Raw genomic sequence first — 56,746 nt, 5'->3', positions numbered from 1 at the left:
CCCGTGCCCCAACCTCGCCCGGGTGTCCGGACGTTGGGCTGTGGCAGCGCTCGCGCCCGGCGCGGCTGTCCGCTTCCCGGCCGTCCGCTGCCGCGATGGCACGCCAGCCGCGTCCGTGGCGCGCCGGGCGGGGTCGGCGGCGTCCCGCGGTGGCTTTGGGACGTTTGCCGGTCCGGTGCTGCCGCGCCCGTGGGGCCTGCGGCTTGGCTGGGTTCCCGTTAGGGACCAACCTCGCCCGGTCGTCGGGACGTTGGGCCGTGGCAGCGCTCGCTCCCGGCGCGGTCGTCTGCTGCCCCGATGGCACCGCGGAGACCGCGGTGTGTGCAGAGGGCCCAACGGGCACCAGGTACCGGTGCGTTGGGGTCTGGCGGTCTGCCGGCCGAGGCTGTGCCCCGGTGGGGCGGCGGCGTCCCGCGGCGGCCTATGGGCGCTTGGCGGGCCGTTGCTGCGGCCTCCGGCGGGCCTGTGACCTGACCTGCCCCCCGGTTGCCGGAACCCGAGGCCGCGCCCACGGTGGCTTCGGGCCGGGCCGCTCCCCTCCGGCGGGGGCCTGCGGCCCGACCCGCACCCCGTCGCCGGTGCCCCAACCTCGCCCGGTAGTCGGGGTGTTGGGTCGTGGCGGCGTTCGCGCGCAGCGCGTCGCGCCGCGCGGTCGGCGCGGGCCCGCGCCCCCGCGGAGCCGGTGGGCGGGCGTGCGCGCAGCCGGGTGGGCACACGCTCGTGGGGGCCGTGACGGGTGGGTGGGTGGGCCGCGTCGTCCATATCGCGGACGCGAAACCCCACGCATCTGTGTTGTATCTAAGCTGTGCACATGTCCGTTTCCACCGATCTCGCGACGCCTGCCGCGGCTCGCCGCCCACCCGCCGCCGAACGCGTCTACGCGCACGTCAAACAGGCCGTGCTGGACCGCCGTTACGAGGGCGGGATGCTGCTCACCGAGGGCGAGCTCGCCGAGGCCGTGGGCGTATCGCGTACTCCCGTACGGGAGGCGCTGCTGCGCCTGGAGGTCGAGGGACTGATCAAGCTCTATCCGAAGAAGGGCGCCCTCGTGCTGCCGGTGTCGGCGCAGGAGATCACCGACGTCGTCGAGACGCGGCTCCTCGTCGAGCAGCACGCAGTGCGCAAGTCGTCGGAGCCGGTGAGTGCCGCGCTGATCGAGCGGCTGGAGGAGCTGCTCGAAGAGCAGCGGGCGCACGCCGCCGACGGCGACCTCACGGCGTTCGCGCTCAGCGACCGCTGCTTCCACGCGGAGATCGTCAAGAGCACCGGCAACGAGATCCTCACCCGCCTCTACGACCAGCTCCGCGACCGCCAGCTGCGCATGGGCGTCGCGATGATGCACGCGCACCCGGACCGGATCGCCAAGAGCATCACCGAGCACGCGGAGATCACCCGCTTCGTGCGCGCGGGCGACGCGGAGGCCGCCGCCGACGCCGTGCGCAGGCACGTGACGTGGGTACACGACCTCGTACACGGCGGTGTGCGGTGAGCGCACCCACCCCCGCCGGCGTCACGGTCCACAGTGATCCGCCCGGCGGTTCCCGCGCCATGGCGGTCTGGGGCCTGGGCGTCACGGTCTACTTCGTCGCCATCACCTACCGCACGAGTCTCGGCGTGGCCGCACTGGACGCCGCGCAGCGCTTCGACATCAACGCCTCGGCGCTGTCGACCTTCTCCATCCTCCAGCTGCTGGTCTACGCGGGGATGCAGATCCCGGTCGGGCTGCTGGTGGACAGGCTCGGCACGAAGAAGGTGCTGATGCTGGGCGTGGTGCTGTTCACCGCGGGGCAGTTCGGCTTCGCCTTCTCCGGCTCGTACGCCGCGGCCCTCGCCTGCCGGGCGCTGCTGGGCTGCGGCGACGCGATGACGTTCATCAGCGTGCTGCGGCTCGGCTCCCGCTGGTTCCCGGCCCGGCGCGGCCCGGTGATCGCACAGGTCGCGGGCCTGATCGGCATGGCGGGCAACCTCGTCACGACGCTCGTGCTGGCCCGCCTGCTCGACGCGTTCGGCTGGACGGCGACGTTCGCGGGGAGCGCGGCGGGCGGCGCGGTGCTGCTGGTGCTCGTCGTCGCGTTCCTGAAGGACCATCCGAAGGGGTACGCGGTGGTCCGCGCCCCGCAGCCCGGCGGCGGCTACGTACGTCGCCAGATCGTGCGCGCCTGGCGGGAGCCCGGCACCCGGCTGGGAATGTGGGTGCACTTCACCACGCAGTTCCCCGGCATGGTCTTCCTGCTGCTGTGGGGAATGCCCTTCCTCGTACAGGGGCAGGGCCTCGACCGCGCCACGGCGGGCGAACTGCTCACGCTGATCGTGCTGTCGAACATGGTCGTCGGCCTGGTCTACGGACAGGTCATCGCCCGGCACCACGCCGCACGGGCTCCGCTCGCCCTCGGCACCGTCGCCGCCACGGCCGGCGTGTGGGCCACCGTGCTGCTCTGGCCCGGACATGCGCCGGTGTGGCTGCTGGTGATGCTGTGCACGGTGCTGGGCGCATGCGGTCCGGCGTCCATGATCGGCTTCGACTTCGCCCGTCCGGCCAATCCGCCCGAGCGGCAGGGCACGGCCTCCGGAATCGTCAACATGGGCGGCTTCACCGCTTCGATGACGACGCTGCTGGCGGTCGGCGTCCTGCTGGACGTCACGGGCGGCAGCTTCCGCGCCGGCTTCGCGAGCATCTTCGTACTGGAGGCGCTGGGCGTCGTGCAGATCCTGCGGCTGCGCAAGCGTGCGCACAGGCGCGAGCGCGAGCGGGTCGTGGCCAGCCGGGTGGAGGCGGTGCACGTCCCGGTCCCCCGCTGAACGGTCCCCCGCTGAACGGTCCCCCGCTGAACGGTCCCCCGCTGAACGGCCCTTCGTACGGCGGCCCTTCGGCGGCCCTGCGTACGGCGGCGCCCTGTACAAAGGCCCTTCGGCGGCCCTGCGTACCGCGGCGCCGCGCACCATGGGCGCTCCCGGGTGCGCGGCGCCGCGAGCGCGTCACCGTCGCGGTCACGGTGTGACGGAGAAGTTCTCCAGGATCGCCTGCGCCAGCTTCGCGTCGCCCTCGACCTTCACCTGATCCGCCACGGCGTCGGCCCGCACCCGCCCGGCGGCCAGCCGCACGAACGTCTCCCAGTCCAGCGACAGCGTCACCGCGGGACCCAGGGACGGGCTGCCGTCGACCGTGGCCCGGCCGTCCGCGTCGACCCGTACCGTCCGCATGAACTCCTCCGGGCCGCTGACGTCGAAGACGACCGCCGTGTGCTTGGGTGCGCCCGCCTTCTTGGCGACGACCTTCGGCAGCCCGAGAACCATCAGATCGCGCGCGACCGTCGCGCCCCCGGAGTCGAGGTTGCCCGGCTTGCCCAGCGCCCGGCGCAGATCCTGCTCGTGCACCCACACGTCGAACGCCCGCATCCGCAGCTGCTGTTCGAGAGTGATCTTCGAACCGCCCGGCATGATGTCCCGCACCTCGGCGTCCGGCGCCCGCTTCTCGTTGCGCAGCTGGCGGGAGCGGCGGATGATCGTGTACTCCAGCTCGCTCGTCATCTCCAGGCCCGTGTGGTGCCTCCGCACGTCGACCTGGATCTCCATGTGCCGGCTGGGCTCGTCGACGACGTGGCGGAGGTCGCGCGGCAGGGTGTGTATCGGCCTCGGGTCGCCGAGGAGTTCGCACTCCATGCCGATGATGTGGGAGACGACGTCACGGACCGACCACCCGGGGCAGGCGGTGCGCCGGTTCCACTCGCCCTCGGCGAGCGGCCTCACCAGTTCGGATATCGCTTCGATGGACTCGGTCCAGGCGTCGACGTATGGCTGAAGGCTTGGGTGGTCGGTCACGAGACCCCTCGGGCGGTACGGACGTTCGTGTCTTCGGTGCGTTTCGGATGCGTCTCGGGTGCGGCTTCGATTGCGTCTCCGGGTGCGTGCGGTGCTCTCAAGTTACGCTGCACGAGGCCGACACGGCAGTGCTTTCGGGGCACGATGCTAGGCCCATTCGGACCCCTTTTGCGCACCGGCGGTGGTACGGTGCGCGCCTGTTCGGCACGAATGCGGACGGAAGCGCGCACACCGGCCGATTCACCGACCCGATTCGCCCCGGACGCACCCGCGTTCGCCGCCTGCCGGGGCAGCCGCCCGCGGGCGCACGGGAGTTGGGAGAGCGCCCCGCCAAGTCGCCCTCCCGCAGCGCCACTTCGGCGGCCCGCCGACGGCCCTCAGGCCGTCGACCGCCGGGGCCACCTGGTCAAGTCGTGTCAGTCGTGGTTCGTCAGCGCGTCCACGCACACCGCGAGCGACAGCAGCAACGGCACGTCGGCGCCCGGCTGTTCGATGTCGACGGCATACGTGTCGCGTACGCGGAACCACTTGCGCGAGATGCGTGCCTGGCGCACTCCGCCGAGCTCGATGTCGTACTCCTTGTCGAGCACGCTCCCGTGCACCGACAGCGCCGAGCCGTCCGCCAGCAGTGCCCTGAAGCGGTTGCGCAGCAGCGTGAACCGCTTCTTGCGCACCATCGCGAGCCGCTCGCCGTCCCGCTCGATCTGCATCGTCTCCCACAGGCTGACCATCTTCCGCCGGATGACGGCGACGATCTCGCCCTGCACGTCCTTGAGTTCGAAGGTCTGCCGGACCCGCAGCGCCTTGCCGTCGACGAGGAAGGCGTGATCGCCGTGCTCGTCGTCGATCCAGAAGTCGTCGCCGATTCCGAAGATCCGTTCGCGTACGAGATATCTCATGCCCGTAGCCCTTCCCCGGCGGGCCTGCGCCCCACCGTCCGTTCCGTTCGCGAGACACCGGGCGTCGCCGGCGCACAGGGGTCTGAGACGGCGGCGGCCCGCGGCCGTCCGCTCGGGGGCGGAACGTCCGCGGGCCGCCGGCGGTGCCCTGAGCCTGTCAGGCTGGGCCCCGCCCTGTGGCCGGGCCACCCGGACCGGGCCACCGTGACCGGGGGTCGGGCGACCGGGGCGGACGACTCGGCCCAGTGCCTCAGTTGAGGTGGTGACGCTCTTCCTCCACGACCACCGGTGCCGCCGGACGCGGCGGCTGCGTCCTGCGCCGCTTGAAGATGCTGACGTAGACGGAGAGCCCGATCAGCCCGACGGCCATCAGGACGAGCCCCACCACATCGAGGTTCACGACGTCGGTGTTGATGTCGACGGCCAAGGTGAGTATGGCCCCCACGGCCAGCATGCCGATGCAGAAGAGGATGCCCATGGATCCCTTGCCTCCGATTGGCGGTTGTCCTGCCCGTACGGTTCGCGTACGGCTCTCGTACGTCCCCCGGGTGCCCAGGGACGTGGTCGCCAATCAGGACCGGGCGCAACGGGTCGCCTCAACGCGTGTGCGGGCGGCGGGCGTTGGCGCCGCGCCGGCCCGTCAGCCCGTGAGGAAGCCGCTCAGCGCACGCGTCAGCAGGTACGGGTCCTCCACCCCGCACAGCTCGCGCGCCGAGTGCATGGAGAGGATCGCCACACCGACGTCCACGGTCGAAATCCCGTGCCTGGCGGCCGTGATGGGACCGATCGTCGTGCCGCACGGCATCTCGTTGTGCGACACGAACGTCTGCCACGGCACGCCCGCACGCTCGCAGGCCGCCGCGAAGACCGCGCGCCCCGAACCGTCCGTCGCATAGCGCTGGTTGACGTTGACCTTGAGGATCGGGCCGCCGTTGGGCGCCGGCAGATGCCCCGGCTCGTGCCGCTCGGCGTAGTTGGGGTGCACGGCGTGCCCGGTGTCGGAGGAGAGGCAGACGCTTCCCGCGTACGCCCGCGCGCGGTCCTCGTAGCCGCCGCCCCTGGCGAAGACCGAACGCTCCAGCACCGAGCCGAGCAGCGGCCCGTCCGCGCCGGTGTCGGACTGGCTGCCGTTCTCCTCGTGGTCGAAGGCCGCCAGCACGGGGACGGCGGGCAGCCGCTCGCCCCCGTCGGCCGCCGCCGCGGCGTCCGCCAGCGCCACGGCTCCCGCGTGCACGGACAGCAGGTTGTCCATGCGCGGCCCGGCCAGCAGCTCACCGTCGCGGCCGAGATACGCGGGCGGCTCCACGCTGTGCGCCATCAGGTCCCAGCCGGTGACGTCCTCGGCGGGCACGCCCGCCTCCTGCGCGACGAAGCGGATCAGATCGCCCTCGTGGGCCGTGCCGAGGCCCCACACGGGGGTCATGTGCCGCTGCCGGTCCAGCTTGAGCCCCTCGTTGACCTTCCGGTCGAGGTGGATGGCCAGCTGCGGCACCCGCATCAGCGGACGGCCGACGTCCACCAGCCGCGTGGAGCCGTCGCGCAGCGAGAGGCGCCCGGCCAGCCCGAGGTCCCTGTCGAGCCAGGTGTTGAGGAGCGTCCCGCCGTAGATCTCCATGGCGATCTGCCGCCAGCCGCTGCTCCCGGTGTCGGGCACCGGCTTGACGCGCAGGTTCGGGGAGTCGGTGTGCGCCCCGAGGATCCGGTACGGAGTGGCCGGGCCGGCGCCCGCGGGCACGTACCAGGCGATGAGCGCGCCTCCGCGCAGCACGTAGTGGCCGCGCCCGGACGCGGCTCCGCCGTCGCCCGCGCCGCCGCCGGTGCCGTCGCCCGCGGCCTCGTCCCAGGCCTCCGTCTCGTGGAGCTGACGGAAGCCGGCCTTCTCCAGCAACTCCGCAGCGCTGCGCACCGCGTGGTACGGCGTGGGCGAGTCCGTGAGGAAGCCGATGAGGCCGTCGGCGTGGGCCCGGGCCGCGTCCTGCGACGGCGCGGGGCTCTGGGAGCGTGGGGTCATACGGTCAGCATACGAAGGCGGAACGTCCTTCTCCTTCCCTGCCAGGGAGGAGAAGGACGTTCCGCATGGGGGGATTCCGGGGCCCGGTGTCAGAGGCCCCTCCCGGTCCGGAGGCTCCGGCGGATCAGAAGGCCGCCTCGTCGAGCTCCATCAGGGACGAGTCGACCTTCTCCGCGAGCGCGCGCTCGACGGCCACGGACGGCAGCACGTTCGAGGTGAAGAACTTCGCCGCGGCGACCTTGCCCTCGTAGAACGACTTGTCCTTGGCGGAGAGGTTCGCCGAGGCGTCTGCCAGCTTCTCCGCCGCGACCGTCGCGCCGCGCAGCAGCAGGTAGCCGATGACGACGTCGCCGGAGGAGAGAAGGAAGCGCGTGGTGTTGAGGCCGACCTTGTAGATCGACTTCACGTCCTTCTCGGTGGCGGCGAGGTCGGTCAGCATGGCGCCGACCATCGCCTCCAGCTCCACGGCCGCACGGGAGAGCTCCTCGCGGGCCGCGGCCAGCTCCTCGCCGCCCTTCGCCTCGGCCAGGAACTTCTTGATCTCCTCCGAGAGCGTGGTGAGCGCCTGGCCCTGGTCGCGGACGACCTTGCGGAAGAAGAAGTCCTGGCCCTGGATCGCGGTGGTGCCCTCGTAGAGGGTGTCGATCTTGGCGTCCCGGATGTACTGCTCGACCGGGTACTCCTGGAGGTAGCCGGAGCCGCCGAGAGTCTGGAGCGACTGCGCCAGCTGCTCGTACGACTTCTCCGAGCCGTAGCCCTTCACGATCGGCAGGAGCAGGTCGTTGAGGCGCTCGGCCGCGCCCGCGTCCTCGCCCCGGTACTCCTTGACCATGATCTCGTCCTGCACGGACGCGGTGTAGAGCACCAGCGCGCGCATGCCCTCCGCGTAGGCCTTCTGCGTCAGCAGCGAGCGGCGCACGTCGGGGTGGTGGGTGATGGTGACGCGGGGCGCGGTCTTGTCCGTGAACTGCGCGAGGTCGGCGCCCTGCACGCGCTCCTTCGCGTACTCCAGGGCGTTGAGGTAGCCCGTGGAGAGCGTCGCGATGGCCTTCGTGCCGACCATCATCCGCGCGAACTCGATGACCTTGAACATCTGGCGGATGCCGTCGTGCTTCTCGCCGAGCAGCCAGCCCTTGGCGGGGCGGTTGGCGCCGAAGGTCATCTCGCAGGTGTTGGAGACCTTCAGGCCCATCTTGTGCTCGACGTTGGTGGCGTAGACGCCGTTGCGCTCGCCGAGTTCGCCGCTCTCCCAGTCGAAGTCGTACTTCGGCACGAGGAAGAGGGACAGGCCCTTGGTGCCCGGGCCGTGGCCCTCGGGGCGTGCGAGCACGAAGTGCACGATGTTGTCGGAGAGATCGTGCTCACCGGAGGTGATGAAGCGCTTCACGCCCTCGATGTGCCAGCTGCCGTCGTCCTGCTTCACGGCCTTGGTACGGCCGGCGCCGACGTCCGAACCGGCGTCCGGCTCGGTGAGCACCATCGTGGAGCCCCACTGCTTGTCGACCATCAACTGGGCGACCTTCAGCTGCTCTTCGGTGCCCTCCTCGTGGATGACACCGGCGAAGGCCGGGCCCGACGCGTACATCCACACCGCCGGGTTGGAGCCCAGCACGGTCTCGGCGAAGCTCCACAGCAGCGAACGGGGCGCGGTCGTGCCGCCGATCTGCTCGGGGGTGCCCAGCCGCCACCACTCGGCGTCCATGTAGGCCTGGTAGCTCTTCTTGAACGCCGCGGGAACGGGGGCGGTGTTGGTCTCCGGGTCGAAGACCGGCGGATTGCGGTCGGAGTCCTCGTAGGATTGGGCGAGTTCGTTCTCGGCGAGGCGCGCGATCTCGGTCAGCACGCTCTTCGCGGTGTCCACGTCCATCTCCGCGAACGGTCCGGTGCCGTACACCGTGTCGCGGCCGAGTACCTCGAAGAGGTTGAACTCGATGTCGCGGAGATTCGACTTGTAGTGCCCCATGGCAACGGCTCCGTGTGGTCTCACTCGACGGACAGGAAGTCAGGCTGGTTCTGAGGAAAGCAGGTCTTGGCAAGATGATGCTACCCGTCGGTAATAAGAAGCAAGCCCTAACCGCCCATCTGTGACTCGTTACTCTTTCCTTCATGTACGGCTACGACCAGACAGCGTCCGCGGGACAGGGCTACCCGCACGCCGGGCAGCAGTACGGCCACCAGCAGCCCGGGCATCAGCAGTACGCCCAGCAGGCGCCGCCGCCTCCGCACTACGGGCAGCAGCAGGGCCAGCCGGGCAACGGGCAGCCGCTCTACCCCGAGCCGTCGTCGCCGCCCTCGCTCCGTGAGACCGTGCGCGCGTTCACCAACGGCACGATCACCTCGGAGGACTTCCAGTCGATCTTCTCGACGTCGAAGGTCTACTGCCCCCGCGGCGAGACCCCCGGCTTCCTCGCGCTGCACGACACCCAGCAGCCGGTCATCCCGATGTTCACGACGCTCAAGGAGTTGCGCCGCTACGCCGGCAAGGAGTCCCGCTACTTCGTGATCACGGGCGCCGAGGTGCTGGACCTGCTCCCCTCCGGGTACGGCTTCGTGCTGGACATGGAGGGCGAGCACCGGGTGGTCTTCGACGCGAAGGCGGTCGAGGAGATGGTCGACTTCGCGATGCGGCGCATGTACGGCTAGCCGGTGGCCCGGCGGGCCGGCGGCCGTGAGCGGTGCCGGCCCGGCGTACCGGAGGCCGAGTCACGCTTTCACGCTCGCGCTCACGCCCAGGCCGGTGCCGAGACGTTCTCGCGCATCTCGAACCAGATGCTCTTCCCCTCGCCCCTCGGGTCCACTCCCCACGAGCCGGCCAGCATCTCCATCATCATCAACCCCCGCCCCGACGAGGCCAGTTCGCCGGGGGTGCGGCGGTGCGGCAGCGCGTCGCTGGTGTCGGAGACCTCCACTCGCAGCAGCCGCTGCCCCCGCGTACCGCTGCACTCGGCGACCATCACGGCGTCGCCCTCCGTGTGCACCAGCACGTTCGTGAGCATCTCGGAGAGCATCAGCACCGCCCCGTCGATCTGGTCCTTGCTCTCCCAGTCGAAGAGCATGCCCTGAAGCTGGTGCCGCGCCTCCCCGATGCGGTCCGGCTCGGCCTGCGCGACGCTGAACGTCGTACGCCGCGAGACACCGGCCGCGGCCGCCGCCCGCTCCACGGCGTAGGCGGGATCGGGGGTGATCAGCAGCAGCGCGATGTCGTCCTCGCGGCGGTCGGCCAGCGGCCCCGCGGCCTCGCCCGACAGCGGGATCAGTGCCGAGCGGACGAGTGCGTCGGCGAACTTCTCCAGATCCTGCGGTGTGCCCGTGCCCGCGTCGGACTGCTCGCGGAAGACGGCCTGGATGCGGCGCCATCCGGTGTCCAGGGTGTGGCCGCCGACCTCGATCAGCCCGTCCGTGCACGCCAGCAGCGTCTCGCCGGGCTCCAGCACGAGCCGCGTCATCGGGTACTCCGTGTCCGGTTCGATGCCCAGCGGCAGCCCGCCCGCCGTCGCCCTGATCAGCATCGTGCCATCCGCGAGCCAGATCGCCGGGTCGGGGTGCCCGGCGCGGGCGATGTCGAGGGTGCCGGCGACGGGGTCGGCCTCCATGTACAGGCAGGTGGCGAAGCGGTCGTCCTCGAACGGGTCCCTGCCGTACGCCTCACGCCGCTGCTGCGGCTGCTCCTCCGCGCCGCCCGTCATCACCTCGGGCCGGCCGATGCCCGCCAGGTACCGCGAGGCGCGGGCCAGCACCGCGTCCGGGCGGTGCCCCTCGGCCGCGTAGGCGCGAAGCACGATCCGCAGCTGCGCCATGATGCCGGCCGCGCGCACGTCGTGCCCCTGCACGTCGCCGATCACCAGCGCCGTACGGCCCGACGGCAGCGGAATCACGTCGTACCAGTCGCCCCCGACCTCCAGCCCGCCCCCGGAGGGCATGTAGCGGGCGGCCAGCTCCATGCCCTCGATTCCCGGCTTGCGGGTGGGCCTGAGCGTTCGCTGGAGCCCGGAGGAGAGCTGGAGCTCCATCTCGTGCATGGACGTACGGGAGATCGCCTGCGCCACCATCCGCGCGACGTTCGTCAGCAGCGCCCGCCCCTCCGGCGTGAACTCGACGGGCTCGGGAAAGGCCACCATCCACGCCCCGAGGGTGCGCTTGGAGATGGTGAGCGGCAGGAACGCCCAGCCCTTGTTGCCGATCGGCTCGACCTGCGGCCAGGCGGCGGGGAACTCCCGCTGGTAGTCCTCGGGAGCGGGCAGATAGAACGGGCGCCCTGTCCGCACCACCACCGCGGCCGGGTGGTCGGCCTCCACGGACATCTCCATGAACGGAAGCAGGTGCTGCGGCACCGGCCGCTGCGCCACGGGTCCCACGAGGATCAGCCTGCCGCGTTCGAGGCTCCACACCGAGAGCGCGCGGGTCCTGAACCCGGGGATCACCAGCGAGCTCCCGATCCGCAGCACCTCCGCGGTGGTGCGGGCTTCGGCGAGCGTGCGGCCGGTGTGCAGCAGGAACGCCTCACGGCTCTGGAGCTGGCTGTCCTCGGAGCGCTCCTCCTCGGCCGAGGTCTCCGGCACCTTCGCGACGGTGCCGATGAGGGAGAGCGCGCCCTCCTCCTCCACGGGGATCATCCGGGCGCGCACCCTGCGCACCACGTCCCCGTCCTCGTCGACGATGCGCAGCTCCACCTCGACCAGGGTCCACTCGGACAGGGCGAGGGTGGCGGTGGTGGTCAGCTCCACGTAGTCGGAGAAGTGGATGCGGGAGCGGATCGAGGGCTCCGCCAGGGTCATGGTCTCGTCCCGGCGTCCGGCGTCGGAGGCGGCGTCGGAATCAGGACCGGAGCCGATGCCGGAATCGGGACCGGAGCCGATGCCGGAATCGGGACCCGCATCCGGACCGGAACCGGTCGCACCGCCGGGCCCGTCCCCCGGCCCGTCCGCCGGCTCCCGAGGGGTCTGTGAACCGGGGCCGGCCACGGTCAGGGGCCGTTCCCCCTCGTCGTCCGCGCGGCCCCGCCTGAAGGGGACGCCGAGGAGCTGTGCCGTGACCACGTCTACGGTCGAGGCACCGGTCGCGCTGTCCCACCGCCACAGCCCGATTCGGGTGGCCTTCAGCACGTCCTCGGTGTGCATTGTCCTACTTTATGTGCGTTCGAGAATCCGGGGCGAGCGGGGCTGACCCAGGCGGTAGTCTGAAGGGCCGACTTCCCCCATGGCCTCCGGCATGGGGGTGCCCCAGGTAACTGGCCCAATGCTGCCCACCCGACGACTGGATGACTGATGCACCGGTACCGTTCCCACACCTGCGGCGAGCTCCGTGCCCCGGACGTCGGCACCGATGTCCGGCTCAGTGGCTGGCTGCACAATCGGCGGAACCTGGGCGGCATCCTCTTCCTCGATCTCCGTGACCACTACGGCATCGTGCAGCTCGTCGTGCGCCCCGAGCAGACCGCCGTGCACGAGCGCCTCAGCTCGCTGTCGAAGGAGTCGGTCGTACGGGTCGACGGCAGGGTCAGCGCGCGCGGCACCGACAACGTCAACCCCGAACTGCCCACGGGCGAGATCGAGGTGGAGGTCGCCGAGGTCGAAGTGCTCGGCGCCTCCGAGCAGATCCCCTTCACGATCAACGCCGACGACGGGGTCAACGAGGAGAGGCGACTCGAATACCGCTTCCTCGACCTGCGCCGCGAGCGCATGCACCGCAACATCGTGCTGCGCTCGCAGGTCATCGCGAAGATCCGCGAGAAGATGGTCGCCCAGGGCTTCAACGAGCTTGCCACGCCGATCCTTTCGGCCACCTCCCCGGAGGGCGCCCGCGACTTCCTCGTACCGTCGCGGCTGCACGCCGGCAAGTTCTACGCGCTGCCGCAGGCGCCGCAGATGTTCAAGCAGCTGCTGATGGTCGCGGGCTTCGACCGCTACTTCCAGATCGCGCCCTGCTTCCGCGACGAGGACGCCCGCGCCGACCGCTCGCCCGGCGAGTTCTACCAGCTCGACATGGAGATGAGCTTCGTCGAGCAGGAGGACGTCTTCGAGGTCATCGAGAAGGTGATGACGGAGCTGTTCCAGGAGCTGGGCGGCGGCCGCACCTGCACCTCGCCGTTCCCGCGCATCCCGTTCCGCGAGGCGATGCTCAAGTACGGCTCGGACAAGCCGGATCTGCGCGCGCAGCTCGAACTCGTCGACGTCTCCGACGTCTTCAAGGACTCCGGCTTCAAGGCCTTCGCGGGCAAGCACGTGCGGGCGCTCGCGGTGCCCGGCACGGCCGGACAGCCGCGCAGGTTCTTCGACGAGATGGGCGACTTCGCCGCCGAGCAGGGCGCGAAGGGCCTGGCCTGGGTGCGCGTCGGCGAGGACCGTACGCTCACCGGGCCGATCGCGAAGTTCCTCGACGACAGCGACGTCGCGCAGCTGCTGACGACGCTGGAGGCGGAGCCGGGCACGGCCGTCTTCTTCGGGGCCGGGGAGTTCGACGAGGTCTCGAAGATCATGGGCGCGGTCCGCGTCGAAGCCGCGAAGCGCACCGGCCACTTCGAGGAGGGCGTCTTCCGCTTCTGCTGGATCGTGGACTTCCCGATGTACGAGAGGGACGAGGAGACCGGCGCCGTCGAGTTCTCCCACAACCCGTTCTCCATGCCGCAGGGCGGTCTCGAAGCGCTCCAGACGCAGGACCCGCTGGACATCCTGGCCTGGCAGTACGACATCGTCTGCAACGGCCTGGAGCTCTCCTCGGGCGCGATCCGTAACCACGAACCGGACATCATGTTCAAGGCGTTCGAGATCGCGGGCTACTCGAAGGACGACGTCGAGCAGGGCTTCGGCGGCATGCTGCGCGCCTTCCGCTTCGGCGCGCCGCCACACGGCGGCATCGCACCGGGCGTCGACCGCATCGTGATGCTGCTCGCGGACGAGCCCAACATCCGCGAGACGATCGCCTTCCCGCTCAACGGCAACGCGCAGGACCTGCTGATGGGCGCCCCCAGCGAGGTCGACGAGTCCCGCCTGAAGGAGCTGCACCTGTCGGTGCGCAAGCCGAAGCTTTAGCCCTGCCGGGGGCGTGAGTACCGGCGAGGGCCGAGTCGCCGGGTGCGGCGGCGTGGGGGGCGCGTTCCGTCACCGCCCACTCGGCCACTTCGCCGTTGTTCCAGCGCTAATGCGGCGCTAAAATGCATGCATGCCTACGGTGCAGATCAGAAACCTCGACGACAACGCCTACGCCATACTGCGTCGGCGTGCGGCCGAGTCCGGCCGGTCGCTCCAGGAGTACCTGAGAGTCACGCTGGAGCGGGAAGCGCAGCGGCAGTCCGTGGAGGAGGTACTTGGTGCCGTTCGTGCGGACCTGACGAGCACGGTCTCCATGGACGCGATCGTCGAAGCCCTGCGCGAAGGACGCGAGGGTGGGGGCGAATGATCGTCGTCGACGCTTCCATGCTGGCTTCCGCACTCGTTGACGCAGGGCCGGTCGGCAAGGCCTCTGCTGCCAGACTGTTCGGCGAGCAGCTCACCGCGCCGTCCTTGATCGATTACGAGGTGCTGAGCACACTCCGCGGTCTCGTGCTCGGGCGCAAACTGCCCTCAGAGGACGCGGAGCGTGCTCTGCGGGCGCTTCCCGCGCTGCCCGTCGAGCGTGCGTCGTGCGAGCGTCTGCTGCCCAGGATCTGGGAGTTGAGGGCGAACTACTCCGCTTACGACGCCTCGTACGTCGCCCTCGCGGAGAAGCTGAACGTGCCGTTGGTGACGGGTGACGCGAAGCTCAAGCGCGGCAGCGGTGCGCGCTGCGTGATCGAACTCGTCGGGTAGCCCCCTCAGGTGGGCCGACCAAGGGGCCGGCCCACCTGACGTACAGGCTGCTTCTTCAGTTCTCCAGGCGTGGGAAGAGTGCCGCGCCCTTCGTGATCGTGGTGCCCGCGGGGAGCCGGCCCCAGTGTGCCGCGTCGGCGACGCGCTGCTCGGGGAGCGAGCCGAGGTGGGGCTCCGCGCCCAGTGAGGCCCACAGCTTCTCCGAGGACTCCGGCATCACCGGGTTCAGCAGCACCGCGCAGGCGCGCAGCGACTCGGCCGCCGTGTAGAGGATCGTCGCGAGCCGTGCACGAGCCTCCGGTGTCTCGTCCTTGGCGACCTTCCAGGGCTCCTGCTCCGTCAGATAGCCGTTGACCTGCTTGATGAAGTCGAAGACCGCGGCGATGCCGCCGGAGAAGTCCAGCTCGTCGCCGATGCGTTCGTCGGCCGTCGCGACCGCGTGCGCCAGTCCGTCGACGACGGCCTGCTCCGCGTCGCCGGCCGCGGTCGCCTCCGGGAGCGTGCCGCCGAAGTACTTGCCGACCATGGCCGCGACGCGGGACGCCAGGTTGCCGTAGTCGTTGGCCAGTTCGCTGGTGTAGCGGGCGGAGAAGTCCTCCCACGAGAACGAGCCGTCCTGCCCGAAGGCGATGGCGCGCATGAAGTACCAGCGGTACGCGTCGACTCCGAAGTGCTCGGTGAGCTGCCGCGGTGAGATGCCCGTCAGGTTCGACTTGGACATCTTCTCGCCGCCGACCATCAGCCAGCCGTTCGCGACGATCTTGCCGGGCAGCGGCAGCCCGTTGGCCATCAGCATCGCCGGCCAGATCACCGTGTGGAAGCGGAGGATGTCCTTGCCCACGAGGTGCACGTCCGCGGGGAAGGTGCGCTCGAAGCGCTCCTGGTCCGCGCCGTAGCCCACCGCCGTGGCGTAGTTGAGCAGCGCGTCGATCCAGACGTAGATGACGTGCTTGTCGTCCCAGGGCACCTTGACGCCCCAGTCGAAGGTCGAGCGCGAGATCGACAGGTCCTCCAGGCCCTGCCGCACGAAGTTCACGATCTCGTTCCGCGCGGACTCGGGCTGGATGAACTCGGGGTGGCGCTCGTAGTGCTCCAGCAGCTTCGGGCCGTACTCGGAGAGCTTGAAGAAGTAGTTCTCCTCCTGGAGCATCTCCACCGGCGTGCGGTGGATCGGGCACAGCTTCTGGCCCTCGAACTCTCCCTCGCCGTCGAGGAGTTCGCCGTAGGTCTTGTACTCCTCGCAGCCCACGCAGTACGGGCCCTCGTAGCCGCCCTGGTAGATCTCGCCCTTGTCGTACAGGTCCTGGACGAACTCGCGGACGCGCTCCGTGTGCCGCTTCTCCGTCGTACGGATGAAGTCGTCGTTGCGGATGTCGAGATGCTCCCAGAGGGGCTTCCACGCCTCCTCGACGAGCTTGTCGCACCACTCCTGCGGGGAGACCCCGTTCGCCTCGGCGGTGCGCATGATCTTCTGACCGTGCTCGTCCGTGCCGGTGAGGTACCACACCTTCTCGCCGCGCTGACGGTGCCAGCGCGTGAGCACGTCGCCTGCGACGGTCGTATAGGCGTGGCCCAGGTGGGGAGCGTCGTTGACGTAGTAAATGGGGGTCGTGACGTAGTACGCCTTCGACCCCGTCTGCTCTGATCCAGTGGCCGCCATGGTCGAAATCCTAACGGTCCGCGGGGGCCTCTTTCCTTCCGATAACCCTGTGTGACCGCAGAGGTGCGGACGCCCTCTGTTGACGCCCCTCGCGAGCCTCTGCATGCTTGCGCGCGTACCGCATCGGCGCGGTACGGGGGTTACGGGGACCGGACCACATGGAGGCCGCCATCCGTCGCGTGATCGCTCCGCTTTCCGGTGTCGTGGTGGCCGCCGCACTCGTGGCTGGCGCCCTGCTGGCCGTCGGCTCCGGCTCCGGCTCCGGTTCGCAGCCGGCGCGGTCGTCGGGCGGCACGTACGCCGTCGGCCAGTTCAACATGGCCGGCGGTACGACCGAGCACGGCGGCAAGCACAACGAGGCCCCCGACGCGCTCGCCGAGGAGATCAAGGACCGCAGGCCGCTGTCCGTCACGATGCAGGAGAGCTGCCGCGACTGGGACGAGCGCCTGAAGGAGCGGCTGCCGGGCTACACCGTGCTCTTCAGTCCCGTACGGAACCTCGAGGTCGATCCGGGAACCCCCGCGCGCTGCCACCACCCCACGGACTTCGGCAACACGATCGTCTTCCGCAAGGGACTCGGCTTCGACCGGGACGACACCGACGTGCACCAGCTGGGCTCCACCGACGGCGACGAGTACCGCGAGATGGTCTGCGTCCGCTCCGAGCCCCGAAAGCTCGTCGTCTGCTCCGCGCATCTCACGACCGGCGAGGGCAAGTACCTCGCGAGCCGCGAGCGGGAGGTGAAGAAGGTGCAGCGGGTGCTGGCCGGGTACGGCGACGACGGCTACACCGTCCTGTTCGGCGGGGACGTCAACGACCTTCCGCTCTCCGGAGTCCTGGACCACCTCTACGCCCGCGGCTACGGGCACGGAGCGCGCGGCGCCTTCAAGGAGGCCGCGAGCCCCTGCGGGAACGCGGTGAAGCCCGAGCGCCGGTCCGCGGAGCTGCCACGCAGCCGGTACGCGCCCTGCCGCTCCGGGGAGCCGACGCACAGCAAGGGGAAGCTCGACTACATCTTCGTCTCGCCGTCCGTGCGCGTCGAGTCCAGCGGTCTGAACTTCTCCGAGCACTCGGACCACAAGCAGCTGTGGGCGCGGATCCGTCTCGGCAAGGGAGCGCGCGGCTGAGCCGGACGGTCCGGACGGCTCCGACGGTCCTGTTGCGCCGGGTGCGCCTGTTGCGCCGGGTGTCCGAGGGGCCGGCCGCGGCAGTGCTGTGGGTGGAACGGTGGTACGGAGCTCGTACACCGAACCTTCACGCCGATGGTGCGCGGAGCCGGGCCGCAGGGCGGTACGTGCGCGTCGGAGGGCGCCGGGACGGACGTACGAGCGGGACCCGGCCGCGGCACCGGCGCCCACGTCCGCTGTCGCCAACTTCCCTGCGCACAGCGGAATATGGCAGTCCGTTTGGCTGCGGAGCCCGTGCCGCGGGAGGCGGCGAGGCCGGCTCCCCGCGGTGCGCGCGCAGCGCAAGTGGCAGTCGCTGCCGGGCCGTCAGGGTGCGGTCGCAATTCGAAAGATGGAGTGAGGATCGGAAGGAGAAGGTTTCCTGGAGTGGCCGCGTGGCCTCGCGAGATGTTCTGATCTTCCGACCTCCGATGTTGTTCGTCGGGGGTCAACTTCCCGCTCGTTGATTGGAACTTCCATGCGTGACATGACGCCTCAGATCGAGACTGCCGAGATCTCCGACGCCGACCTCGACAGCGTGTCGGGCGGCGTGAACGCCGGCCTCGGCGGCGACCTCTCCGCCGGCCTCGACGGCGTTGCCGGCAGCGTGGCCGGCGGCGTCGACGGCGTGGGTGGCGTCGCGGGCAGCGTCAGCGGCAGCGCCCCCGCCCTCGGCGGCGGCCTCCCGGGCGTCAGCGACGTCACCGGCCTCGTTGGCTGAGCACCTTCGCTTCCAGGGGCCCCGGTCGTATGCGGTGCATACGGGCCGGGGCCTTTGCCGTGCCCGGCCGGAGCGTGAAGTCCGGTGCTGTGCCCGGAATGTGGAGACGCGGGGTCCGTAACCCCGTGACCCCTGTGACTCCCGTGATCCGGCTGTGACTCCCGTGATCCGGCGTGCCACGTGCGCCGATTCCGCTTCACGGAGCGGCGGTCGGGCGCCCGTCCATGCGGAATCAGGTGACGAATCCGAAGATCACGTGAGGATGATGAGGGAGACGGGTGTGACGAGTGGCAGAGCGGTCCGCCGGGATGGTCTGATCCCCGGACTGCCGGTATGGCCCGGACACACGTTCCGTTTCACCGGCTTCACGTCCCCCGCTTGTTGATTGGAACTCTCATGCGCGACATGGCACCTCAGATCGAGACCGCCGAGATCTCCGACGCCGACCTGGACGGCGTCTCCGGCGGTGTGGGCGCCTCCCTCCCCGGCGGGCTCGCCGGCGTCGACGTCACCCCCACCGCGGGCGGTGTCGCGGCCAGCGTGAGCAGCGGCGCCCCCGGCCTCGGCGGCGTCAACGGCACCCTGAACGCCGGCGTTCCGCACGTCGAGAACGCCACCGGCATCGTCGGCTGACCGTCTGGCCTTCTAGACCAGCACAGGGCCCCGGACGCCGCGTGACGCGCGGCTCCGGGGCCCTCGTCATGCGTTGAGCCGTGGGAGCCGGGGGTGGACGCGGGCCAACGCGCGCCTGGGGGCGGCATGTTCAAGGCAAGGGCAAGGGCAAGGGCAAGTACGAGGACGAGGCCGAGGCCGAGGGCGCGTTCGTGCACCGGGCCCCGTCACGCCGTTGGGAACGCGCCGTTCAGGGGCACGCTTCGCGGCGACACCTTGCGGTGGGAGATCCGCCAGCCGTCCGGCGTGCGTACGACGGTGTCGTCGTACGAGACGGAACCGCACGAGCCGTCGGCCTTGACGCCCAGCCCCTTCGAGCGGACCCGCACCTGCCCGTCCGCCGCACCGGTCACGACGACGTTGGTGACGTGGTGCGCGACGGGATTGGCGGCGCCCAGGGCGAGGGCCGCTTCCCGGACGGCGGCCACACCCGCCAGCCGGCCCTGGCCGAAGCCGGTCAGGTCGTAGACGACGTCCGGAGTGAACACCTCGTCCAGCCGGTCGAGGCTTCCGTCGTCGACGAGGTGGCCGTGCGACGAGATCAACTCGGCGACGGCGATGCGGTCTTCGAGAGCCAGTGACACAAGTGTCCTCTCCGGCCCGGCGGTTGGACCGCGGCAGGCCGACTGTCGGTTCCGGTCCTCGATCCTGCCAGGCGGACGTCTTGAACTCGGCCACTAGTCTCAGATAAGACTAGTCTCACTCAGCACTAGATAGCCATCGCCACTACTGCGTCGAGGAGAAGCCATTGAGTTCGGGTTCGGGTTCGGGTTCGCGGGCGACTCCCGGGGGCGACGCGGTCGTCGGCTGGGTCCGCGCGACCCTCGAACTGGCTCTTCTCGCTGCTCTCACCGAAGGCGACCGGCACGGCTACGCGCTCGCACAGCACCTGGGCGACCACGACTTCGGACCGGTCCGCGGGGGCTCCCTGTATCCCGTGCTCAGCCGCCTGGAGGCGGAAGGCGCCGTCCGGTCCTTCTGGCAGGCGGGCGAGGGCGGCCCGGGGCGAAAGGTGTACGCGCTGACCGAGGCGGGCGAGGCCAAGTTGGCTGCCGACCGCGCTCGTTGGCGCGATTTCACGACGGTGCTCGACCGGATTCTCAAGACCTCAAGAGGGGAAGAGCGATGACCGATGCGGACTTCGAGGCGTGGGTGATGACCACCCGGATCGCGCTCGCCAAGGAAGGCGTCAACCACCACGTCGCGGACCCTCTCCTGGAGGACGTCAAGGCGCGCTGCGCCGAGTCCGGCCGTAGCCCCGAGGAGATATTCGGCTCGCCCCGCGAGTTCGCCGCCGTCACCGCGGCGGAACAGCCCGCCGAGACGATGGAGAAGCGCGACACGCACGGCCTGACGGCGACCGACCACATCACGGGGGCACCGTTCGTCCTGGTCTTGCAGGTGCTCGTCGTCGGAGTCCTCTGGTCGCTGCTGACCTGGACTTTCAGCTTCGACTTCACACCGGCCTCACTCACGGGGTCCGTACTGACCGGGCTGTGCCTGATGATCCTCTACGGCGCACCCGACGGCCTGCGATCCGCCGGCCATCCGCGGCTGGTGCCATGGGCGTTCGGCCTCGCCGGGCTGCTCGTGCTGCTCGCCGCCACCGCGTTCACGACACTGCCCCGCACCCACCTCGTCACCGTCCCGCTGTGGGCGATCGTCCTGACGTGTCTGGCGCTGCTCGCCTTTCAGCTGCGGGGGAGCAAGCCACCACGACCCTCCGGGTCCGAGAACGATCCGGCCGACACGGAGGCATGGCTGCGCAGGCTCACCAGAGTCCTGGTCGGCCGCTATGACCTGCCGCCTGCGCGCGCCCGTGAGCTGGCCGAGGAGGCACGCGGTCATCTCGACGTCTCGGCCAGTACGCCCACGCAGGAGTTCGGGCCGCTCGACGAGTACGCCAAGAATCTCGCGGAACCCGAGGCGGTGCGATGTCCACCGTGGTGGCACACCACCGCGGGTGGCATCGCGACAGCCGCGACGAGCGCCACCGTCTTCCTGTCCGCGTACGTGTACTGGCTCAACGAAGGCTACTTCTGGGCCGCTTATCTTCTGGCCCTGCCGTACGGCCTGCTGCGCGCGGCCGGGACGGTCATGAAGACCGGGCGTCTGCTCCGCGAACGCCGCCAGGGGGACCGGCCGGAACGTGATCCGGACCCTGCGTGACGGTGGAGGGCCCGGCTGTCCGCTTGTCCACGGCCACGGCCACGGCCACAGCCGGGCTCGCGAACCGTGCGCCGTGCCCGACGCCAGCACGAGGCGCAGCACGTTCGGGTGAAGCGCTGCCGTCCCGGCCCGCGGCGCCGGCGGCGGACCTACGGTGACGGGGCAGGTGACATCATCGCCCGCACCCCGCGAGGAAGCGCATGCCTCTCACATCGAAGAGCCTCCCCGAGTACTGGGACACGTACAAGCCGCACAAGGGGGACGGGGCGCCGTCGGCCCCCGCCGTCGACTCCTTCGAGTGGACGCAGTATCCGGGGCACGGCCCCGGAGCGGCCCTGCTCGGACGGCCGCGCACCGCCCTGGAGTTGGGCTCGGCCGAGGGGAGGGAGGCGGTCTTCCTCGCGCGCACGGGAGTCCGGGTCACGGCGCTCGACCTGTCGCCCGCGCAGACCGCCCGTGCCCGCCTGTGGTGGGAGGGCACCCCCGGGCTCTCCTTCGTCAACGCGGAGGCCTGCGAATATCTCTCCGCCACGGACGAGACGTACGACGCGGTCTACTCCCGCTGGGGAGCCGTCTGGTTCACCGACCCGGAGAGACTGATCCCGCTGATCAGCCGCAGGCTCAACCCCGGTGGTGTGCTGGCGCTTTCGCAGGCGGAGCCCATCGAGGGCTTCTACGGTCCGCAGGCGATGTACGGCAACGGCCTCAGCGGGCGCCGGCTTCCCGTGCTGCGCTGGTCGTACTCCCCGGAGATGTGGACGGACCTGCTCAAGCGCAGCGGGCTCACGGAGATCGACGCCTCGGTCCTGCCCGCCCCGGATCCCGACAACGTAGGCACGCTGATGGTCCGGGCGGAGGCCGGTACGGCCCCGAGGACGACGCCGAAGACGACGCCGAAGTCGGCCCCGAAGTCGGCCCCGAAGCGGCGTCGCTGAACGCCCCGAACCATGACGGAACGGAAGGTTCACGGGAACTGCCGGGCCCGTGAACGGCGTCCGTTCCGTCATGGAACCGAGCGAGGGCCGTGAAGAGAGTGAAGAGCGTGAGGGGACGGTCGCAGCCGCTGCCGGTTGCCTGATCGCGGCTCTCGCGACGGCGACCGGTTTCGGAGTGTGGCTGCACGGCGCGCGACCCGGGCTCCACCTGGGCGTCGAGGACCCGGTCGACTTCAGCCTGCTGTACGTCGAACTCCCCTGCATGCTGGCCGGGTTCCCCCTGCTCACCCTGCTCACGTGGTCCCTGAGCCGCGCGGTGCTGCGCGGCCGCGGCGGACGCGGCCCGCGTCGCGTCGTCAAGGGCGCCGTGGTGGTGCTCACGCTGTCGCTGCTGTCGTGGACGTGCACCGTGTGGCTCGACCACCGCATCGACCAGATCCGCTCCTCCCCGTGCGCCGGCCCGCCGTGCTGAGGGTTGGTGGCGGCGTCCGGACGTGCGATGACGTGCGAGGCGTACACAGCTGACCGCCCGCGTGACCGCGTCTAGTGACCGCCCGTGTGACCGTCCGCGCCCGCTTGCCGGGATTCACCTCCGGTTCATGCCCGTGTCGTCTGCCGGCGGCGCCGCGCGCCTAGCGTCGGCGCGCTGCCGTAGGTACGGAGATCCGGAGGAGATCATGCGCAAGCTGCTGACGGTGCTGGGTTCGCATCCGGGCGGCAGGTCGGCCATGACCTGCCGCTACCGGTGCGGTGACGCCTGCTTTCACGAGGCGCCCAACACCAGCGCCAACGAGTACGCCGGTGACGTCATCGCCCGTGCGCTCTCACGCCGGTCCGTGCTGCGCGCCGGAGCCGTCGCCGGGGTGGTGGTGGCGGCGACCGGTGCGGGTGCGTGCAGCGCCGGCGCCGACCCCGCAGGTGCGCTCTCATCCGGTGACCCGGACAAGGCGAAAGGCAAGCCCGCGAAGGGGCTGCGCTACACGCCCGTGAAGCCGAACACCGACGACAAGGTGACCGTTCCCGAGGGGTACGAGCAGAGCGTCGTGATCCGCTGGGGCGAGCCGATCCTGCGCGGGGCGCCCGACTTCGACCCCGAGAAGCAGTCGGCGAAGGCCCAGGAGGGCCAGTTCGGCTACAACAACGACTTCCTCTCGTTGCTCCCGCTGGACGGGAGGAAGGGCGGGCAAGAGGGCGGCGGCAGGCGGCAGTTGCTGGTCGCGAACCACGAATACACCGACGAGAACCTGATGTTCGCGGGGTACGACGCCGACGACCCGACCCGCGAGCAGGCCGAGATCGCCTGGGCCGCGCACGGGCTCTCCGTCGTGGTCGTCGAGGCGGAGAAGGGCTCGGGCGCGCTGCGGCCCGTGCCGCGGCACCGGCTCAACCGCCGCGTCACCGCCACCACGGCCTTCGAGGTGACCGGCCCGGCCGCGGGCAGCAAGTGGCTGCGCACGTCGGCCGACCCGGACGGCAGGAGGATCCTCGGCACGCTCAACAACTGCTCGGGCGGCACCACTCCGTGGGGCACGACGCTGCACGGCGAGGAGAACATCGACCAGTACTTCGCCAACACCGCGAAGGTGAAGGACGACGAGCACCGCAAACGGCTGGAGCGCTACGCCCTCAAGGGCACCGACACGGAGCGCAAGTGGGAGCGCTTCGACGACCGTTTCGACGTCACGAAGGAGCCGTACGAGCCGCACCGCTTCGGCTGGGTCGTCGAACTCGACCCGTACGACCCGGAGTCCGCGCCCCGCAAGCGCACCGCGCTCGGCCGCTTCAAGCACGAGGCGGCGCAGCCGCGGCTGACGGACGACGGCCGCGCGGTGGTCTACATGGGCGACGACGAACGCTTCGAGTACCTCTACAAGTTCGTCTCGTCGAAGCGGATGCGGCGCGGCGGCGGCCGGGCCGACCACGAGCACAACATGACGCTGCTCGACCACGGCACGCTCTACGTCGCGAAGCTGACCGGCGACAGCCCCGAGGACGACATCGACGGCTCCGGCGAACTCCCCTCCGACGACCACGAGTTCGACGGCCGCGGCAGGTGGATCCCGCTCGCCACGGGCGACGAGTCGCACGTGGACGGCATGACCGCGGAAGAGGTCTACGTCTTCACCCGCATCGCCGGGGACAAGGCCGGCGCCACCAAGATGGACCGTCCCGAGGACGTCGAGCCCAGCCCGCGCACCGGACGCGTCTACGCCGCCCTCACCAACAACACCGACCGCGGCGCCTCCGGCAAGGCCGGCCCCGACGAGGCCAACCCGCGCAAGAACAACAAGCACGGCCAGATACTGGAGTTCGCGGAGAAGGGCGACGACCCCGCCGGGCGGCACTTCACCTGGCGGCTGTTCCTGGTGTGCGGCGACCCGGACGACCCCGGCACGTACTTCGGCGGCTTCCCGAAGGACCAGGTCAGCCCCATCTCCTGCCCCGACAACGTCGCCTTCGACGACTACGGCAATCTGTGGATCTCCACGGACGACGCCCAACTCGGCTTCCACGACGGCCTGTTCGGCGTGGCCACGACGGGACGGCGGCGCGGCGAGGTGCGGCAGTTCCTGACGATGCCGGTCGGCGCCGAGACGTGCGGCCCGATCGTGCAGGACCGGCGCGTGCTGGTCTCGGTGCAGCACCCGGGCGAGGAGGACGGAGCGAGCGTCGAGAAGCCCGCGTCCCAGTGGCCGGACGGCCCGGACTCCTACGTACGGCCCGCCGTGGTCGGCGTCTGGCGCAAGGACGGCGGCGACATCGGCGTCTGACCGGCCGGTGCGGGCGCGCGGGCGCGCGGGCTCACCTGCGCCACCGTCACGGGACCCGTGTGGTCGACTGCTGGACGTCAGCGGCGGTCGTCGCACGGCAGCGTGCGGGCGTAGTGGAGCGGAGCGCGTCGGATGTGGCTCGCGTGGGTGGTTCTGGTCGTCTCGGGGGTCCTGGAGACCGTGTGGGCCGGTGCGCTCCAGGCGTCCGGGACCTTCCACAGGCTGTGCCCTTCGCTGCTCTTCTTGTTTGCGCTGGCGAGCAGCATCGCCGGGCTGTCGTACGCGGTGGGCCACATTCCGCTGGGGACCGCGTACGGGGTGTGGGTGGGCGTCGGGATCCTCGGCACGGCCGCGTACGGAATGGCGGCGCTCGGCGACCCGGTCACGGTCGCACGGGTGCTGTGCCTGCTGCTGATCGTCGCGGGCACGGTGGGACTGCGGGTGCTGCACTGAGCGCGTCGTCCCGGCGGTCGTGCGAGATCTTCCGGTTCGGCGGGTTACCGGCCGCGGGGCAGGGCACCCACCGATCGGCGGGGCTTCCGCAAGGGTTGCCCGAGCGCCCAGATGCACGTACACGCGTATGTACGTGATTCGCACCGAGCCCGAGCACCATCGAGCAGAAAGGCGGCCGCCCTGTGTCTGCACCACCCCTGCGCCAGAATCTGCGCTTCGACGCCGACGGCGTGGAGATCTACGGCTATCTCGCCCTCCCCGAGGGCGGTACCGGACCCGGAGTCGTCGTCATCCAGGAGTGGTGGGGGCTGACGGATCAGATCGCCGATGTGACTGACCAGTTCGCCGCCGCGGGTTTCGTGGCGCTCGCGCCCGACCTGTACGGCGGCCGTACGACCCACGACAGCGACGACGCGGCACGGCTCGCCTCGGAGCTGCCGATGAACGTCGCGGTCCGCGAACTCGCGGGCGCCGTCGACTACTTGCTCGCACACGACGCCGTGCGCGGCGACGCCGTGGGCGCGGTGGGCTTCTGCATGGGCGGCGGCTTCGTCCTCGCGCTGGCCGCGGAGGCGGGAGAGAAGATCGCCGCGGCCGTTCCGTACTACGGCGTGGCGAGCGACGACGAGGTGGACTTCTCCCGCGTACGGGCCGATGTCCTGGGCCACTACGGCGAGTTGGACGAGAACGCCACGCCCGCCCGTGCCGAGGAGATCGCCGCCCGCATCCGCGCGGAGTCCGGGGCGGACGTGACCATCGAGCTGTACGAGGCGGGTCACGCCTTCGCCAACGAGGAGAACCACCTGGGGACTTACGACCCCGAGGCGACCCGGATCGCGTGGCAGCGCACCCTCGGCTTCCTGCGGGAACGGCTGCCGGGCTGAGCGTGCGCCGGACGGGCCGGGCTCAGGTCCCGGACCGGAACTGAGCCCGCCTCGGCCGGACGGATGCCGGACGGATGCAGGACGCGTGGCGGACAGATGCCCGGGCGGATGCCGGACACGTGCCGGACGGGGTGCCGCGTCAGGGCAGCAGCACGACCTTGCCGCCGGGGTGGCCCTCCGCGAGGAAGCGGTGGGCCGCGCCGGCGTCCGCCAGTGAGAACGTGCGGGCGACGACGACCTCGAGTTCGCCCTGGCGCGCGAGCTTTACGAGCGTGCGCCACGCGTCGGCCCTGATCTGCGTGCCCGGGTCGGCGTTGGGGGCGCCGCCGATCAGCTTGATGCCGGTGTCGCCCCGGTCGAAGGCGATGATGGAGACGATGCGTCCGGGGTCGGGGACCAGTTCCAGCGAGGTGTCGATCGCCTCACGGGTGCCCGAGGTGTCGACGACGGCGTCCACGCCTCCCGGCGCCGCCTCTCGTACGCGCTCCAGCAGCCCGTCGCCGTACGGCAGCGCGGTCGCGCCGTAACGCTCGACCGACTCCAGGTGCCGCTCGCCCGCGGTCCCGATGACCCTCGCGCCCGAGGCGACCGCGATCTGCACGGCGAGCAGGCCGACGCCGCCCGACGCCCCGTGGATCAGCACCGTCCTGCCCTCGGCCGGGTCGACGACGGTGAGCGCGTGCACCGCGGTCGCCCCCGCGAGCAGCAGCCCGGCGGCGGCCTCCCAGGACAGTTCGGCGGGCTTCGGCACGACGCTCGACGCGGGAACGTTCAGCTCCGTCGCGTACGCGCCCGGGGCCGGGTAGGCCATCACCTCGTCGCCGGGGGAGAGCGGTCCCGCCGGGCCCTCGGCGTCGCGGCCGACGGCGGTCACCACGCCGGAGAGCTCCAGCCCCACCGGCATCGGCAGCGCCGCCGGGTCCTTGCCCATGCCGCCGCTGTAGAGCTTGTAATCCATCGGGTTGACGCCGGCGGCCATGGTGCGCAGCGTGACCTCGCCCGGGCCGGGAGCGGGGAGGTCGGACTCGATCAGCGATAGCGCTTCCGGCCCGCCGTAGGACTCCGCCACCACACGCTTCGTCATTCCGCGGTCCCTTCGCTCGGGTGTCCCTCCACGCCAGGGTCGCACCGGGCGGTGCGGCACGCGCGCCGGAGGGGTGCGGGTGCGGGCAGAGGCAGAAGCGGAGGCGGAGGCCGGGCCGGGCCGGAGGGGTGCGGGAGCGGAGGCCGCGGCCGGGCCGAGTCGGAGGGGCGAGTGCTGCCCCCGCCTCGCGGCACCTCACGTCACCCGCCTCGCGGCACCTCGCGTCACGTCGTGAGCGTGCGCACCGGCTTCCCTTCCGCCCACGCCACGATGTCCTCCAGTGCCTCCCCGTAGAAGATCCGGTAGGTCTCCTCGGTCACGTATCCGATGTGCGGCGTCAGCACCGTGCGCGGCGCGGTGCGCAGCGGGTCGTCGGCGGGCAGGGGCTCGACGTCGTAGACGTCCAGGCCCGCGCCCGCGATGCGGCCCTCGATGAGCGCGTCGACGAGGGCGTCGGTGTCGATCAGCGGCCCGCGCGAGGTGTTGACGATGTACGCGGTGGGCTTCATCCACGACAGCTCCTCGCGGCCGACGAGGCCCGTGCTGCGCTCGCTGAGCTTGTAGTGGACGGTCACGATGTCGGACTCGGAGAAGAGCGTCTGCTTGTTGACCGGCTCGGCGCCGCGCTCGCGGGCGGTGGACGGTTCGAGGTTGCTGCTCCACGCGAGCACGCGCATCCCGAAGGCCCGGCCGACGGCGGCGACCCGCGAACCGAGCCGCCCGAGGCCGACGATCCCCAGGGTCCGTCCGTACAGGTCGCCGCCTATCGAGTGCTGCCACTGGCCCTCGCGCACACCGGTGGACTCGGCGGGGATGTGGCGCAGCAGCGAAAGGATCAGGCCCCAGGTGAGTTCGGGCGTCGCGCTGGCGGGGCTCTGGGTGCCGCAGACGGTCACGCCGTGGCGTTCGGCGGCGGCGACGTCGATCGACGCGTTGGCCATGCCGGTCGTCACCAGGAGGCGCAGATCGGGGAGGCGCTCGAAGCGCTCCGCGGTGAAGGGGGTGCGTTCGCGCATGGCGACGACGACGTCGTAGCCGCGCAGGGACTCGGCGAGGGCGTCGGTGTCGCCGATGTGCTCGTGCAGGAAGGTGACTTCGCCGTCCAGGCTCTGCCAGTCGGCGAAGTGGTGGGCGGCCTGCTGGTAGTCGTCGAGGACGGCGACGCGCACGGTCGTTCCTTTCGTCTTGCGGTACGGGATCGCGGGCACGCCATGGCCGGTGCCGTGGCAGCCGGTCCGGCGGCGGGCCGGCCGGGCCGGGCCCGGCGGTCGCGTATGGCGATTCCGCGATCCGGATACGGGGTTCCGGCCGGGCCGGTCCCCTGACGTGGACCTTAAGTCCTTCTGGCGTTTCCGCGTAGTCCCTGAGACGGACGCGAACCGATGCGACCTGCGGCGGATGCTCCCGGCCGTCCGCCCTCATATCGTCGCTGCCATGTCCGTTCAGCGATCCCGCGGCGACGTACGCGATCCGGTGCACGGCTCCGTACACGGCTCCGTGCGCGGTTCCGCGAGCCGCCTCGTACGCGGCCTCGTACGCGGCCTCTGCGACGACCTCCTGCGGGACGCCCTCACGCCGCGCCCCCTGCCGCCGCCGGCCCGGCTGCCGCTTCCGGCGCGGGTCCGGGACGCACTGCCGCACGCGGTCGCACGCGCGCTGCGCTGGACGCCGCACGCGGCGGTGCTCGCACTGGTCCTGGCGCTGGTGGCGCTCCAGTACGAGTCGGAGGTCGCGGACGCCGACAAGCTGCTGGGCGGCGGCTTCGTGGCGGCCTCGCTGCTGCTGGTGATCTCGTGGCCCGTGCCGGCGGGCTGGCTGCTGGTGGCGGCGGTGTGGCTCAGCGTCTTCCAACCGGGCGGTCTGGCGGGCCCGTTCCCGTTCGCCGACGTCGAGGCGTGGCCGAATCTGCTGTTCTACGACTCGCAGGGGCGGCCGTGGGCGACGGCGGGCTTCGTGGCGCTCGCCGCGGTGATGCTGATCGTCGCCGTACGGCTGAGGCTGCGGGCCGTGGTCTGCCTGTGGGGCTGTATCGCGGTGCTCGCCGCGGTGGGCAACGGGCCGTTCGCGGTGGGCACTTGGGCGATGACGCTGTTCACGGCCCCCATGCCGCTGACCGCCCTCGTCGTGACGGGGCTGCGGGAGGCGCGCGCCGAGGCCGCCGCGCACGCCGCCGCGACCGGGGTGGAACGCTCCCGGCGCATGCTCCTGGAGGAACGCGCCGTCATCGCACGGGAGTTGCACGACGTAGTCGCACATCACATGTCGGTCGTCGCGATCCAGGCCGAGGCCGCGCCGTACCGGGTGCAGGACCCGCCGCCCGAGTTGGAGAAGGCCTTCGCGGACGTACGGGAGAACGCCGTCGCCGCGCTCGCGGAGCTGCGCCGGGTGCTCGGCGTCGTACGGGCGGAGCCGCCAAAACCGCCGGAACCGGGGGAGTCGGGGGAGCCGGCCGGCGGCCACGGCGACGGGCCCGCCGGAACCGAGGGAGCGGCAGCCGGGGCGGTGGAGGCCCCGCAGCCGACGCTGGCCGACCTGGACGCGCTGATCGCGGGCGTACGTGCCGTCGGATCGCCGGTGCGGAAGGCCGTGACCGGCGAGGTGCGCGAACTGCCGCTCGGCGTAGAGCTGTCGGCGTACCGCATCGTGCAGGAGGCGCTGAGCAACGCCCTGCGGCACGCTCCGCGCGCGGCCGTACGCGTCGAACTCGCCTACGGTCAGGGCGGATTGGGCCTGCGCGTCGTCAACGGCCCCTCCGCGCACGCCGCACCGCCCTCACCCGGGGCGGGGCACGGGCTGACCGGGATGCGGGAGCGTGTTGCGATGCTGGACGGGCGACTGCACGCGGGGCCGACCGAGGAGGGTGGTTTCGAGGTGAGGGGATTCCTGCCGCACGCATCGCCGGCGGGCCCTGCCGGTGAGGGCCCTGCCGGTGCGGGCCGTGTCGGTGCGGGCCCTACGGCGAACGCGGAGGCCCGCGATGGCTGACGAGCCCGTGATCCGCGTACTGATCGCCGACGACCAGGAGATGGTCCGCGAGGGCTTCTCCGTGCTGCTCGGCAGCCGGCCCGGCATCGAGGTCGCCGGGGAGGCCGTCGACGGCCGCGACGCGGTGGAGAAGACCGCGGCGCTACGCCCCGACGTCGCGCTGCTCGACGTGCGGATGCCCGTGATGAACGGCCTGGAGGCGACCCGCGAGATCGTCGCCCGCTTCCCAGGAACGAAGGTGCTGATACTGACGACTTACGACCTGGACGAGTACGTCTACCAGGCGCTGCGCGCGGGAGCGAGCGGCTTCCTGCTCAAGGACGCCCCGGCGCGGCGGCTCGCGGAGGGCATCAGGGTCGTCGCGGGCGGAGACGCCCTCCTCGCGCCCACGGTCACGCGCCGGCTGATCGCCGAGTTCAGCCGACTGCCCGCCGAACGCACGGCGCCACGCGCCCCGTTGAGAGAGCGCGTCGCCGAACTCACCGGAAGGGAGACGGAGGTGCTGGCCCTCGTCGCACAGGGGCTGTCGAACGCCGAGATCGGCGAGCACATCTTCGTCGCGGAGTCGACCGTGAAGACTCACGTCAGCCGCATCCTCGACAAGCTGGCGCTGCGCGACCGCACGCAGGCCGCGGTCTTCGCGTACGAGAGCGGCGTCGTCGCGGTGCCCGGCGCGGAGTCCGTCCCCGGAGCAGAGCCGGGAGCGCGCCCGGGAGCCGACCCCGGCACCGGGCCCGGCACGGGTCCCGGCACGGGTCCCGCTGTGGATCCCGCTGTGGATCCCGGCGTGGAGCGCGTCCCCCTGCCCGGCCCGCGCAGGGACAGACGCACGCCCGGCGCCTGATCCACCGGCACCCACGGCGCCCGACCCGGGGCGCCCACGGCGCACGGCACCCGGCCGCCCGAACTCCCGGGCGTACGGCCGCACATCAGCAGATCCCGCTTCCCGCACGGCACCGCCATGCCGTCGTGCCCGGCGTCGTACTCGACGACTCCGTGACCGCACGTTCCGGAACGTGTCCGACATGGCGGGTCATTCGTTTCGGCAAGTGCCGACGCGCCGTCGGGACGACACCGACACAGGAACGACCGAGGAGTACATCGCCATGCCCAAGAAGACCCCGCGCTCGCTCGCCGCCAACCGTTCGCGGCTCTCGCACAAGGTCTCCTACGCGCTGCGGAACCCGGCGCGCGTCACCCCGTATGTGCGCCGTGCGGCGCGCGACCGCTGGCTGCGCTTCAAGCACCCGGACCACGTCGACTACTACCGGGCGGTGATGGCCTCCGACACCGCGAACAACCCCGAGGCGGCCGTCGGCAGCCGCAGTCACGACCGGTGGCTGGCGCTGGGGCAGATGCAGTTCGACTTCCTCAAGGAGCACGGGCTGCGGCCGGAGCACCGCATGCTCGACATCGGTTGCGGCAATCTGCGCGCGGGCTGGCGGTTCATCCAGTACCTCGACCCCGGCAACTACTACGGCATCGACATCTCCCCCGACATCCTCATCTCGGCCAAGAAGACCGTCACGCAGTACGAACTCCAGGACAAGCTCCCGCACTTGACGATCACGCGCGACCTGCGCCTGGACTTCCTGCCCAGCGGGCACTTCGACGTCGTACACGCGCACAGCGTCTTCTCCCACTCGCCGATCCCCGTCATCGACGAATGCCTCGCCCACGTGGGCCGGATCCTGGCGCCCGGCGGCTTCTTCGACTTCACCTTCGACCGTACGGAAGGCGCCGAACACCAGGTGCTGCGCGAGGACTTCTACTACCGCACGGAGACCCTCGTCGCGCTCGCGGAGAAGCACGGCCTCAGCGCCCGCTTCATGGACGACTGGGAGAAGCTGCCGCACGGCCAGTCCAAGCTCCGGATCTCCCTTGCGGACTCGCCGGTGCCCGCCGAGAGCTGACGCGAGCCGCCGCGTGCGCCTCCACCGGGCGGGGCCCCGGCCCGCCCGGGCCGCGGCGGCGCGGCCCCGGGCACGGAGGCGGCTCGGGTACGGAAGCCGCCCCGGGTACGGAGGCGGCCCCCGGTACGGAAAGAGTCACGCGCGGTATTGACGGCGCGGCACGGCGGAGATGAGGTGGCTGCCCTACGAAACCCCCCACGACGAAAGGCAGTTGACATGCAGGGCAGGAGCAGCGACTCGTCGTCATCCGGTGGCGATGGAGAGGGAGGCATACGCTCCCCCCGGGCCACGCGGCCCGGGCGGTACCCCCGGGCCACGCGCCTGCTGGCCACGCTGGCGGTGACGGCGCTGGCCGCGGCGGGCACGGCGAGCGTCTCGTCCGCGAAGGAGGCGCCCGGCTCCGCGAAGGCGGCCGACTCCGCGAAGTCCGCCAAGTCCGGCGACTCAGACTCCGGCTCCGGGCGGTCCGCCGCCGACTCGGGGCAGCGCAAGGCCACTTCGCCCTTCACCGGACTGCCCGCCGAACCCGCGCCGGTGCTCGCCGTGAAGATCGACAACCACAAGGACGCCCGGCCGCACACCGCCCTCGAGGACGCCGACATCACCGTCGTGGAGAAGGTGGAGGGCGGGCTGAGCCGGCTGCTCGGCATCTACTCCGGCAAACTGCCGGAATCCCTGGGCCCGGTGCGCAGCGCACGCGCGTACAACGTCGAGCAGCTGCGGATGTTCGACCGCCCCGCGCTCTCCTACTCGGGTGCGCGCAAGGGAGTCGAGGACCTGATCGAGAAGTCGACGCTCCACGCGCGCTCGCACGACAAGTACCCGGAGCCCTACTTCCGCGGCGGCGACAACGAGGCGCCGCACAACCTCTACGTACACCCCGACCAGCTGCTGAAGACCGCCCCCGAGGCGAGCAAGAGCCGCGACATCGGCTTCCGCTTCGCCGACGGCGCCCCCGAGGGCGGCGAGCCCGTGAAGGAGCGCTCCGTCGACTACGGCTCGGCCGAGACCCGCTTCGACTGGTCGGACAAGGAGGACCGCTGGCTCACGTCCTTCGACGGCAAGCCCGCGACCAGCACCGGCGGTGCGCGGCTGGGCGGCAAGACGGTGATAGTGCAGAAGGTCGAGATGCCGCCGGACGACGGCGGCACGCCGTACGAGAAGACGGTCGGCAGCGGCAAGGCGACGGTGCTGCGCGACGGCAAGGCGTACGAGACGACGTGGGAGCGGCCGACCGCGGAGTCGGGCACGTCCTACACGCTGCCGAACGGCGAACGGATGCCGTTCGACCGCGGCAACGTGTGGCTCGTCTACGAAGAGGCGTGACGTCCGGGCCGGTGTTCCGCTTCTCGCGCCCCGCGGGGAGCCGACCGCGGGGTCGGCTCGCCGCGCCCGCGCGGTCAGCGCAGCGGAATGCCGGCCCCGCGCTGCGACTCGGGGCGCGGCCCGAAGATGCGGCGGTCGGACTCGGCGATGGGCACGTCGTTGATGCTGGCCTCGCGCCGTGACATCAGGCCCCGCCCGTCGAACTCCCACAGCTCGTTGCCGTACGAGCGCCACCACTGGCCCTGCGCGTCACGGCACTCGTACTGGAAGCGCACCGCGATGCGGTTGCCCTCGAAGGTCCACAGGTCCTTGCGGAGCGAATACTCAAGCTCGCGCTGCCACTTCCTGGTCAGCAGGTCGACGATCTCGGCGCGGCCGGTGACGAAGACGTCCCGGTTCCGCCATACCGAGTCCTCGGAGTAGGCGAGCGACACCTTGTGCGGGTCGCGCGTGTTCCATGCGTCCTCGGCGGCCTGCACCTTCTGACGGGCGGTCTCCAGCGTGAACGGCGGCAGCGGCGGGCGGGTCTCCATGACGGCGGGTGCCTTTCTCGACGAGGGCGGGCGGGCCTCAAGCGCTTTTGCGGCCCGTGAGCTTCGGCCCGTGGGTTTCGGCCCGTGGACCTTCAGATCGCCACGACGGCCACCGCGCTGTCCAGTCCCCTGGGGACTTCCGCGTTGCGCCGGACTCAGCGCACCAGGTACTCCTCGTCCCGTACGTCCGTGATGAGCATGCGCCCCGGCGCGTGCGTGATCGCGAAGGGCGGGCGGGAGGCCGTCACGGCGGCCTGGGGCGTCACGCCGCAGGCCCAGAAGACGGGGACGTCGCCGGGGTGCATGTCCGTGGGGTCGCCGAAGTCCGGCCTGCCGAGGTCCGATATGCCGATCAGGGACGGGTCGCCGCTGTGCACGGGGGCTCCGTGCACAGCGGGCATACGGCCCGTGATCCGCGCCGCCGTCTCCACCAGCTCCTCCGGCACGGGCCGCATCGAGACGACCGTCGGCCCGCGCATGGCGCCCGCGGAACGGCACTCGCGGTCGGTCACGTACATGGCGACGTTGCGCCCCTGCTCGATGTGGCGCAGCGGAACGCCGGCGTCGGCCAGCGCCCATTCGAAGGTGAAGCTGCATCCGATGAGGAAGGTCACCAGGTCGTCCCGCCACAGGCCGCCGACCTCGGCGGGCTCGCCGGTGAGTTCGCCGTGCTCCCAGACCCGGTACGCGGGCAGGTCGGTGCGCAGGTCCGCACCGGGAGCGAGGACCGTGGAGGTGGCGCCGGGGTCGGTCACGTCGAGGACGGGGCAGGGCTTCGGGTTGCGCTGGCAGAAGAGCAGCACGTCGTAGGCCCAGTCGCGCGGTACGGAGACCATGTTGGCCTGCGTGTGACCGGGGGCCAGGCCCGCGGTGGGACGGGTGTCGCCGCGGCGGATCGCGGCACGGACCGCGGCCGCACCCGCACCCTCGGCCGCACCTGCACCTGCACCTGCACCCGCACCCCCGGCCGCGACCGCACCGGCACCCGTACCCGCGCCCGCACCCGCGGCGCCCCCCGCAGTCGCCCCCGCGGCCGAAGTGCCGTGCGCCGCGGCGGACTTCGCACCGGCCGTCGTACGCGCCATGCCGTCCGTCCTTCCCTGGATCGAGGCGGCGGGCCCTCCTGCCCGCCGTCCGTGCCGCCCGTGCCGTCCGCTCAGACCAGCGTCCGTCCCCGCGTCTCCGGCAGCCCCAGCAGTGCGACGAGCGCGAGCCCGTAACCGGCGGCCCCGAAGATCAGCGCACCGCTCACGCCCCAGCTGTTGGCGAGGAAGCCCACGAGCGTGGGGAAGAACGCGCCCACGGCACGCCCCGTGTTGTAGACGAAGCCCTGGCCCGTGCCGCGTACGGCCGTCGGATACAGCTCGCTGAGGAAGGAGCCGAATCCGCTGAAGATGGCCGACATGCAGAAGCCCAGCGGGAAACCGAGCAGCAGCACAAGGGTGTTGGAGCCGGTCGGCACATTGGTGTACGCGAGGACCGAGACCGCCGAGAGCACGGCGAACACCGCGACGTTGCGCTTGCGCCCCAGCTTGTCCGTGAGATAGCCGCCGGTGAGGTAGCCGATGAAGGCGCCCGAGATCAGGAAGGTCAGGAAGCCGCCGGTGCCCACGACCGTCAGCCCGCGGTCCGTCTTGAGATAGCTGGGCACCCAGGTGGCCAGCGTGTAGTAGCCGCCCTGCACGCCCGTGGAGAGCAGCACGCCGAAGAGCGTCGTGCGCCGCAGGTCCTTTGTGAAGATCGCGGAGAAGGAGCCCTTCTCGCTGCTGTTCCTGCGCTGCTCGGCGGCCTGCGGTGCGTCGTTGACGTTGCGGCGCACGTAGAGGATCAGCAGCGCGGGAAGGGCGCCGGTCCAGAACAGCACACGCCAGGCGACCGACTCGTCGAAGAGCTCGAAGACGGTCGTGTAGACGACCACGGCCAGCGCCCAGCCCACGGCCCACGAGCTCTGGATGACCCCGAGGGTGCGCCCGCGGTTCTTCGCCGTCGCGTACTCGGCGACGAGGATCGCGCCGACCGCCCACTCGCCGCCGAAGCCGAGGCCCTGGAGGGCGCGGAAGAGCAGCAGCGACTCGTAGTTGGGGGCGAAGCCGCACAGCAGGGTGAAGACGGCGTACGTCAGCACCGTGAGGATCAGCGTCCTGACGCGTCCGATGCGGTCGGCCAGGATGCCCGCCAGCGCACCGCCGACGGCCGAGACGACGAGCGTGACGGTGGTGAGCAGGCCGGTCTGGCCGGGGTCGAGGCCGAAGTACGCGCCGATGGCGACCATGCCCAGGGGCAGGGTGAAGAAGTCGTAGGAGTCGAGGGCGTAGCCGCCGAACGCGCCCGCGAAGGCGCGGCGTCCTGACGCTCCCAGCTCACGGAACCAGCCGAAGGCGCCGCCGGGAGGCTCGTTCTCGCTCGTCCGGACGTCGGTGCCGGGGTCCGGCTCCTGGGCGCGCTCGGCCCCGGAGCCCTGGGGAGCACTCGGTATCGGGTCGCTGTTCATGTGCACCTCGCAGAGGGAGAGGGGTGCTGCCGGGGACGGGCCGGACCGTGGTGCCGGGCCGACGTCCGGGATAACGTAGAGGATCGTTGAACGATCCTTCAAGGGGTTCGTGGCGGTGTATGCGCGAGGGTGCGCGGGGAGGGGCGTCGCTTGGGTACGAACGGCCCGGAGCCGGAACGACCGTCGCGCGCGGAGCCTGCGGCGTACGGGACGCCGGTGATCCCCGCGGCGTCCGTGCCGCCCCCGGCCACCCGCGAGCACGGCGAACTGGCCGGCGACCGCCCGCTGTTGAGCCGCACCAGCACCGCGGAACGCGTGGCCGACGTGCTGCGCAGCCGGATCGCGGAGGGCTTCTTCCCGCCCGGGACCCGGCTGTCGGAGGGGAGCATCGCGGGCGCGCTCGGCGTCTCGCGCAACACGCTCCGCGAGTCCTTCCGGCTGCTCACCCACGAGCGGCTGCTGGAACACCGGCTCAACCGGGGCGTCTTCGTAAGGGTCCCCACCGTCGAGGACGTCCTCGACATCTACCGCGTGCGGACGCTCGTCGAGTGCGGCGTGATGCGCCGGCTGGCCGGGGCGGACCCGCCGTTCGCGCTGGACGGGCTCGCCGCGACCGTCGCCGCGGGGCACGACGCCGCGCGCGAGCGGCGCTGGAAGGACCTGGCCACGGCGAACATCCACTTCCACCGCGAGCTCGTCGCCCTCGGACACAGTCCCCGTACGGACGAGGTCATGCGGAGCGTGCTGGCCGAACTCCGGCTGGCGCTGCACATCATGGACAGCCCGCGCCGCCTGCACGGCCCCTATCTCGCCCGCAACCGGGACATCCTGGCCGCCCTGCGCCCGGGCGACGCGGCGCGGGCCGAACGGATGCTGCGGCAGTACCTGGACGACTCCCGCAGCCGGATCGTCGCGGCCTACGCGCGGCGCCTCGGCGCGGGAGACGGTCAGCCGATGGGCTCCGGCATGGGCAGCACGTCGTAGGCGAGGGAGATCTCCCGGCCCGTGGCGGGGTCGGCGAGCTGCACACGCCACCTGGCCGCGAACTGGCCCACTCCCTGGAGCATCGGGATCGTTCCCGAGATCAGGACCGTGCCGGGCTCCAACTCGCCGCGCTCACGCAGGACTTCGGCCCAGTGGTGCGGGGTGAGCAGTTCGGCTGCGGTGCCGTCCTGGATCAGCTGCTCGGCGTCAGGGCGGACCTCCGTGCGGGCGTCCGTGCGGGCGTCCGCGGGCACGTCCGTACCGTCGCCGCCGGTGCCGCCGTCCCCGCCGGTCACCCAGGCGCGGAGGGTGAGGTCGTCGAGGCGGCCGTCGACGTCGGCCAGCCGCCAGGCGCTCGTCGCGAGCACGTCGGGTGCGGCGTTCTTGCTCCAGGCCACGCCGTACGTCTCCAGCTCGCGGTCGGTGTGGTCGCAGGCCGCCGTCAGCAGCAGGTCCCCGGTGTCGTCGACGACGAGGCCCCACTCGGCCTCGCCCGAGGTCTTCGCGTGCTGCGCGAGGACCGTGCCGGTCTGCTGGGCGAGGTACGGGGAGACGGGGTAGAGGGCGGGGGTCGTGGACGGGGCGGGCACCCCGAGCTCGGCCAGTTCGGCCACGTGCGCGGCCACGTCCTCCTGGCGGCGGCCCGCGTAGCCGGCGTTGAACAGGCGCTTCACTTCGACGGTGCGGCGGTCGCCGTCGGGCAGCGTGAAGGAGAGCGGCGCGGGCGGTGTCATGGGGATTCCTCCAGGTGGGACGCGGTTTCGCGGGGGTGGCCCGCGATCCGAGGGTTGCGCATACGAGCTGTATACAGCAAGTATGCCCAGAGACCCGAAGGCACCCGACCCGTGAGGAAGCCCCGTGGACCAGAACACGCCGCACCACGCGGCAGCGGAGGACGACCCCCGCCGGAACCGCGGCCGTCGCGCCCAGGAGGACCCGGCCGCTGCGGGCGGACCGGACGGCGCGGACGCCGAGGCCGGCCCGGCCGACGGAGCGGGCGGTACGGCCGACGGTACGGACGGCGCGGGCGGAGCGACCGGCCCGAGCCAGGACGGTCCCGGTGCCACGGGCCCGGAACGCGCCCACCGCAAGGACCTGTTGAAGGCGTTCACCGCCAGCCTCACCGGCACCTCGCTGGAGTGGTACGACTTCGCCGTCTACTCCGCCGCGTCCGCCCTGGTCTTCGGCAAGCTCTTCTTCCCCTCCGGCGACCCGCTCACCGGCACCCTCCTCGCCTTCTCCACGTACGCAGTCGGCTATGTCTCCCGGCCGCTCGGCGGCTTCGTCTTCGGCCGCCTCGGCGACGTGATCGGCCGCAAGCGCGTCCTCGTCGCCACGCTCGTGCTCGTCGGCGCCGCCACCTTCCTCATCGGCTGCCTCCCCACCCACGCGGTCGCCGGCCCGGTCGCGCCCGCGCTCCTGGTGCTGCTGCGCTTCGCGCAGGGCGTGGGCGTCGGCGGCGAGTGGGGCGGTGCCGTGCTGCTGACCAGCGAATTCGGCGATACGCGGCGGCGGGGCTTCTGGGCGTCCGCCGCCCAGGTCGGACCGCCGGTCGGCAACCTCATGGCCAACGGCGCCCTCGCGGCGCTCGGCGCGATGCTGACGGAGCAGCAGTTCCTCTCCTTCGGCTGGCGCATCGCGTTCCTGCTCTCCGGCGTCCTGGTCGCGTTCGGGCTGTGGGTCCGTACGCACCTGGAGGAGACCCCCGTCTTCAAGGCCGTTGAGGCGAGCGGCGAACGCCCCTCCGCGCCCGTGCGCGAGGTCTTCGCCGAGCAGCGCCGTCCGCTGGTCGCCGCGATCCTCTCCCGCGTCGCGCCCGACGTCCTCTACGCGATGTTCACGGTCTTCGTCCTCACATACGTCACCGAGGAACTCGGCATGCCGCAGGGCCAGGCCCTCACCGCCGTGCTCGTCGGATCCGGGCTCCAGATCTTCCTCATCCCGCTCGCCGGCGCGCTCTCCGACCGCTGGAACCGCCGGCGCCTGTATCTGGGGGCGGCCGTCGCCAGCGGCATCTGGCCGTTCGTCTTCTTCCCGCTCGCCGAGACCCGTTCGTGGCTGCTGATCGTGCTCGGCGTCATCGGGGCGCTGGTCATCCACTCGATGCTGTACGGGCCGCAAGCGGCGTTCGTCGCCGAGCAGTTCAGCCCGCGGCTGCGCTACACCGGCTCGTCGCTCGCGTACACGCTGGCGGGCGTCATCGGCGGCGCCGTCGCACCGCTGATCTTCACGGCGCTGCTCGGCGAGTTCGGCCATTGGCTGCCGCTCGCGGGGTACATCGTGCTCACCGCCGTGCTTACGGTGACCGGTGTGCTGCTGGGGCGGGACGCGGACCACGTGGAGGACGAGGAGTACGCCAGGATGCTCGGCGACGGCCCCGCCCCGGCGGGGGACGCGGACGAAGACGGGGACGCGGACGCCGTGCCCTCGCCCTCACCGGCCCCGGAGCACTCCTCGTACGCCACGAAGTCCCGTTGAGGAACCGGCGGTCGTCAGCCACGCTCGCCACGCTCGACCTGCGGAAAGGAGACAGGCAGTGACGACGCTCCGCACGGCCCTGTGCCAGTTCACCGCCTCCACCGACCCCGAGGACAACCTGCGCACCATCGACGAACTGGCCGCACGCGCGGCCGGCGAAGGTGCCCGGCTGGCCGTCTTCCCCGAGGCGGCGATGGCCCGCTTCGGCATCCCCCTCGGACCGGTGGCCCAGCCCCTGGACGGGCCGTGGGCCGACGCGGTGCGCGAGACGGCCCGGCGGCACCGACTCACCGTGGTGGCGGGGATGTTCACGCCGTCCCCGGACGGCCGGGTCACCAACACCCTGCTGGCGACGGGTCCCGACGTGGACACCGCGTACGACAAGATCCATCTCTACGACGCGTTCGGCTTCTCCGAGTCCGACACCGTCGCGCCCGGCGAGAAGGTCGTCACGATCGACGTCGAGGGCGTCCGTGTCGGCCTCGCGACCTGCTACGACGTCCGCTTCCCCGAGCTCTTCCGCGCGCACGCCGACGAGGGCGCCGTGCTGTCCGTACTGCCCGCCTCCTGGGGCGCGGGCCCCTCGAAGCTGGACCACTGGCGCCTGCTGACCAGGGCACGCGCACTGGACGCGACCCTGTGGCTGGCCGCGGTGGGCCAGGCGCCCCCCGGCCCGGACGCCGACATCTCCCAGCCCACCAAGGCGCCCACCGGAATCGGGCACAGCGTGCTCGTCGGCCCCGACGGGCGGGTGCACGAAGAGGCCGGGGAGACACCGGAGTTGATCGTCGCCGACGTGGACGCCGACAAGGTCGCCAAGGTCCGCAAGGCCGTGGCCGTGCTGGACAACCGCAGGCTCTGACAGGCGTCGTACGCGGCGCCCCGCCCCGGCCTCACCGGCCCGGTACGGTTCTGCCGCCCCGGCACGGCTCGGGCCCAACCGGCCCACCGGGGCTGGCCCGCCGTACGCCCGGTCGTCAGCCCTCGGTGAGGATGCGCCGGGTGGCGGCGATGTGGTCGTCGATCGCGTGGCACGCCATGTCCGCACGCTCCGCCGCCAACGCCGTGACGATCTGCCGGTGTTCGACGCACACCTCGTCCTGCCGCCCCGCGGAACGGTAGAGGGCGCTCACTCCCGCCCTGACCTGCCGGCTGCGCAGCGCCTCGTACTGCCTCGTCATCAGCCCGTTCCCTGCGGCGGCCACGAGCGTCGCGTGGAAGCGGTGGTCCGCCTCGATGAACTCCTTGGCCTTCTCGCCGCCGCGCAGCTTCTCCTGCTCCTCCAGGATCCGGTCCATCTCGACGACGGGCGCGGTGCCCGCCTCCACGGTGCGACGGGCGGCGTAGCGCTCCAACAGGGCGCGCATCTCCATCAGTTCGGTGATCTCCCGGCCGGAGAGCGGCGCGATGTAGGCACCCCTTTTGGGTACGAGGCTGACCAGGTCCTCGGCCGCCAGCAGCAGCAGCGCCTCCCTGATGGGCGTACGCGAGATGCCCACGCGGTCGGCGATCATCTGCTCGGAGAGGAACTCGCCCTGCATGGCAGGATCGGTGAGCACGGTCTCCTTGAGGAACGTGTACGCCTTGTCACGTCCGGATTTCACTGCCGGCCTCCCCGTCGCCGTCGTACGCGCCCGGCCCGCCCCGAGGGACGCCGCCCGGGCCTTGCGTGGCCGCGCACGGCCCCCGTACCGCTTGTGTCCGCTGCCTGCCGAGCGCACTGCATACACTCTGTATACAGATTACACGCCATCATCATGGCCCTGTCCACCCGCGCACAGCTCGGCCGGGACGGCCATGGCACGGGGCGGTCCGGCTTCGTTCCGGGCGCTGTGCGGGGCCTGGTCGCGGGCCTGGGTGCGGGGCTGAGCGCGGTTGAGTGCGGGGCGTATACGAGAGGTGTGTGCGCGGTGGGCGGCCGGGCCGCGGGGGCGGGCCGCGTACTCAGCGTGTGCGGCTACGAGCGACGGTCTCCGTGAACCTTGCGGTCCATGTCGTCCCGCCCGCGTACGACCCGGCGAACGCGGGCCCGTCCTTCGGGTGGAGGGGGCCGTCCGCTGGCGTGGTGTGAACGCTGTGTGCGGGCGGCTTCCTAATGTCGCGGCTGACGGACCGGGCTCCGGCAGCGATCACATGGCGGCCGGATCCGGTTTGCGTACCGGTTGTATACGGAGCGCGTACCGGGTCGCCGACCGGCCTGCTTGCGTACGACCTGCATACAGCGTGTGCACCGGTACGCGGCCAACGGGCCGTCATGTCAACGGCGTTCCCGTCCGCCCACGGCGCGATGCGGGGCGTCCCCGTCTCCCGGGCCGTACGGCACACGCCGGCCGCCCAGAACAGGTGGGTGTCCATGAGCCGCTACTCGCTTCACGACAGCTCCGCCGATCCGCTTCGGCAAGAGCCGTCCGCTTCCCCGTCGATGTCGCCGTCCGCATCCCCGTCCGCGTCGTCGCCCGCTTCGTCCCCGGCCTCGGTCTGGTCTCCGGCCTCGTCATCGGGCTCGTCGTCCCGGTCGGCGCACGCGGGGAGGCGGCCGTGGCGTGAACTGCTTTGCCGGGGCGGCCGTTCGCCGCGCGGCCGTACCGGGGTGACCCGTTCCTGGCGGCGTGTGACGGCCATGACGGGGCTCGCGGTGCTGTGCGCGGCCGGGCTCGTCTCCGGCGCCTCGCCCCTGCCCGCCGGCGCGGCCTTCGCGTCCGCCGCCTCCGCCGCGTCCTCCGCTTCCGGCTCCGCCTCCGCGGCGGCGGGCTCCTCCGGTTCCGGTGCCGCGGCCGGTGAGGACGAAGCCGGGTCCGTTGACCGCTCCCGGCTCGGTGGCCACCGGCGTGAGTCCCTGTACGTCACGGACTACACGGCCGGCGACGTGCTGAGGCTCCGGCTCCCCGCCGGTCCGCAGTCCACGGTCCCCACCACCGGCCTGACCCGCCCCACGTACATGGCGCTCGACCGCGGCGGCGCGCTCTTCGTCTCCGACACCTTCAACAACCGCATCGTGAGGATCTCCTCCGGCGGCGAGCAGACCACCGTCCCCACCGACGGCCTGTCACGTCCCCTCGGCCTCGCGCTCAGCAGGTCCGGCGACCTCTATATCGCGGACAGCTTCAACGACCGTGTGGTGAAGGTGTCTTCGGACGGCGGCGAGCAGACCACCGTGCCGACGGACGGTCTGCTACACCCCGCGGGGCTGGCGCTCGACGAGAAGAAGAACGCCCTCTACGTCGCCGACTTCGTCAACGACCGTGTGGTGAAGGTGCCCGCCACCGGCAGCGGTGGACAGCGGACGGTGCACACGACCGGCCTCTCCCAGCCGACCGGACTGGCGCTGGACGCCCGCCGCCACCGGCTCTACATCTCCGACTCCGGCAACGACAGGGTGGTCCGCGTCCCGACCGCGGGCGGCGGCGGACAGCGCACCGTGCGGGCCACCGGTCTGTCGGCTCCGCAAGGCCTGGCGCTCGACCGCAGGCGGAACCTCTATGTCGCGGACTTCGGCAACGACCGTGTGGTGCGGGTGAGTTCGGGCGGCGGTGCGCAGACGACCGTCCCCTTCTCGGGCCTGACAACGCCCGTCGGTCTCGTCGTGCAGCAGGCCGCACATGCCAGGCCGCACGCCGACGCCGACGCCGGCTGACACCGGTGCCGACCGTGCGGCGCGGCCTGGCCGCCTCTTCACCCGTATGCGATGAATTCGGCGCTCGTGCCGGGTCCGTACAGGCACAGACACTCAAGCGCGGGAGGCACCGATGAGGGGTGACGGCTTCACCACATGCCTGTGGTTCGACGGGCAGGCAGAGGAGGCGGCGCAGTACTACGTCTCCGTCTTCAAGAACTCCAAGATCGGCAACGTGGGACGGTACAACGAGGCCGGGCCGGGGCCCGCCGGGTCGGCGATGGCCGTGGAGTTCGAGATCAACGGGCAGAAGTTCGTGGGGCTCAACGGCGGGCCGGAGTTCAAGTTCGACGAGGCGATCTCGTTCCAGATCCACTGCGACGACCAGGCCGAGGTGGACCACTACTGGAACCGCTTCGTCGAGGACGGCGGTGAGGAAGGGCCCTGCGGCTGGCTCAAGGACAAGTTCGGGCTCTCCTGGCAGATCGTCCCCGCCGGGGCCGTCGAACTGGTCACGGATCCCGACCCGGAGAAGTCGAAGAGGGCGACGGAGGCGATGTTCAAGATGAAGAAGCTGGACATCGAGGTGATGCGCAAGGCGCACGCCGGCGAGTAGGCCTTCGTCGCTCGGCTCGCCGTGTCGCGGCGGCTTCGGGCTTTGCGCGTACGGGCGCCCGCACCGTCATCCGGTGCGGGCGCCCGTACGGCGCTGAACGGACATTTCCGCGTCGCCGCATGCCGTCACCGCGCCCTCGCGGGGAACGCTTGTCCGTGAGCGGGCAGAGAGGGAGGCGGGCGTGTGATGGAGCGGACCGGAGACGGGACCGGAGAGCGGGCCGGAGAGCCGACGGGCGATACGGGCGGTACGGGAGAGGCGGCCCGGCCGGGGCGGTGGACGGGGTCGCGCCGCGCGGTGCTGACGGCCGCCGGGATGTCGCTGCTGGCGGCGGCCTGCGAGTCCGGCGACGGCGGCGGCGGAGGGGGCGGCGGCGACGAGGGTGAGCGCTCCCCGTTCACCGGCCGCAAGGGCACAGGCGACAAGGTGCTCGGAGTGAAGATCGACAACGTCGAGGCGGCCCGCCCCCACACCGGTCTGTCGAAGGCCGACATCGTCTACGTCGAGCAGGTCGAGGCCGGACTCACCCGGATCATGGCCGTGTTCGCCTCCCGGCTTCCCCCGCTCGTCGGGCCGGTTCGCAGCGCGCGCGAGTCCGATCTGGAGCTGTTGCGCCAGTTCGACCAGCCGGGGCTCGCATACTCCGGCGTCCAGTCCAAGCTGCGTTCCAAGGTGGAGTCGGCGCCGCTGGCCGCGCTGCCTCCGGGTCGTGTGCGTGAGGCGTACGTACGGAAGTCCGACCGGCCCGCTCCGCACAATCTCTACCTGCGGCCCCGCGAGGCTCTCGACTCCGATGCCGCCTCCGACGTGGGCGCACCCAAGGACATCGGCTTCCGCTTCGGTGCGCCTCCCGGGGGCGGGCGGAGGACGTCGGGGCGCAGCGTCCGCTTCCAGGCGGCCCGTTACTCCTTCGAGTGGTCGTCGGGCAGACGGCGCTGGCTGGTCTCGATGGACGGTTCGCCGGCCCGTACGACCGACGCGGGGCGGCTGGAGGCGGCGACGGTCGTGATCCAGTACGTGAAGATCAGCGACTCCGACCTGGGCGACAGCTCGGGCAGCGTCACTCCGCTCACCGAGTCGGTGGGTTCGGGGCGGGCGCTGGTGCTGCGGGACGGCAAGGAGTACGAGGCCCGCTGGAAGCGCCCGTCGGCGACGGGCGGCACGACCTTCGAGGACACCGACGGGAAGCGGCTGGCCTTCGCGCGCGGGCAGGTGTGGGTGGTGCTCGCTCCCGCGGGGTGACGGTCGGCGGATGGTGGTCTCGCGTGCGCGGCGGGTGCGGAGGGCGGCGTTCCGGGAGCCGGTCAGGTGCTCGGTCCGGTCAGGTGCGCGGTCCCGCTCCGTCGGCTGTGTCCGCTCCCTCCGTACGGGCGTCTCCGGCGCGCAGTTCACGCCGGAGGATCTTGCCGGTGGAGGTCTTCGGCAGCTCGTCCAGGAAGACCACGGAACGCGGGTACTTGTACGCGGCCATCCGCTCCCGGCAGAAGGCGATCAGCTCCGCCTCCGTGACCGGGCCGCCGTCGGACTCCGCCCGTGAGCGCGGTCGTTCGACGGCGACGTACGCCTTCACCGTCTCGCCCCGGTACTCGTCCGGGACGCCGACCACCGCCGCCTCGCGCACCGCGGGATGCGTATAGAGGACGTCTTCGACCTCCCTCGGCCACACCTTGTAGCCCGCGGCGTTGATCATGTCCTTCTTGCGGTCGACGAGGTAGAACCAGCCCTGCTCGTCCATGAACCCCACGTCGCCGGTGCGCAGTTCACCGTGCGGCAGCGACTCGGCGGTGGCGTCGGGCCGGTTCCAGTAGCCGGGCACGACCTGGGGTCCCCGCGTGGCGATCTCGCCGGTCTCGCCGACCGGCACCTCCTCGCCGTCGTCGCCGAGGATGCGTACGACCGTGTCGAAGACCGGCACGCCCACGGACAGGGCCCCGGACGCCGGGTCGACGGGGGCGTCCGCGTGCAACGGCACGGCGTGGGAAGGGGAGTTGGTCTCGGTCAGGCCGTAGCAGTTGTGGATGTAGCGGCCGGTGGTCTCGCGGAAGCGCTCGACGACCGCGGGCGCGACGGGTGCGCCCCCGGAGTAGACGATGCGCAGCGAAGAGAAGTCCTCCCTGCGTACCCCGGGGACGGTGGAGAGGGCGACGAACGCGGTGATCGCGCCGACCGTGAAGGTGGGCCGGTGCTCGCGCAGCGCGTCGAGCATCACGCCCGGGTGGAAGCGGTGGGCGAGCACCAGCGGGCAGGGCAGCAGCAGCGCGAGCGTGAGATGGCCGATGAGGCCGGTGATGTGGAAGAGGGGCGCGATGCCCAGGATGCTGTCGGCGGGGGTCAGGCCCATCCACTCGCGGTAGGTGCAGGTGTTGAAGACCATGCCGGCGTGGGTGTTCATGGCGCCCTTGGGCAGGCCGGTCGTGCCGGAGGTGTAGGTGAGCACGGCGACGTCGTCGGGCCGGGGCGTGTGCGGTACGGGTGTGCGCCCCGCGTACTCGCGGAGGAGGGTGCGCAGTTCCAGCGGGGCGGGGCCCGGGGCGGGGCCCGGATCGGAGTCCGGGCCCTGGGCATCGTCCGCGAAGAGCCGGGGGTCGTCGCGGGTCTGCCAGTCGCGCGCCGAGCAGGTCACGACGGTGGCGACCCGGGTCGCACCGGAGGCGACGACCCCGCGCGCCACCTCGGCGTAGAGCTCCTCCAGGCAGAGCAGGGCCGTGGCGCCCGAGTCGGCGAGGAGATGCGTCACCTCGCGCGCCTTGTTCATCGGGTTGACGGCGACCGCGCTGCCGCCCGCCTTCCAGGCGGCGATCAGGGCGATGACGAACGCCGGGTCGTTCTGCACGTACACGGCGAGCCGGTCGCCCCGTACGAAACCGTGGTCCGCGAGCGCGGCGGCCAACGAGTCGGAGGCGGCGTCCAGTTCGGCGAGCGTGAGCACTCCGTCGAAGTAGCGGACCGCCTCGGTGCCGGGGGAGCGCTCGACGGACGCCCTGAACGTCTCCAGCAGCGTGCGGTGTCCGGGGACGATGCCGGACGGGACGCCCTCGGGATAGAGGGAGAGCCACGGCCGTTCCGTGTACGCGCTCACGTCCATGTCCTCCTCGCACACCGGGGAAGCAGGCCCGGCCACTGTGTACGAGGAGGTCCGGCGGGTCAACGGCCTGCTCCGGCGGCCTCGGTGGGGACGATGCCGCGGCGGAGGGCCTGGGTCGGGAGCGATGTCGGTCCGGACGACGTCGCTCCCGACGATCTCCGATCCGGTCCGGTCTGGTTCGGTCCGCCGATCCGATCCGATCCGATCCGGGCCGATCCGTTCCGGGCCGGCCCGGGCCGGGTTACTTGGCGCCAGGCTTCGGCGCCGGCTTCGCGCCGGGCTCCGGCTCCGTTCCGTACGCCGTCATGAAGCGGTCGCGGAACTTGTCCATCCGCCAGACCGGCGCCTTGTGGCTCGGCTTGAGGCCCTTGTCCCAGCCCCAGTCGGAGACCTTGTCCAGCACCTTGTCGTCGTGGGCGACGATCGAGATCGGCACGTCCTTGCTGGCGTGGCCACCGCCGGTGACCGTCGGCACGGGCTGGTGGTCGCCGAGGAAGACGAGCACGGTGTCGTCGTCGCCGTACTTCTCGACGTACTCGGTGAGGCTCCGCACCGAGTACTGGATCGCCTTCCCGTACTGCTCGCGCACCCTGTGCGGGTCCTTCCACACCTCGGTGGGCTTGGCGCCCCTGTCGTGGATGCCCTGGTAGACCGACCCGTCGCCGAGCTTGTTCCACGGAAGCATGACCGGCAGCGGCGACCAGGGGTTGTGGCTGGTGGCGAGGATGATCGTCGCCATCAGCGGCTTGTGTCCCGCCTTGCCGTTCTCCAGGCGCTCGAAGGACTTCAGGCTGAACTGGTCGGGCACCGGCGACCAGCTGAAGTACGGGCCCTTGTAGCCGAGTTCGCGCGAGTCGTAGACGTGGTCCATGCCGTAGAACTTGCCCTCGGGCCAGGACCGCCTGACGCCCGGCATGATGCCGACCATCCGGTAGTCGCCGGTCTTGCGGAAGGCACGGACGAGGGTCATGCGGTCGCTGGAGGTGACGCTGCGGTAGCGCTGCTGGTTCGCGATCCACAGGCCGGACATGAGGGTGGAGTGGCCCATCCAGCTTCCGGCGCCCGAGATGGGCGAGGTGAGCCAGCCGCTGCGGGAGGAGAAGCCCGCCTTGTCCAGCGCCTTGGTCCGCTTGTCCAGCACGGAGTTGACGCCCGGGGCGATCTCCGGGTCCTCGATCGCGCTGCGGCCGTAGCTCTCGATGAAGGTGAAGATGACGTTCTTGCCGCGCAGGGCGGGCATCAGCTTGTCCGCCGGGGTCTGGTCGAAGCGGTCGACTCGTGCCTGCTTGGCGAACTCCTTCGAGTCCTTCATGCCCGCCTCGACCGCCGCCACCCGGTTCTGGAGCAGGAGGACGTTGTTGTTCGAGGCGATGTCGACGTGGTCCGAGCCCGTCTGCACTCCGAAGACGGCGCACACGACCCAGGCCGTGCCGAGCGCGATGGCGGTACGGGTCGTCGTCACGCTGTGCCGGGCCATGAGGCGGCTCAGCCGCCGTACGGCCAGCGCCATGAAGACGACGAGCGCGAGCGCCAGCACGATGATGCCGATCAGGCCCAGCACGGCACCCGTCGAACCGAGGGTGTCCTCGAGGAACGACATCGCGTCGTCGAAGAGGATCCAGTCGAGTACGAGGTCGAAGGGGCGGGCGAGCACCGAGTAGAAGCCCATGTCGATGAACTTCAGGATCGTGACCAGGCCGAGGCCCGTCCCAGCGATCAGGGCCGTCCAGCGCCTCGCGCGCGGGGGCAGCGTCACCAGCGCGACGGCTCCGAATATCCCCTCGACGGGTATTCGCAGGAACGCGCTCGGCGTGAGGCGGGTGATGGAGTTGGGGAGGACGAGGGCGGCGAGCACGAGGGCGACCGCGAGGACGGTCGTCGTGACGGAGGCGGCACGGGCCGCGGTGGGGTGGCGCTCGCGCCAGCCGCGCCAGCCGCGTCGGCCCCACCAGTCCCGTCGGCCGCCGGCGGGCGGACGGCCTCCGTCGCCTCCGTCGCCGCCCTGGCCGCTGTCGCCGCTCCCGTTGCTCTCGCCGCTCTCGCTGCCGTCCTTGCTGTCGCCGCCGCCTTCCGGCGCCGCCGTGTCCGGGCGTTCGCGGTCCTCAGGGTTCGCGTCCTTCTCCGTATGTTCGTTTTCCTTGTTCCGCTGCTGTCGAAGCGAACGTGTGAAGAGCGACAAACCCGAGGGTCCTTCCGTGCTTTACGCGGTGGTGTCACGGCGGACCAGTGATCACGGACCGGCCGCGCCGGAAGCGTAAACCGCACGGCACGCCCTGGTAGCCGGGTTTTGCCAGCTCCATACAGAAGCGACCGGCCCGTACGGGACAGAAGCGACCGGCCCGTACGGGCACAGCTCACGGAAGCGACGGCAGCAGTCCGGCCGTGCCGAGCACCGCCTTGACGGCCTCGACGTCGTCCCCGCCGAGCGCTTCGAAGGGCTCCGGCAGCTGGCCGGACTCGATGACCCCCTGGAGCATGAGCGCGGTCTTGAAGCCGCCGACGCCCGCGCCCCACCCCGTGACGGACGAGGCGACGCGAGTGATCTCCATGAGGGCGGCGAGCCGGTCCTGTTCGTTGCGTACGGCCGTCCAGTCGCCCCTGCGGAAGGCCGCGTGCATCCGTACGTACCCCTCCGGATCGACGTTCCCCAGCCCCGGAACGACACCGTCCGCCCCCGCGAGATACGCACCGTCGACGACGACCTCGTGCCCCGTGAAGAGAGTCAGCGGCGAACCCTCGGCACGGTTGCGCAGCGCGAGCCGCCGGAAGGAGACGTCGTCGCCGGAGGAGTCCTTCACACCGGCGAGCGCGCCGCCGAGGCCCAGTTCGACGAGCATGTCCGGGTCGAGCTTGGAGTGCACGCAGACGGGGATGTCGTACGCGTATACCGGGACGTCCGCCCGCTCGCCGAGGATCTCGAAGTGCCGCCTGATCTGCGGCCCGTGGGTGACCGCGTAGAACGGCGCGGTCGCCACCACCGCGTCCGCGCCGGCGTCCTGTGCGGCCTCGACATGGCGCAGCACCCGTGCGGTCTGGGTGTCGATGACGCCCGCGAGCACCGGCACGCGGCCCGCCGCCAGCCGTACGGCCTCCCTGATGACGCGGTCCCTCGTCTCGTCGGTGCAGAACGCGGCCTCGCCCGTGGAACCGAGCACGAACAGCCCGTCGACGCCGGCCGCGAGCAGCCGTCCGACCAGCCTCTCGAACGAGGGGGCGTCGAACCTGCGGTCGTCGGTGAGCGGTGTGACGACGGGCGGGATGACACCGGTGAGGCCGGTGCCGCCGGTGCCGCCGGTGGTGCCGGTGGTGCCGGTGGTGCCGGTGGTGCCGGTGGTGCCGGTGGTGCCGATCAGGCCGGTGACGGAAGGGCGGGCGGTGGCGGAAGGGCGGGTGGTCGTGGGGCCGGTGGGGCTCGCGGGGTCCGTGGGGTCCGTACGGTCCGTGGGGTCAGGGCTCGTACGGTCCGCCGTGCTCGTACGGTCCGTGGGGCCGGTGCCCGCGGGACCGGGGCTGGCAGTGCTCATGCGGACATCTCTTCCCTGCCGGTGCCGCCGGGTGCATCGGCGGCGGGGACGCGTGGAATCACGTCCAGCGCGTCCGTCTCCCACACGTGCGCCGGCGCGAGGAGCCGCTGCGCGCGCATGGGCGCGTTCACCGCCACCAGCACGATCACGACCGTCGTCAACGCGAACGACAGCACCGCGAGCGCCGTACCCAGCGACATCGTCTGCGCGAGCCCCGCACCCAGCACGGGAGCCGCGGCACCGCCCAGCGCACCCACGTTGTACGCGAAGCCGAGCCCCGCCGCGCGCTGCTCCACGGCGAAGTAGCCGCCGATCCACTTCGGCAGCAGCCCCGAGATGCCCTGCCCGAAGACCTGCTGGAGGAAGAGGAGCGCGCCGAGCAGCAACAGCGAGCCCCCGCCGACGAGGAAGACGGGGAAGACGAGGAGCTGCGAGACGACGAGGCTCGTCCAGTACGCCCTGCGCGTACCGAAGCGGTCCCCCAGGAAACCGCCCAGCACGCACCCCGCCGCCGCGCCGAAACCGGAGAAGAAGAGCAGGTCGGCGACGTGCCCGGCCTCGAGCCCGAGGTCCGTCTTGAGATACGTGGGCAGCAGGGCCTGGATCGGCCACGAGTACAGGAAGGCCGTGAACACGGTGATCATCAACGTGACCCCCGTGGGCCACCTCCGTCCCGAGAACTGGGCCATGAAGCAGACGAACACCGCGGTGATCACGGCCGCGAGGCCCGTCACCGGAAGCGTGCCGTGCACGAGGCCCGCGAAGACCAGCAGCAGCGCGGCGAACGCGGCGAGCGTGAGCACGACGTTGACGGTGTTCAGCGCCGCCCGCCCGTTCCGGTAGAGGGTGCGGAACATGTCGGGCCGCCCCTGCGAACCCACACGGTGCGCCTCGCGTGCACGCTGCCAGTCGTCCGACTCGGGCAGCGCCCGCCGCAGCCACAGCGCGAGAACGATCGGCACGAGCCCCACGGCGAACAGCGCACGCCAGCCCCAGGCCGGCACGATCAGCCCGTACACCTCGGCGCACAGCGCGGCCCCGATGGAGAAACCGCTGATCAGGAAGCCGGAGGCCTTGTTGCGCAGATGCTCGGGCCACGACTCGATGACGTACGTCGAACTCGATCCGTACTCCCCCGCCATGCCGAGCCCGATCAGCAGCCGCGCGGCGAAGAGCACCCAGTACGCGGGGGCCACGGCGCACAGCGCGGAGCCGACCGAGAACAGCAGGATGCTGACGACCATCGCGTTCCTGCGCCCGAAACGGTCGGCGAGCGCGCCGAGGGCGAGGCCGCCGAACCACCGGGAGATGAAGGCGGCGGAGACCAGGGCCGCGCCCGTCACCGCGGAGAGATGGAACTCGCCGGTCACCTCGGTGAGTACGAGCGTGATGATCACGAAGTCGAAGCCGTCGAGCAGATAGCCCAGCCAGGCGGCGACGAAGGCCCGCCAGTGGGGGCCGGAGACCTCCCGGTACCAGGGTGTGCGCCCGTCCTGCCGGTCCTTGCGTGCGCCGTCCTCGGCACGGTCGCTCATCGCCCGCCCCCGCTCGTCGTCGACTCTAGGACATCGGATGTCTGATGTCCTGCCGATGACCCGAAGCTAGGGGGGCGCCGTCGGCCCGGGCAAGGGCCGCGTACGAATTCGCCGCGCGCCGGAACGGCCTGTTCACGGCGGACATAGGATGTCCGATGTCGGGCTGGAGCCCCGGACTGCCGATCGGCAACGGGCAGGCGGCGGAGGGCGGATGAGGCCGACGGACGGCTGACAGCTGACAGGGGTCAGATGACGGCTGACAGCCGACGGATGTCAGATGACGGATTTCAGATTTGCGATGTCAGGTGACGGATGACGGATTTCAGCTGACAGATAACAGATGACAGATTTCCAAACCCCGCCCCGCCCCGCCCCGCCCCGCCCCGCCCCGCCCCGCCCCGCTCCACCCAGCCCACGCCCCAACACGACCACGCACGGAAGGGCCGCCCCGATGCCGGCGAAGAAGCTGCCCGCGGAGCACGGCCTCCGCACGGACGCCGCGCCCCGCTCCTCCGGGCTGTCCGTGGTCGACCGGATCAAGGAGTACATCCTCCTCAACCGGCTCGCCCCCGGCGACCCGATGCCCACCGAGAACGAACTGAGCGAGCAGCTCGCCGTGAGCAGGTCCCGCGTCCGCGAGGCGATGAAGACCCTCTCCGCGCTCGACATCGTCGAGGTGCGGCACGGCTACGGCACTTACGTGGGACGGCTCAGCCTCACGGCCATGGTCGAGTCGCTCGCCTTCCGCGGAATGCTCGACGCGCAGGACGACCAGGACGTGATGGCGGACCTGATCGATGTGCGCCAGCTGGTCGAGACCGGCCTCGCCGATGTGATCGTCGAGCGGACCACGCCCGAAGTGCTCGCGTCCATGCGGCAGTTGACGCGCGCGATGCACGAGAAGGCGGCCCGCGGTGAGGGATTCCTGGCGGAGGACCGGGAGTTCCACCTGCTGCTGATGCGGGTGACCGGCAACGCGCTCGCCGTCCAGCTCACCGGCGCCTTCTGGGACGTGCACGCGATCGCGCTCGGTGCGCTGCCCGGCACCACCGACCTCGCCCAGACCGCCGACGCGCACGTCGCCGTACTGGACGCGATCGAGGCCGCGGACAGCGGACTGCTGCGCACGGCGATCGTCAGGCACTACGCCCCGATCCGCGACCGCATGGGCAGCCGCACGGGCACCGGCTCAGGCGCGGGTGCGAATCACGGCGATGCGCGGAGTACGCACGGGAAGTGAGCCGCTCCGGGGGGCCTTCCGGGCACCGGGCCCGGGGGCGACGTACGGGTCGAGTGTCTCGGCGTACGGATCGAGCCACGACGAGATCCGGTCCGTGCCGAGTTCGGGCGCCGATCCCTCGCCGGTCCTCCTTCCGGTACCCCTGCGCTTCCGGCGCCCCTGCGCCCGACCCCGCGAAAGCTCTGCTCCGGACCCCGCGAAAGCTCTGCGCCAGACCTCGCGAAAGCCCTGCGACGAATCCGCGACGAATCCGCGACGGCCCTGCGCAGACCTCGCGCAGACCCCGCGCAGATCTCGGGGCGTCCCGCACGGCCCCCGCACCGCCCCGGCGGCACCCGGGCCGACCTGCGGCGGGCCGCCCCGCCGCGTACCGGACCGTCCCCGCCGCACGGTCCGCCTCGCGCACTCCCTTGACAGCGGGCGCCGATGGCTCGAACCTCTCGGGCATCTCTCGTTCAGTGGACCACTGGCCGGTCCAACCTGAGGAGCCCGCCATGACCACAGTCAGCCCCGCAAGCGAGCCGGAGACGGTACGCAGTCAGCGGCGCCGAGCCGTCGTCGCCAGCACGGTCGGCACAGCCATCGAGTGGTACGACTTCTTCCTCTACGGCACCGCCGCCGCCCTGGTCTTCCCGCACATCTTCTTCCCCGGCAGCTCCACGTACGTGGGAGTGCTCGCCTCCTTCGGCACGCAGTTCGTCGGCTTCGCCGCACGCCCCATCGGCGCCGCGATCTTCGGCCACTTCGGCGACCGCGTCGGCCGCAAGTCGACGCTGATCATGACGCTGATGCTGATGGGAGTCAGCACCTTCCTGATCGGGCTGCTGCCCGGCTACGCGTCGATCGGCTTCGCCGCGCCGCTGCTCCTCGTGCTGCTGCGCGTCATCCAGGGCATAGGCGTCGGCGGCGAGTGGGGCGGCTCCGTGCTGCTGTCGATGGAATGGGGATCCACGCAGCGGCGCGGACTGATGGCCAGCTGGCCCCAACTGGGCGTTCCGCTGGGCCTGCTCGCCTCGACCGGCATGGTCAAGCTGATGAGCTCCGCGTCCGGCGACGGCTTCGAGAGCTGGGGCTGGCGCATCCCGTTCCTCGCGAGCGCCGTGCTGATCGGCATCGGCATGTACGTACGGCTGCGCGTGCTGGAGAGCCCCGCCTTCCAGGAGGTCAAGCAGGAGCGGGAGGTTGTGCGCATGCCCGTGCTGAGCGTGCTGCGCGAACAGCCCCGCGAGGTGCTGACCTCGGCGTTCGTACGCCTCTCCGAGCAGGCGCCGTTCTACCTCTTCATCACTTTCGTGCTCACGTACGGCACCGAGGAGGTCGGCCTGGACAAGGCGGAGCTTCTCAACGACACCCTCATCGCGGCGGCCGTCGGCCTGATCAGCGTTCCGCTGTGGGGCCATCTCTCGGACCGCTTCGGGCGGCGCCTGACGTACGGGATCGGCATCGCCTGCGTCGGGGTGTTCGCGTTCCCGTACTTCGCGATGCTCGACACCGGCTCCTCGGGGCTGGTGCTGATCGCGATCGTGCTGTCGCTGTTCTTCCACGACATCCAGTACGGGCCGCAGGCGGCGCTGATCGCGGAGAGCTTCGGCGCCAACGTCCGCTACAGCGGCGCCGGGCTCGGCTACCAGCTCGCCTCGGTGATCGCGGGCGGGCCCGCGCCGCTCATCGCGGCGGCGATCCTGGAGAAGACGGATTCCAGCGTCGGCATCAGCTGGTACATCATCGCCTGCTGCGTGCTCGCGATGGCCGCGCTGGTGCTCATGCCCCAGGGCCGCGCCGAGCCGGGCACCACCCTCCCCAAGGAGCCGGACCCGGGGAAGACGGCCGCCGGCAAGACGGGAGCGGAGACGGCCGAGACCGGATGACGACCGCTCCCCTCCGCGCGCCCCGCCCCGCCCCTCCCCGACCCCGTCCCCTCGCCCGCGAGAGTCCGGCAAGATCCCGGAAAGCGATGAAATGGAGCCCGCACGGTGCGGTGTCGTATGCGCGGACAGTCCGAAGAGATGTCGACTGACGCGGATCAGCAGTGTAAACAGGGGCAATGGCAGGACCGCTGACACGTCTTCGGGCTCTGACTGCCCCGCTGCTCCCCGACAGGCGCCCGCGGCGGCCGCGGCTCAGCGAGGGCAGCGTCGCCCGCCAGGTTTTCGTTCTCCAGGTCGCGGTGGTCCTGCTTCTCGTCCTTGCGGCGGTGGCGGCGCTTGTGCTGCAAGTGCGGCGCGACAGCACGCAGGCCGCGGGCGACCGTTCGCTCGCCGTCGCCGAGACCCTCGCCAACTCCCCGGCCACGCTGGCCGGACTCCGCTCGCCCGATCCGACCGCACGGCTCCAGGGGCCCGCGGAGGCCGCCCGTAAGCGGACCGGTGTCGACTTCGTGGTCGTGATGAACACGAGGGGCATCCGCTACACCCACCCGATCAGGAACAGGATCGGCAAGAAGTTCGTCGGCACCATCGAGCCCGCGCGGCAGGGGCGCGTACACAGGGAGACCGTAGAGGGCACCATCGGCAGGATCGTCCAGGTCGTCGTCCCGGTGAAGAACTCCGACGGCAGGGTCGTCGGGCTGGTCTCTGCGGGGATAAAGGTCGACAAGGTCGGCCGCGTCGTGGACCGGCAGCTTCCGCTGCTGTTCGGTGCCGCCGCAGTCGCGCTCGCCCTCGCGCTGGGCGGTACGGCGCTGGTGAGCCGCCGGCTGAGGCGGCAGACCCACGGGCTCGGCACGCGCGAGATGACGCGCATGTACGAGCATCACGACGCGGTGCTGCACGCCGTGCACGAGGGAGTGCTGATCGTCAGCGGTGAGGGCAGGCTGCTGCTCGCCAACGACGAGGCGTCCCGGCTGCTGGACCTGCCTTCCGACGCGCAGGGCCGCCACGTCGGCGAGTTGGGCCTGGAGGCCCCCATGAGCGGGCTGTTCTCCCCGGGACGTGTCGCCACGGACGAGGTGCTGCGCTCGGGGGACCGGCTGCTCGCCGTGAACAACCGTTCCACCGACCGCCACGGCGGGCCCCCGGGCTGGGTGGCCACGATCCGCGACACCACCGAGCTGCGGCTGCTCTCCACCAGGGTCGAAACGGCCCGTAAGCGCCTGGAGTTGCTGTACGAGGCCAGCGGCGGCATCGGCACCACCCTCGATGTGACGCGTACCGCCGAGGAGTTGGCGCAGGTGCCGGTGCCGCGCTTCGCCGACTTCGTCACCGTCGATCTGGCGGAGCCCGTGCTGAGCGGCGACGAGCCGGGACCGGACGCCATCGAGCCGGTGATGAGACGTACGGCCGTGCACGGCGTCCGCGACGACCAACCGCTCTATCCGCCGGGCGAGTTGATCACGTTCGCGCCTCCGTCGCCGCAGGTCCGCGCCTTCGAGAGCGGGCAGGCCGTGACCGTGCCCC

At 71.4% G+C, this 56,746-nt stretch carries 48 protein-coding genes and 1 pseudogene (1 of these 49 running past the window's edge); 29 read left to right on the top strand and 20 right to left on the bottom strand.

The window, feature by feature from the left end; all coding sequences use genetic code 11:
- Positions 1-811 precede the first annotated feature (811 nt).
- Together HCC61_RS25730 and HCC61_RS25725 are read left to right on the top strand one after the other, a co-directional pair.
- Entirely contained in the window at positions 812-1,489 is a 678-nt protein-coding gene (locus HCC61_RS25730; RefSeq protein WP_206323012.1) for a GntR family transcriptional regulator, read from the top strand.
- A 59-nt stretch (positions 1,490-1,548) separates the two neighbouring features.
- Complete coding sequence (locus HCC61_RS25725) at positions 1,549-2,799, top strand: MFS transporter (protein ID WP_169139672.1); 1,251 nt, start codon at positions 1,549-1,551, stop codon at positions 2,797-2,799.
- A 189-nt stretch (positions 2,800-2,988) separates the two neighbouring features.
- On the opposite strand, the gene HCC61_RS25720 is transcribed toward HCC61_RS25725, so the two are convergent.
- From HCC61_RS25720 to HCC61_RS25700, 5 genes are all read right to left on the bottom strand, one after another.
- Positions 2,989-3,819 carry a maleylpyruvate isomerase family mycothiol-dependent enzyme gene (locus HCC61_RS25720; RefSeq protein WP_169139387.1) on the bottom strand — a complete coding sequence of 277 codons (831 nt, stop codon included), beginning with the start codon at positions 3,817-3,819 and terminating at the stop codon, positions 2,989-2,991.
- 416 nt (positions 3,820-4,235) lie between these two features.
- A complete protein-coding gene (locus HCC61_RS25715; RefSeq protein ID WP_169139385.1) occupies positions 4,236-4,718 on the bottom strand; it encodes an LURP-one-related family protein in 483 nt (160 codons plus the stop codon).
- A gap of 250 nt (positions 4,719-4,968) precedes the next feature.
- Positions 4,969-5,196: a hypothetical protein gene (locus HCC61_RS25710; protein WP_169139383.1), complete on the bottom strand. Its 228-nt coding sequence runs from the start codon at positions 5,194-5,196 to the stop codon at positions 4,969-4,971.
- A 162-nt stretch (positions 5,197-5,358) separates the two neighbouring features.
- On the bottom strand, positions 5,359-6,729 hold the full coding sequence (locus HCC61_RS25705) for a M18 family aminopeptidase (RefSeq protein WP_169139381.1): 1,371 nt from the start codon (positions 6,727-6,729) through the stop codon (positions 5,359-5,361).
- Positions 6,730-6,853: 124 nt separating this feature from the next.
- Positions 6,854-8,692: an acyl-CoA dehydrogenase gene (locus HCC61_RS25700; protein ID WP_169139380.1), complete on the bottom strand. Its 1,839-nt coding sequence runs from the start codon at positions 8,690-8,692 to the stop codon at positions 6,854-6,856.
- 143 nt (positions 8,693-8,835) lie between these two features.
- Between HCC61_RS25700 and HCC61_RS25695 the strand changes: the two genes are divergently transcribed.
- The gene (locus HCC61_RS25695) at positions 8,836-9,372 is read left to right on the top strand and encodes an SseB family protein (RefSeq protein ID WP_169139378.1); all 537 of its coding nucleotides are present in this window, start codon (positions 8,836-8,838) and stop codon (positions 9,370-9,372) included.
- 80 nt (positions 9,373-9,452) lie between these two features.
- Here the strand turns inward: HCC61_RS25695 and HCC61_RS25690 are convergent, their stop codons facing one another.
- Positions 9,453-11,846, bottom strand: a complete 2,394-nt coding sequence (locus HCC61_RS25690) for a SpoIIE family protein phosphatase (protein WP_169139376.1) — start codon at positions 11,844-11,846, stop codon at positions 9,453-9,455.
- 147 nt (positions 11,847-11,993) lie between these two features.
- On the opposite strand from HCC61_RS25690, the gene aspS reads away from it, so the two are divergent.
- The 3 genes from aspS (at position 11,994) to HCC61_RS25675 (ending at position 14,513) form a co-directional block, all read left to right on the top strand.
- Positions 11,994-13,757 carry an aspartate--tRNA ligase gene (gene aspS, locus HCC61_RS25685; protein ID WP_169139374.1) on the top strand — a complete coding sequence of 588 codons (1,764 nt, stop codon included), beginning with the start codon at positions 11,994-11,996 and terminating at the stop codon, positions 13,755-13,757.
- A gap of 130 nt (positions 13,758-13,887) precedes the next feature.
- Positions 13,888-14,124: a hypothetical protein gene (locus HCC61_RS25680; RefSeq protein WP_169139372.1), complete on the top strand. Its 237-nt coding sequence runs from the start codon at positions 13,888-13,890 to the stop codon at positions 14,122-14,124.
- Positions 14,121-14,513, top strand: a complete 393-nt coding sequence (locus tag HCC61_RS25675; RefSeq protein ID WP_169139370.1) for a type II toxin-antitoxin system VapC family toxin — start codon at positions 14,121-14,123, stop codon at positions 14,511-14,513. The genes HCC61_RS25680 and HCC61_RS25675 overlap by 4 nt, the downstream gene beginning before the upstream one ends.
- A 55-nt stretch (positions 14,514-14,568) precedes the next feature.
- Here the strand turns inward: HCC61_RS25675 and metG are convergent, their stop codons facing one another.
- Positions 14,569-16,173 carry a methionine--tRNA ligase gene (gene metG, locus HCC61_RS25670; RefSeq protein ID WP_169139368.1) on the bottom strand — a complete coding sequence of 535 codons (1,605 nt, stop codon included), beginning with the start codon at positions 16,171-16,173 and terminating at the stop codon, positions 14,569-14,571.
- 158 nt (positions 16,174-16,331) lie between these two features.
- Here metG and HCC61_RS25665 point away from each other — a divergent pair, with 158 nt between their 5' ends.
- The 3 genes from HCC61_RS25665 (at position 16,332) to HCC61_RS25655 (ending at position 18,693) form a co-directional block, all read left to right on the top strand.
- Positions 16,332-17,300 carry an endonuclease/exonuclease/phosphatase family protein gene (locus tag HCC61_RS25665; protein WP_169139366.1) on the top strand — a complete coding sequence of 323 codons (969 nt, stop codon included), beginning with the start codon at positions 16,332-16,334 and terminating at the stop codon, positions 17,298-17,300.
- Positions 17,301-17,826: 526 nt separating this feature from the next.
- Positions 17,827-18,060 (top strand): type A2 lantipeptide, encoded by a 234-nt coding sequence (locus tag HCC61_RS25660; RefSeq protein WP_240969288.1) that lies wholly within the window; start codon positions 17,827-17,829, stop codon positions 18,058-18,060.
- Positions 18,061-18,465: 405 nt separating this feature from the next.
- Positions 18,466-18,693 (top strand): type A2 lantipeptide, encoded by a 228-nt coding sequence (locus HCC61_RS25655; protein ID WP_206323011.1) that lies wholly within the window; start codon positions 18,466-18,468, stop codon positions 18,691-18,693.
- Positions 18,694-18,899: 206 nt separating this feature from the next.
- Here HCC61_RS25655 and HCC61_RS25650 read toward each other — a convergent pair whose 3' ends face one another.
- The gene (locus HCC61_RS25650) at positions 18,900-19,316 is read right to left on the bottom strand and encodes a nuclear transport factor 2 family protein (RefSeq protein WP_169139360.1); all 417 of its coding nucleotides are present in this window, start codon (positions 19,314-19,316) and stop codon (positions 18,900-18,902) included.
- Between the two features lie 164 nt (positions 19,317-19,480).
- Here HCC61_RS25650 and HCC61_RS25645 point away from each other — a divergent pair, with 164 nt between their 5' ends.
- The 7 genes from HCC61_RS25645 to HCC61_RS25615 all read left to right on the top strand — a co-directional run bounded on the left by HCC61_RS25645 (position 19,481) and on the right by HCC61_RS25615 (position 25,944).
- Positions 19,481-19,861 (top strand): PadR family transcriptional regulator, encoded by a 381-nt coding sequence (locus HCC61_RS25645; protein ID WP_169139358.1) that lies wholly within the window; start codon positions 19,481-19,483, stop codon positions 19,859-19,861.
- Positions 19,858-20,901: a hypothetical protein gene (locus HCC61_RS25640; RefSeq protein WP_169139356.1), complete on the top strand. Its 1,044-nt coding sequence runs from the start codon at positions 19,858-19,860 to the stop codon at positions 20,899-20,901. Before HCC61_RS25645 ends, HCC61_RS25640 begins: the two co-directional genes overlap by 4 nt.
- Before the next feature lie 200 nt (positions 20,902-21,101).
- Positions 21,102-21,836 (top strand): class I SAM-dependent methyltransferase, encoded by a 735-nt coding sequence (locus HCC61_RS25635; protein WP_169139354.1) that lies wholly within the window; start codon positions 21,102-21,104, stop codon positions 21,834-21,836.
- 70 nt (positions 21,837-21,906) lie between these two features.
- A complete protein-coding gene (locus HCC61_RS25630) occupies positions 21,907-22,308 on the top strand; it encodes a hypothetical protein (RefSeq protein ID WP_169139352.1) in 402 nt (133 codons plus the stop codon).
- A gap of 205 nt (positions 22,309-22,513) precedes the next feature.
- On the top strand, positions 22,514-24,607 hold the full coding sequence (locus tag HCC61_RS25625; protein ID WP_169139350.1) for a PhoX family phosphatase: 2,094 nt from the start codon (positions 22,514-22,516) through the stop codon (positions 24,605-24,607).
- A gap of 132 nt (positions 24,608-24,739) precedes the next feature.
- Positions 24,740-25,060 (top strand): multidrug efflux SMR transporter, encoded by a 321-nt coding sequence (locus HCC61_RS25620; protein WP_169139348.1) that lies wholly within the window; start codon positions 24,740-24,742, stop codon positions 25,058-25,060.
- Positions 25,061-25,242: 182 nt separating this feature from the next.
- Complete coding sequence (locus HCC61_RS25615) at positions 25,243-25,944, top strand: dienelactone hydrolase family protein (RefSeq protein WP_169139346.1); 702 nt, start codon at positions 25,243-25,245, stop codon at positions 25,942-25,944.
- A 139-nt stretch (positions 25,945-26,083) separates the two neighbouring features.
- Here HCC61_RS25615 and HCC61_RS25610 read toward each other — a convergent pair whose 3' ends face one another.
- Together HCC61_RS25610 and HCC61_RS25605 are read right to left on the bottom strand one after the other, a co-directional pair.
- Positions 26,084-27,028, bottom strand: coding sequence for an NADP-dependent oxidoreductase (locus tag HCC61_RS25610; RefSeq protein WP_206323010.1), 945 nt, complete (start codon positions 27,026-27,028; stop codon positions 26,084-26,086).
- Between the two features lie 224 nt (positions 27,029-27,252).
- Positions 27,253-28,197 (bottom strand): D-2-hydroxyacid dehydrogenase family protein, encoded by a 945-nt coding sequence (locus tag HCC61_RS25605; protein ID WP_169139344.1) that lies wholly within the window; start codon positions 28,195-28,197, stop codon positions 27,253-27,255.
- A 265-nt stretch (positions 28,198-28,462) separates the two neighbouring features.
- Between HCC61_RS25605 and HCC61_RS25600 the strand changes: the two genes are divergently transcribed.
- From HCC61_RS25600 to HCC61_RS25585, 4 genes and pseudogenes are all read left to right on the top strand, one after another.
- Positions 28,463-30,013, top strand: a complete 1,551-nt coding sequence (locus HCC61_RS25600; protein WP_169139342.1) for a histidine kinase — start codon at positions 28,463-28,465, stop codon at positions 30,011-30,013.
- Positions 30,006-30,686: pseudogene (locus HCC61_RS25595) on the top strand (response regulator transcription factor); the annotation flags it as partial. The gene HCC61_RS25600 and the pseudogene HCC61_RS25595, both read left to right, overlap by 8 nt.
- 433 nt (positions 30,687-31,119) lie before the next feature.
- Positions 31,120-31,926 (top strand): class I SAM-dependent methyltransferase, encoded by an 807-nt coding sequence (locus HCC61_RS25590; RefSeq protein WP_169139340.1) that lies wholly within the window; start codon positions 31,120-31,122, stop codon positions 31,924-31,926.
- Between the two features lie 339 nt (positions 31,927-32,265).
- Positions 32,266-33,252 (top strand): DUF3048 domain-containing protein, encoded by a 987-nt coding sequence (locus HCC61_RS25585; RefSeq protein WP_346777383.1) that lies wholly within the window; start codon positions 32,266-32,268, stop codon positions 33,250-33,252.
- A gap of 74 nt (positions 33,253-33,326) precedes the next feature.
- Here HCC61_RS25585 and HCC61_RS25580 read toward each other — a convergent pair whose 3' ends face one another.
- The 3 genes from HCC61_RS25580 to HCC61_RS25570 all read right to left on the bottom strand — a co-directional run bounded on the left by HCC61_RS25580 (position 33,327) and on the right by HCC61_RS25570 (position 36,276).
- Positions 33,327-33,785, bottom strand: coding sequence for a nuclear transport factor 2 family protein (locus tag HCC61_RS25580; protein ID WP_169139338.1), 459 nt, complete (start codon positions 33,783-33,785; stop codon positions 33,327-33,329).
- 155 nt (positions 33,786-33,940) lie between these two features.
- On the bottom strand, positions 33,941-34,870 hold the full coding sequence (locus tag HCC61_RS25575; protein WP_169139336.1) for a putative hydro-lyase: 930 nt from the start codon (positions 34,868-34,870) through the stop codon (positions 33,941-33,943).
- A gap of 71 nt (positions 34,871-34,941) precedes the next feature.
- A complete protein-coding gene (locus HCC61_RS25570) occupies positions 34,942-36,276 on the bottom strand; it encodes an MFS transporter (protein ID WP_169139334.1) in 1,335 nt (444 codons plus the stop codon).
- A gap of 234 nt (positions 36,277-36,510) precedes the next feature.
- Here HCC61_RS25570 and HCC61_RS25565 point away from each other — a divergent pair, with 234 nt between their 5' ends.
- Positions 36,511-37,260, top strand: coding sequence for a GntR family transcriptional regulator (locus HCC61_RS25565; RefSeq protein ID WP_169139664.1), 750 nt, complete (start codon positions 36,511-36,513; stop codon positions 37,258-37,260).
- Here HCC61_RS25565 and HCC61_RS25560 read toward each other — a convergent pair.
- Positions 37,224-37,994, bottom strand: a complete 771-nt coding sequence (locus HCC61_RS25560; protein ID WP_169139332.1) for a DUF2848 domain-containing protein — start codon at positions 37,992-37,994, stop codon at positions 37,224-37,226. The two genes, HCC61_RS25565 and HCC61_RS25560, sit on opposite strands and share 37 nt — an antisense overlap.
- Positions 37,995-38,358: 364 nt before the next feature.
- On the opposite strand from HCC61_RS25560, the gene HCC61_RS25555 reads away from it, so the two are divergent.
- Positions 38,359-39,738 (top strand): MFS transporter, encoded by a 1,380-nt coding sequence (locus HCC61_RS25555; protein ID WP_169139662.1) that lies wholly within the window; start codon positions 38,359-38,361, stop codon positions 39,736-39,738.
- Positions 39,739-39,796: 58 nt separating this feature from the next.
- The gene (locus HCC61_RS25550; RefSeq protein WP_169139330.1) at positions 39,797-40,600 is read left to right on the top strand and encodes a carbon-nitrogen hydrolase family protein; all 804 of its coding nucleotides are present in this window, start codon (positions 39,797-39,799) and stop codon (positions 40,598-40,600) included.
- A gap of 115 nt (positions 40,601-40,715) precedes the next feature.
- On the opposite strand, the gene HCC61_RS25545 is transcribed toward HCC61_RS25550, so the two are convergent.
- The gene (locus HCC61_RS25545; protein ID WP_169139328.1) at positions 40,716-41,342 is read right to left on the bottom strand and encodes a GntR family transcriptional regulator; all 627 of its coding nucleotides are present in this window, start codon (positions 41,340-41,342) and stop codon (positions 40,716-40,718) included.
- A 766-nt stretch (positions 41,343-42,108) separates the two neighbouring features.
- Positions 42,109-42,360 (bottom strand): hypothetical protein, encoded by a 252-nt coding sequence (locus HCC61_RS25540; RefSeq protein ID WP_169139326.1) that lies wholly within the window; start codon positions 42,358-42,360, stop codon positions 42,109-42,111.
- On the opposite strand from HCC61_RS25540, the gene HCC61_RS25535 reads away from it, so the two are divergent.
- The 3 genes from HCC61_RS25535 (at position 42,359) to HCC61_RS25525 (ending at position 45,209) form a co-directional block, all read left to right on the top strand.
- The gene (locus HCC61_RS25535; RefSeq protein ID WP_169139324.1) at positions 42,359-43,372 is read left to right on the top strand and encodes an SMP-30/gluconolactonase/LRE family protein; all 1,014 of its coding nucleotides are present in this window, start codon (positions 42,359-42,361) and stop codon (positions 43,370-43,372) included. The genes HCC61_RS25540 and HCC61_RS25535 overlap by 2 nt on opposite strands.
- Positions 43,373-43,484: 112 nt before the next feature.
- Positions 43,485-43,967, top strand: coding sequence for a VOC family protein (locus tag HCC61_RS25530; RefSeq protein ID WP_169139322.1), 483 nt, complete (start codon positions 43,485-43,487; stop codon positions 43,965-43,967).
- A gap of 186 nt (positions 43,968-44,153) precedes the next feature.
- Positions 44,154-45,209: a DUF3048 domain-containing protein gene (locus HCC61_RS25525; protein WP_240969287.1), complete on the top strand. Its 1,056-nt coding sequence runs from the start codon at positions 44,154-44,156 to the stop codon at positions 45,207-45,209.
- A 79-nt stretch (positions 45,210-45,288) separates the two neighbouring features.
- On the opposite strand, the gene HCC61_RS25520 is transcribed toward HCC61_RS25525, so the two are convergent.
- From HCC61_RS25520 to HCC61_RS25505, 4 genes are all read right to left on the bottom strand, one after another.
- On the bottom strand, positions 45,289-47,052 hold the full coding sequence (locus HCC61_RS25520; protein ID WP_169139658.1) for an AMP-binding protein: 1,764 nt from the start codon (positions 47,050-47,052) through the stop codon (positions 45,289-45,291).
- A 241-nt stretch (positions 47,053-47,293) separates the two neighbouring features.
- Complete coding sequence (locus HCC61_RS25515) at positions 47,294-49,231, bottom strand: sulfatase (protein WP_206323008.1); 1,938 nt, start codon at positions 49,229-49,231, stop codon at positions 47,294-47,296.
- A gap of 175 nt (positions 49,232-49,406) precedes the next feature.
- Entirely contained in the window at positions 49,407-50,576 is a 1,170-nt protein-coding gene (locus HCC61_RS25510) for a dihydrodipicolinate synthase family protein (protein WP_169139320.1), read from the bottom strand.
- Positions 50,573-52,111, bottom strand: coding sequence for an MFS transporter (locus tag HCC61_RS25505; RefSeq protein WP_169139319.1), 1,539 nt, complete (start codon positions 52,109-52,111; stop codon positions 50,573-50,575). Before HCC61_RS25505 ends, HCC61_RS25510 begins: the two co-directional genes overlap by 4 nt.
- 451 nt (positions 52,112-52,562) lie before the next feature.
- Between HCC61_RS25505 and HCC61_RS25500 the strand changes: the two genes are divergently transcribed.
- From HCC61_RS25500 to HCC61_RS25490, 3 genes are all read left to right on the top strand, one after another.
- Positions 52,563-53,351 (top strand): FadR/GntR family transcriptional regulator, encoded by a 789-nt coding sequence (locus HCC61_RS25500; RefSeq protein ID WP_169139318.1) that lies wholly within the window; start codon positions 52,563-52,565, stop codon positions 53,349-53,351.
- Between the two features lie 494 nt (positions 53,352-53,845).
- Complete coding sequence (locus HCC61_RS25495; protein WP_169139317.1) at positions 53,846-55,219, top strand: MFS transporter; 1,374 nt, start codon at positions 53,846-53,848, stop codon at positions 55,217-55,219.
- A gap of 176 nt (positions 55,220-55,395) precedes the next feature.
- Positions 55,396-56,746, top strand: partial view of a SpoIIE family protein phosphatase/ATP-binding protein gene (locus HCC61_RS25490; RefSeq protein ID WP_169139316.1) — the 5' end (the start) only. Its footprint extends 1,352 nt past the window's final position; 1,351 of the gene's 2,703 nt are visible here — the first part of the coding sequence; the start codon lies at positions 55,396-55,398; its stop codon lies beyond the right edge, outside the window.

This window comes from Streptomyces sp. HNM0575 (assembly GCF_012726265.1).
Taxonomy (GTDB): Bacteria; Actinomycetota; Actinomycetes; order Streptomycetales; family Streptomycetaceae; genus Streptomyces.
The sequence above is the reverse complement of the archived record's forward strand: the minus strand, read 5'-3'. Positions and strand labels throughout refer to the sequence as shown.

What these genes read in the sequence shown, in the direction of transcription:
- HCC61_RS25730 (WP_206323012.1), top strand. Translation starts at nt 812, where the DNA reads ATGTCCGTTTCCACCGATCTCGCGACGCCTGCCGCGGCTCGCCGCCCA.
- HCC61_RS25725 (WP_169139672.1), top strand. Translation starts at nt 1,549, where the DNA reads ATGGCGGTCTGGGGCCTGGGCGTCACGGTCTACTTCGTCGCCATCACC.
- HCC61_RS25715 (WP_169139385.1), bottom strand. Translation starts at nt 4,718, where the DNA reads ATGAGATATCTCGTACGCGAACGGATCTTCGGAATCGGCGACGACTTC.
- HCC61_RS25710 (WP_169139383.1), bottom strand. Translation starts at nt 5,196, where the DNA reads ATGGGCATCCTCTTCTGCATCGGCATGCTGGCCGTGGGGGCCATACTC.
- HCC61_RS25705 (WP_169139381.1), bottom strand. Translation starts at nt 6,729, where the DNA reads ATGACCCCACGCTCCCAGAGCCCCGCGCCGTCGCAGGACGCGGCCCGG.
- HCC61_RS25700 (WP_169139380.1), bottom strand. Translation starts at nt 8,692, where the DNA reads ATGGGGCACTACAAGTCGAATCTCCGCGACATCGAGTTCAACCTCTTC.
- HCC61_RS25695 (WP_169139378.1), top strand. Translation starts at nt 8,836, where the DNA reads ATGTACGGCTACGACCAGACAGCGTCCGCGGGACAGGGCTACCCGCAC.
- HCC61_RS25690 (WP_169139376.1), bottom strand. Translation starts at nt 11,846, where the DNA reads ATGCACACCGAGGACGTGCTGAAGGCCACCCGAATCGGGCTGTGGCGG.
- aspS (WP_169139374.1), top strand. Translation starts at nt 11,994, where the DNA reads ATGCACCGGTACCGTTCCCACACCTGCGGCGAGCTCCGTGCCCCGGAC.
- HCC61_RS25680 (WP_169139372.1), top strand. Translation starts at nt 13,888, where the DNA reads ATGCCTACGGTGCAGATCAGAAACCTCGACGACAACGCCTACGCCATA.
- HCC61_RS25675 (WP_169139370.1), top strand. Translation starts at nt 14,121, where the DNA reads ATGATCGTCGTCGACGCTTCCATGCTGGCTTCCGCACTCGTTGACGCA.
- metG (WP_169139368.1), bottom strand. Translation starts at nt 16,173, where the DNA reads ATGGCGGCCACTGGATCAGAGCAGACGGGGTCGAAGGCGTACTACGTC.
- HCC61_RS25665 (WP_169139366.1), top strand. Translation starts at nt 16,332, where the DNA reads ATGGAGGCCGCCATCCGTCGCGTGATCGCTCCGCTTTCCGGTGTCGTG.
- HCC61_RS25660 (WP_240969288.1), top strand. Translation starts at nt 17,827, where the DNA reads ATGACGCCTCAGATCGAGACTGCCGAGATCTCCGACGCCGACCTCGAC.
- HCC61_RS25655 (WP_206323011.1), top strand. Translation starts at nt 18,466, where the DNA reads ATGGCACCTCAGATCGAGACCGCCGAGATCTCCGACGCCGACCTGGAC.
- HCC61_RS25640 (WP_169139356.1), top strand. Translation starts at nt 19,858, where the DNA reads ATGACCGATGCGGACTTCGAGGCGTGGGTGATGACCACCCGGATCGCG.
- HCC61_RS25635 (WP_169139354.1), top strand. Translation starts at nt 21,102, where the DNA reads ATGCCTCTCACATCGAAGAGCCTCCCCGAGTACTGGGACACGTACAAG.
- HCC61_RS25630 (WP_169139352.1), top strand. Translation starts at nt 21,907, where the DNA reads ATGGAACCGAGCGAGGGCCGTGAAGAGAGTGAAGAGCGTGAGGGGACG.
- HCC61_RS25625 (WP_169139350.1), top strand. Translation starts at nt 22,514, where the DNA reads ATGCGCAAGCTGCTGACGGTGCTGGGTTCGCATCCGGGCGGCAGGTCG.
- HCC61_RS25620 (WP_169139348.1), top strand. Translation starts at nt 24,740, where the DNA reads ATGTGGCTCGCGTGGGTGGTTCTGGTCGTCTCGGGGGTCCTGGAGACC.
- HCC61_RS25610 (WP_206323010.1), bottom strand. Translation starts at nt 27,028, where the DNA reads ATGACGAAGCGTGTGGTGGCGGAGTCCTACGGCGGGCCGGAAGCGCTA.
- HCC61_RS25600 (WP_169139342.1), top strand. Translation starts at nt 28,463, where the DNA reads ATGTCCGTTCAGCGATCCCGCGGCGACGTACGCGATCCGGTGCACGGC.
- HCC61_RS25590 (WP_169139340.1), top strand. Translation starts at nt 31,120, where the DNA reads ATGCCCAAGAAGACCCCGCGCTCGCTCGCCGCCAACCGTTCGCGGCTC.
- HCC61_RS25580 (WP_169139338.1), bottom strand. Translation starts at nt 33,785, where the DNA reads ATGGAGACCCGCCCGCCGCTGCCGCCGTTCACGCTGGAGACCGCCCGT.
- HCC61_RS25575 (WP_169139336.1), bottom strand. Translation starts at nt 34,870, where the DNA reads ATGGCGCGTACGACGGCCGGTGCGAAGTCCGCCGCGGCGCACGGCACT.
- HCC61_RS25570 (WP_169139334.1), bottom strand. Translation starts at nt 36,276, where the DNA reads ATGAACAGCGACCCGATACCGAGTGCTCCCCAGGGCTCCGGGGCCGAG.
- HCC61_RS25560 (WP_169139332.1), bottom strand. Translation starts at nt 37,994, where the DNA reads ATGACACCGCCCGCGCCGCTCTCCTTCACGCTGCCCGACGGCGACCGC.
- HCC61_RS25535 (WP_169139324.1), top strand. Translation starts at nt 42,359, where the DNA reads ATGACGGGGCTCGCGGTGCTGTGCGCGGCCGGGCTCGTCTCCGGCGCC.
- HCC61_RS25540 (WP_169139326.1), bottom strand. Translation starts at nt 42,360, where the DNA reads ATGGCCGTCACACGCCGCCAGGAACGGGTCACCCCGGTACGGCCGCGC.
- HCC61_RS25530 (WP_169139322.1), top strand. Translation starts at nt 43,485, where the DNA reads ATGAGGGGTGACGGCTTCACCACATGCCTGTGGTTCGACGGGCAGGCA.
- HCC61_RS25525 (WP_240969287.1), top strand. Translation starts at nt 44,154, where the DNA reads ATGGAGCGGACCGGAGACGGGACCGGAGAGCGGGCCGGAGAGCCGACG.
- HCC61_RS25520 (WP_169139658.1), bottom strand. Translation starts at nt 47,052, where the DNA reads ATGGACGTGAGCGCGTACACGGAACGGCCGTGGCTCTCCCTCTATCCC.
- HCC61_RS25510 (WP_169139320.1), bottom strand. Translation starts at nt 50,576, where the DNA reads ATGAGCACTGCCAGCCCCGGTCCCGCGGGCACCGGCCCCACGGACCGT.
- HCC61_RS25505 (WP_169139319.1), bottom strand. Translation starts at nt 52,111, where the DNA reads ATGAGCGACCGTGCCGAGGACGGCGCACGCAAGGACCGGCAGGACGGG.
- HCC61_RS25500 (WP_169139318.1), top strand. Translation starts at nt 52,563, where the DNA reads ATGCCGGCGAAGAAGCTGCCCGCGGAGCACGGCCTCCGCACGGACGCC.
- HCC61_RS25495 (WP_169139317.1), top strand. Translation starts at nt 53,846, where the DNA reads ATGACCACAGTCAGCCCCGCAAGCGAGCCGGAGACGGTACGCAGTCAG.